Origin of the sequence: Loktanella sp. S4079, from assembly GCF_000967725.1 — a bacterium.
In the GTDB taxonomy this organism is placed as follows: Bacteria; Pseudomonadota; Alphaproteobacteria; order Rhodobacterales; family Rhodobacteraceae; genus Yoonia.
In genome coordinates this window covers 1,021,249-1,077,862 of the sequence record NZ_JXYE01000002.1, presented here as the reverse complement: position 1 = coordinate 1,077,862, position 56,614 = coordinate 1,021,249, and the positions used below count along the sequence as shown (strand labels likewise).

Annotated in this window: 58 protein-coding genes (2 of these 58 running past the window's edge); 41 read left to right on the top strand and 17 right to left on the bottom strand. The window is 54.1% G+C overall.

Annotation, left to right across the window (positions count from 1 at the left end; translation table 11 throughout):
- The 3 genes in view from TW80_RS06525 to TW80_RS06515 are tightly spaced (each overlapping or abutting the next) and all read right to left on the bottom strand, a layout consistent with a single transcriptional unit that may run on beyond the window.
- Positions 1–1,926 carry the 5' portion of a PqiB family protein gene (locus TW80_RS06525; protein ID WP_045996459.1) on the bottom strand. Its footprint begins 168 nt before the window's first position, so 1,926 of the gene's 2,094 nt are visible here — the first part of the coding sequence; it begins with the start codon at positions 1,924–1,926; its stop codon lies off the left edge, out of view.
- A complete protein-coding gene (locus TW80_RS06520; protein WP_084625724.1) occupies positions 1,919–2,554 on the bottom strand; it encodes a paraquat-inducible protein A in 636 nt (211 codons plus the stop codon). The genes TW80_RS06525 and TW80_RS06520 overlap by 8 nt, the downstream gene beginning before the upstream one ends.
- Complete coding sequence (locus tag TW80_RS06515) at positions 2,536–3,033, bottom strand: paraquat-inducible protein A (protein WP_342585891.1); 498 nt, start codon at positions 3,031–3,033, stop codon at positions 2,536–2,538. Before TW80_RS06515 ends, TW80_RS06520 begins: the two co-directional genes overlap by 19 nt.
- Before the next feature lie 240 nt (positions 3,034–3,273).
- Between TW80_RS06515 and TW80_RS06510 the strand changes: the two genes are divergently transcribed.
- From TW80_RS06510 to TW80_RS06500, 3 genes are read left to right on the top strand one after another with little or no spacing between them, the layout of a single operon-like run.
- Positions 3,274–3,960, top strand: coding sequence for a fumarylacetoacetate hydrolase family protein (locus TW80_RS06510; RefSeq protein ID WP_045996456.1), 687 nt, complete (start codon positions 3,274–3,276; stop codon positions 3,958–3,960).
- Positions 3,961–4,014: 54 nt separating this feature from the next.
- Positions 4,015–4,524 carry a TRAP transporter small permease gene (locus TW80_RS06505; RefSeq protein WP_045996455.1) on the top strand — a complete coding sequence of 170 codons (510 nt, stop codon included), beginning with the start codon at positions 4,015–4,017 and terminating at the stop codon, positions 4,522–4,524.
- Positions 4,517–5,830, top strand: a complete 1,314-nt coding sequence (locus TW80_RS06500) for a TRAP transporter large permease (protein WP_045997067.1) — start codon at positions 4,517–4,519, stop codon at positions 5,828–5,830. The genes TW80_RS06505 and TW80_RS06500 overlap by 8 nt, the downstream gene beginning before the upstream one ends.
- On the opposite strand, the gene TW80_RS06495 is transcribed toward TW80_RS06500, so the two are convergent.
- Both TW80_RS06495 and TW80_RS06490 read right to left on the bottom strand, forming a co-directional pair.
- On the bottom strand, positions 5,823–7,454 hold the full coding sequence (locus TW80_RS06495; protein WP_045996454.1) for an alpha-D-glucose phosphate-specific phosphoglucomutase: 1,632 nt from the start codon (positions 7,452–7,454) through the stop codon (positions 5,823–5,825). The genes TW80_RS06500 and TW80_RS06495 overlap by 8 nt on opposite strands.
- Before the next feature lie 7 nt (positions 7,455–7,461).
- The gene (locus TW80_RS06490) at positions 7,462–8,109 is read right to left on the bottom strand and encodes a sugar transporter (protein WP_045996453.1); all 648 of its coding nucleotides are present in this window, start codon (positions 8,107–8,109) and stop codon (positions 7,462–7,464) included.
- A gap of 191 nt (positions 8,110–8,300) precedes the next feature.
- On the opposite strand from TW80_RS06490, the gene TW80_RS06485 reads away from it, so the two are divergent.
- Entirely contained in the window at positions 8,301–9,161 is an 861-nt protein-coding gene (locus TW80_RS06485) for a YihY/virulence factor BrkB family protein (protein ID WP_045996452.1), read from the top strand.
- Here TW80_RS06485 and kynU read toward each other — a convergent pair.
- Positions 9,158–10,351, bottom strand: coding sequence for a kynureninase (gene kynU, locus TW80_RS06480; protein ID WP_045997066.1), 1,194 nt, complete (start codon positions 10,349–10,351; stop codon positions 9,158–9,160). The two genes, TW80_RS06485 and kynU, sit on opposite strands and share 4 nt — an antisense overlap.
- 369 nt (positions 10,352–10,720) lie before the next feature.
- Between kynU and TW80_RS06475 the strand changes: the two genes are divergently transcribed.
- From TW80_RS06475 to TW80_RS06460, 4 genes are all read left to right on the top strand, one after another.
- Positions 10,721–12,295, top strand: coding sequence for a Re/Si-specific NAD(P)(+) transhydrogenase subunit alpha (locus TW80_RS06475; RefSeq protein ID WP_045997065.1), 1,575 nt, complete (start codon positions 10,721–10,723; stop codon positions 12,293–12,295).
- A gap of 12 nt (positions 12,296–12,307) precedes the next feature.
- Positions 12,308–13,735 (top strand): NAD(P)(+) transhydrogenase (Re/Si-specific) subunit beta, encoded by a 1,428-nt coding sequence (locus TW80_RS06470; RefSeq protein WP_045996451.1) that lies wholly within the window; start codon positions 12,308–12,310, stop codon positions 13,733–13,735.
- Positions 13,736–13,879: 144 nt separating this feature from the next.
- Positions 13,880–14,659 (top strand): ATP-grasp domain-containing protein, encoded by a 780-nt coding sequence (locus TW80_RS06465; protein WP_045996450.1) that lies wholly within the window; start codon positions 13,880–13,882, stop codon positions 14,657–14,659.
- Between the two features lie 100 nt (positions 14,660–14,759).
- Complete coding sequence (locus tag TW80_RS06460) at positions 14,760–15,818, top strand: phospholipase D-like domain-containing protein (RefSeq protein ID WP_045996449.1); 1,059 nt, start codon at positions 14,760–14,762, stop codon at positions 15,816–15,818.
- A gap of 99 nt (positions 15,819–15,917) precedes the next feature.
- On the opposite strand, the gene TW80_RS06455 is transcribed toward TW80_RS06460, so the two are convergent.
- From TW80_RS06455 to TW80_RS06435, 5 genes are all read right to left on the bottom strand, one after another.
- A complete protein-coding gene (locus tag TW80_RS06455; RefSeq protein WP_045996448.1) occupies positions 15,918–16,862 on the bottom strand; it encodes an ABC transporter permease in 945 nt (314 codons plus the stop codon).
- Entirely contained in the window at positions 16,855–17,862 is a 1,008-nt protein-coding gene (locus tag TW80_RS06450) for an ABC transporter permease (protein ID WP_045997064.1), read from the bottom strand. The genes TW80_RS06455 and TW80_RS06450 overlap by 8 nt, the downstream gene beginning before the upstream one ends.
- A gap of 103 nt (positions 17,863–17,965) precedes the next feature.
- A complete protein-coding gene (locus tag TW80_RS06445) occupies positions 17,966–19,696 on the bottom strand; it encodes a peptide ABC transporter substrate-binding protein (RefSeq protein WP_045996447.1) in 1,731 nt (576 codons plus the stop codon).
- Positions 19,697–19,743: 47 nt separating this feature from the next.
- On the bottom strand, positions 19,744–20,751 hold the full coding sequence (locus TW80_RS06440) for an ABC transporter ATP-binding protein (protein ID WP_045997063.1): 1,008 nt from the start codon (positions 20,749–20,751) through the stop codon (positions 19,744–19,746).
- Positions 20,744–21,748, bottom strand: a complete 1,005-nt coding sequence (locus TW80_RS06435; protein ID WP_045996446.1) for an ABC transporter ATP-binding protein — start codon at positions 21,746–21,748, stop codon at positions 20,744–20,746. The genes TW80_RS06440 and TW80_RS06435 overlap by 8 nt, the downstream gene beginning before the upstream one ends.
- Positions 21,749–21,959: 211 nt before the next feature.
- On the opposite strand from TW80_RS06435, the gene argE reads away from it, so the two are divergent.
- Genes argE through TW80_RS06420 form a run of 3 tightly spaced genes read left to right on the top strand, consistent with a single transcriptional unit; the run spans position 21,960 to position 25,686 of the window.
- Positions 21,960–23,120 carry an acetylornithine deacetylase gene (gene argE / locus TW80_RS06430; protein ID WP_045997062.1) on the top strand — a complete coding sequence of 387 codons (1,161 nt, stop codon included), beginning with the start codon at positions 21,960–21,962 and terminating at the stop codon, positions 23,118–23,120.
- Positions 23,120–24,463, top strand: a complete 1,344-nt coding sequence (locus tag TW80_RS06425; RefSeq protein ID WP_204218487.1) for an NAD(P)/FAD-dependent oxidoreductase — start codon at positions 23,120–23,122, stop codon at positions 24,461–24,463. The genes argE and TW80_RS06425 overlap by 1 nt, the downstream gene beginning before the upstream one ends.
- A gap of 59 nt (positions 24,464–24,522) precedes the next feature.
- Complete coding sequence (locus TW80_RS06420; RefSeq protein WP_045996444.1) at positions 24,523–25,686, top strand: M20 aminoacylase family protein; 1,164 nt, start codon at positions 24,523–24,525, stop codon at positions 25,684–25,686.
- A gap of 54 nt (positions 25,687–25,740) precedes the next feature.
- On the opposite strand, the gene TW80_RS06415 is transcribed toward TW80_RS06420, so the two are convergent.
- Positions 25,741–26,154, bottom strand: a complete 414-nt coding sequence (locus TW80_RS06415) for a VOC family protein (protein ID WP_045996443.1) — start codon at positions 26,152–26,154, stop codon at positions 25,741–25,743.
- 96 nt (positions 26,155–26,250) lie between these two features.
- Between TW80_RS06415 and TW80_RS06410 the strand changes: the two genes are divergently transcribed.
- Positions 26,251–26,919, top strand: a complete 669-nt coding sequence (locus tag TW80_RS06410; RefSeq protein WP_052700901.1) for an SOS response-associated peptidase — start codon at positions 26,251–26,253, stop codon at positions 26,917–26,919.
- Here TW80_RS06410 and TW80_RS06405 read toward each other — a convergent pair.
- Both TW80_RS06405 and moaA read right to left on the bottom strand, forming a co-directional pair.
- On the bottom strand, positions 26,916–28,025 hold the full coding sequence (locus TW80_RS06405) for a hypothetical protein (RefSeq protein ID WP_045996442.1): 1,110 nt from the start codon (positions 28,023–28,025) through the stop codon (positions 26,916–26,918). The two genes, TW80_RS06410 and TW80_RS06405, sit on opposite strands and share 4 nt — an antisense overlap.
- Before the next feature lie 95 nt (positions 28,026–28,120).
- A complete protein-coding gene (moaA, locus tag TW80_RS06400; RefSeq protein WP_045997060.1) occupies positions 28,121–29,125 on the bottom strand; it encodes a GTP 3',8-cyclase MoaA in 1,005 nt (334 codons plus the stop codon).
- Between the two features lie 85 nt (positions 29,126–29,210).
- Here moaA and TW80_RS06395 point away from each other — a divergent pair, with 85 nt between their 5' ends.
- Positions 29,211–29,687: a hypothetical protein gene (locus TW80_RS06395; RefSeq protein ID WP_045996441.1), complete on the top strand. Its 477-nt coding sequence runs from the start codon at positions 29,211–29,213 to the stop codon at positions 29,685–29,687.
- Between the two features lie 21 nt (positions 29,688–29,708).
- Here the strand turns inward: TW80_RS06395 and TW80_RS06390 are convergent, their stop codons facing one another.
- From TW80_RS06390 to glmU, 3 genes are read right to left on the bottom strand one after another with little or no spacing between them, the layout of a single operon-like run.
- Positions 29,709–30,395 carry a DNA alkylation repair protein gene (locus TW80_RS06390; RefSeq protein WP_045996440.1) on the bottom strand — a complete coding sequence of 229 codons (687 nt, stop codon included), beginning with the start codon at positions 30,393–30,395 and terminating at the stop codon, positions 29,709–29,711.
- Entirely contained in the window at positions 30,392–32,215 is a 1,824-nt protein-coding gene (gene glmS, locus TW80_RS06385; RefSeq protein ID WP_045996439.1) for a glutamine--fructose-6-phosphate transaminase (isomerizing), read from the bottom strand. Before glmS ends, TW80_RS06390 begins: the two co-directional genes overlap by 4 nt.
- Positions 32,216–32,217: 2 nt before the next feature.
- A complete protein-coding gene (glmU, locus tag TW80_RS06380) occupies positions 32,218–33,564 on the bottom strand; it encodes a bifunctional UDP-N-acetylglucosamine diphosphorylase/glucosamine-1-phosphate N-acetyltransferase GlmU (protein ID WP_045996438.1) in 1,347 nt (448 codons plus the stop codon).
- A gap of 125 nt (positions 33,565–33,689) precedes the next feature.
- On the opposite strand from glmU, the gene TW80_RS06375 reads away from it, so the two are divergent.
- The 28 genes from TW80_RS06375 to nuoN all read left to right on the top strand — a co-directional run.
- Complete coding sequence (locus TW80_RS06375; RefSeq protein WP_045996437.1) at positions 33,690–34,352, top strand: HAD-IA family hydrolase; 663 nt, start codon at positions 33,690–33,692, stop codon at positions 34,350–34,352.
- Between the two features lie 27 nt (positions 34,353–34,379).
- On the top strand, positions 34,380–35,585 hold the full coding sequence (locus TW80_RS06370) for a DegT/DnrJ/EryC1/StrS family aminotransferase (protein WP_045996436.1): 1,206 nt from the start codon (positions 34,380–34,382) through the stop codon (positions 35,583–35,585).
- A gap of 91 nt (positions 35,586–35,676) precedes the next feature.
- Complete coding sequence (locus TW80_RS06365; RefSeq protein WP_045996435.1) at positions 35,677–36,615, top strand: hypothetical protein; 939 nt, start codon at positions 35,677–35,679, stop codon at positions 36,613–36,615.
- A 117-nt stretch (positions 36,616–36,732) separates the two neighbouring features.
- Positions 36,733–37,098 (top strand): NADH-quinone oxidoreductase subunit A, encoded by a 366-nt coding sequence (locus TW80_RS06360; protein ID WP_045996434.1) that lies wholly within the window; start codon positions 36,733–36,735, stop codon positions 37,096–37,098.
- Between the two features lie 250 nt (positions 37,099–37,348).
- Entirely contained in the window at positions 37,349–37,882 is a 534-nt protein-coding gene (locus tag TW80_RS06355; RefSeq protein WP_045996433.1) for a NuoB/complex I 20 kDa subunit family protein, read from the top strand.
- Positions 37,883–37,904: 22 nt separating this feature from the next.
- A complete protein-coding gene (locus TW80_RS06350; RefSeq protein ID WP_045996432.1) occupies positions 37,905–38,513 on the top strand; it encodes an NADH-quinone oxidoreductase subunit C in 609 nt (202 codons plus the stop codon).
- Between the two features lie 46 nt (positions 38,514–38,559).
- The gene (locus TW80_RS06345) at positions 38,560–39,456 is read left to right on the top strand and encodes a sulfotransferase (protein WP_045996431.1); all 897 of its coding nucleotides are present in this window, start codon (positions 38,560–38,562) and stop codon (positions 39,454–39,456) included.
- Positions 39,453–40,691 carry an NADH-quinone oxidoreductase subunit D gene (locus tag TW80_RS06340; RefSeq protein WP_045996430.1) on the top strand — a complete coding sequence of 413 codons (1,239 nt, stop codon included), beginning with the start codon at positions 39,453–39,455 and terminating at the stop codon, positions 40,689–40,691. The genes TW80_RS06345 and TW80_RS06340 overlap by 4 nt, the downstream gene beginning before the upstream one ends.
- Complete coding sequence (locus tag TW80_RS18015; RefSeq protein ID WP_157033218.1) at positions 40,691–40,849, top strand: hypothetical protein; 159 nt, start codon at positions 40,691–40,693, stop codon at positions 40,847–40,849. The genes TW80_RS06340 and TW80_RS18015 overlap by 1 nt, the downstream gene beginning before the upstream one ends.
- 32 nt (positions 40,850–40,881) lie before the next feature.
- Positions 40,882–41,211, top strand: coding sequence for a hypothetical protein (locus TW80_RS06335; RefSeq protein ID WP_045996429.1), 330 nt, complete (start codon positions 40,882–40,884; stop codon positions 41,209–41,211).
- A gap of 18 nt (positions 41,212–41,229) precedes the next feature.
- Positions 41,230–41,352, top strand: coding sequence for a hypothetical protein (locus TW80_RS18460; protein WP_275041301.1), 123 nt, complete (start codon positions 41,230–41,232; stop codon positions 41,350–41,352).
- On the top strand, positions 41,352–42,458 hold the full coding sequence (locus TW80_RS06330) for an NADH-quinone oxidoreductase subunit E (RefSeq protein WP_045996428.1): 1,107 nt from the start codon (positions 41,352–41,354) through the stop codon (positions 42,456–42,458). The genes TW80_RS18460 and TW80_RS06330 overlap by 1 nt, the downstream gene beginning before the upstream one ends.
- Positions 42,459–42,643: 185 nt before the next feature.
- Positions 42,644–43,351, top strand: coding sequence for a hypothetical protein (locus TW80_RS06325; protein WP_045996427.1), 708 nt, complete (start codon positions 42,644–42,646; stop codon positions 43,349–43,351).
- A gap of 50 nt (positions 43,352–43,401) precedes the next feature.
- Complete coding sequence (locus tag TW80_RS06320) at positions 43,402–43,632, top strand: DUF5337 domain-containing protein (RefSeq protein ID WP_045996426.1); 231 nt, start codon at positions 43,402–43,404, stop codon at positions 43,630–43,632.
- Entirely contained in the window at positions 43,632–44,918 is a 1,287-nt protein-coding gene (gene nuoF, locus TW80_RS06315; protein ID WP_045996425.1) for an NADH-quinone oxidoreductase subunit NuoF, read from the top strand. Before TW80_RS06320 ends, nuoF begins: the two co-directional genes overlap by 1 nt.
- A 14-nt stretch (positions 44,919–44,932) precedes the next feature.
- On the top strand, positions 44,933–45,325 hold the full coding sequence (locus TW80_RS06310; RefSeq protein WP_239450495.1) for a hypothetical protein: 393 nt from the start codon (positions 44,933–44,935) through the stop codon (positions 45,323–45,325).
- 6 nt (positions 45,326–45,331) lie between these two features.
- A complete protein-coding gene (locus TW80_RS06305; RefSeq protein WP_045996423.1) occupies positions 45,332–45,565 on the top strand; it encodes a hypothetical protein in 234 nt (77 codons plus the stop codon).
- Between the two features lie 129 nt (positions 45,566–45,694).
- Positions 45,695–46,102: a DUF5333 domain-containing protein gene (locus TW80_RS06300; RefSeq protein ID WP_052700900.1), complete on the top strand. Its 408-nt coding sequence runs from the start codon at positions 45,695–45,697 to the stop codon at positions 46,100–46,102.
- Positions 46,103–46,242: 140 nt separating this feature from the next.
- Positions 46,243–48,258 (top strand): NADH-quinone oxidoreductase subunit NuoG, encoded by a 2,016-nt coding sequence (nuoG, locus tag TW80_RS06295; protein WP_045996422.1) that lies wholly within the window; start codon positions 46,243–46,245, stop codon positions 48,256–48,258.
- 109 nt (positions 48,259–48,367) lie between these two features.
- On the top strand, positions 48,368–49,408 hold the full coding sequence (gene nuoH / locus TW80_RS06290) for an NADH-quinone oxidoreductase subunit NuoH (RefSeq protein WP_045996421.1): 1,041 nt from the start codon (positions 48,368–48,370) through the stop codon (positions 49,406–49,408).
- Between the two features lies 1 nt (position 49,409).
- A complete protein-coding gene (gene nuoI / locus TW80_RS06285; protein WP_045997058.1) occupies positions 49,410–49,904 on the top strand; it encodes an NADH-quinone oxidoreductase subunit NuoI in 495 nt (164 codons plus the stop codon).
- Positions 49,905–49,915: 11 nt separating this feature from the next.
- Positions 49,916–50,335: a DUF4259 domain-containing protein gene (locus TW80_RS06280; RefSeq protein ID WP_045996420.1), complete on the top strand. Its 420-nt coding sequence runs from the start codon at positions 49,916–49,918 to the stop codon at positions 50,333–50,335.
- On the top strand, positions 50,332–50,730 hold the full coding sequence (locus TW80_RS06275) for a carboxymuconolactone decarboxylase family protein (RefSeq protein ID WP_045996419.1): 399 nt from the start codon (positions 50,332–50,334) through the stop codon (positions 50,728–50,730). Before TW80_RS06280 ends, TW80_RS06275 begins: the two co-directional genes overlap by 4 nt.
- The gene (locus TW80_RS06270) at positions 50,727–51,332 is read left to right on the top strand and encodes an NADH-quinone oxidoreductase subunit J (RefSeq protein ID WP_045996418.1); all 606 of its coding nucleotides are present in this window, start codon (positions 50,727–50,729) and stop codon (positions 51,330–51,332) included. Before TW80_RS06275 ends, TW80_RS06270 begins: the two co-directional genes overlap by 4 nt.
- Positions 51,329–51,634 (top strand): NADH-quinone oxidoreductase subunit NuoK, encoded by a 306-nt coding sequence (gene nuoK / locus TW80_RS06265; protein ID WP_045996417.1) that lies wholly within the window; start codon positions 51,329–51,331, stop codon positions 51,632–51,634. Before TW80_RS06270 ends, nuoK begins: the two co-directional genes overlap by 4 nt.
- Positions 51,635–51,639: 5 nt before the next feature.
- Positions 51,640–53,751, top strand: coding sequence for an NADH-quinone oxidoreductase subunit L (gene nuoL / locus TW80_RS06260; protein ID WP_045996416.1), 2,112 nt, complete (start codon positions 51,640–51,642; stop codon positions 53,749–53,751).
- Positions 53,751–55,292: an NADH-quinone oxidoreductase subunit M gene (locus TW80_RS06255; RefSeq protein WP_045996415.1), complete on the top strand. Its 1,542-nt coding sequence runs from the start codon at positions 53,751–53,753 to the stop codon at positions 55,290–55,292. Before nuoL ends, TW80_RS06255 begins: the two co-directional genes overlap by 1 nt.
- Before the next feature lie 12 nt (positions 55,293–55,304).
- On the top strand, positions 55,305–56,614 hold the 5' portion of the coding sequence (nuoN, locus tag TW80_RS06250; RefSeq protein WP_045997057.1) for an NADH-quinone oxidoreductase subunit NuoN. The gene runs 127 nt beyond the window's last position; 1,310 of the gene's 1,437 nt are visible here — the first part of the coding sequence; its start codon is at positions 55,305–55,307; its stop codon lies off the right edge, out of view.

Below are 56,614 nucleotides of genomic sequence, written 5' to 3'. Positions count from 1 at the left end.
GTTCGCGCGCGTTGACAAATCGGGAAGGCCGACGACGGCTTCTTCGATGGCTTGAGCAGCCTCGTTTGCCGAGGCGAGTGCGGCGTTGACGTTTTCGATTGCGCCACCTTCACGCACCTCGGCCAAAAACAGGCGCATTTCCTCGAGCGAACCATTCAGCGCGCCGGGCAGATCCATGGTGTCATCGCTCGCGATGAGCGCGTCAATGGAATCCAGTGTGCTACCGACAGAGGCGACCAGCGCATCAAGCTCGAGCGCATTGGCCTTTGCCGCTAGGGCCTCGATCTGGGCAGAGATTTCGGGCAGGTTGCGGGTCGCTTCGGCGATATTGTCTGCGGCTTCTGAGGCAGTTCCAATGATACCGTCGATATCCCCAACAAGGTCCAATTCGGTCGCACGGCTGACAATGGCGTCAAGCTCTGCAATCATATCGCGCAGATCTCTGGGGACGCTTTGCAGATCGTCATTTGCGATTAACGCGCGCCCCTCATCCAGCAGTGCAACAAGCGCTTCGGGAGCAAGGCGTGTGCTTTCGTCATTGGCAAGCCGTTCGATGCTATCCATCAGGTCAATCGCGCCATCCATAAGCTCTTCGACAGGCAACGCGTTAATGCGGGCAAGCACACCTTCGGCGGTTGCGGCAACATCTGAAATTTGGGATTCAGTGCTGGGAATTACCGGATAGGGGCCTTCGGTGATTGTCATGATAGCGGGCAGCGCGTCCTCGATTTCAACGAGCTGGATCATCAGGGTCCCTGACAGGATATTGCCGGTGACCATGCGTGCGCGCATACCACGTGCAACGAAATCTGAAAGCAGCGCAATCGCATCGTCAGTTGTTGAGCTTTCGGGAAGGCCCAGACGTGCAGGTTCAATTGCTAGCACGGTTTGTAGTCGGACTTGGGCAGTTTCGCCTTCGCCAACAACAATCGCGCTGATTTCGGACACTTCTCCGACGCGAATGCCTTGGAAACGCACTTCGGAGCCGACAGTCAGTCCCGAGACGGATTGTTCAAATAAAACCGCGACGTTTAAGACCTCTGCGTCCGGATCAGTAAACAGGCTATCGCGTGCTGTTTGTTCGTCATCGAAGATCGAGAAAATATGCCCTTCTTCGATAGGATCACCACCCGAAACCACGGTGTCAAAGGCAACGCCGCCTTCGATCAGCGAAGCGAGCGAATTAACGTCGAGCGAAACGCCACCTGCGCCGAATGAAACTGAAAAACCTGAGGTGTCCCAGAACCGTGTGCTTGATGTGACCCGACGGTCATATGGGCTTTCGATAAATGCACTAACGATGACTTCTGTACCATCGAAGTTGAGTTCTGGTTTCTCAAGATAACCGACCTCGATCCCTTTGTGCAAAACAGGTGATCCGGCGGATACAGTGCTGCCATCGGCTGCGCGTAGGGTGATGCGCGTGCCGCGTTGTCCTGCGCGTGTCAGTACCGGGGTTTCGAGGCCAAAGAAATCCGTTTGGGCGACATCTGCCTCTGTGTCCCAGTTCCCTTCGATGTATACGCCCGAGAGAACGGTATCCAATCCAGTAATCCCGCGCACAGATACATCAGGGCGCACGACCCAAAACTGAGCATCATCATCCAAATAGGGAGCTACGTTTTTTTCAACGCGCGCATAGACGAGAACCTCGCCCAAACCAGGTGCGAATTCGACCTTTTCAACAGCGCCAACGGTCACGTCCCGGTACTTGATGCTGGTTTCACCTGCGGTAATGCCAGCGGCATTTTCAAAGCTAATCGTGATCAGCGTGCCGCGATCCGCGTAGTTTTGCCAAGCGGCATAAAGGGAAATTGCAAGGGCGAGGATCGGGACAATCCAAACCAACGACAGGCGTCGCAAGAGAGACCGTTTGACCGGGCGTACGTCCATAGCGGCTGGTCCTGGCGTGTTGGGGTCAGTCATCCTGCATCCTATCGGCATCCCAAATTAGCCGCGAGTCAAAGCTCTGCGCGGCAAGCATCGTGAAAATTACTGATAAAGCAAAGCTGACAGCCGCGATACCAGGGTTGATCGTAGCGATTGTATCGAGTTGCACCAGTGCCGATAAGATTGCAACGACAAAGACGTCGATCATTGACCAGCGCCCAATAAACTCAACGAGTTCATAGGCGACGTGGCGTTCATGTTGGTTCGCGCCAGACTTGTTCTTTACGCTCACGGCAAGGTAAATGACGGCCAAAAATTTGCCGATTGGGATCATGACTGAGGCGACAAAAACGATGATCGCAATGCCCCATGACCCGTGATGGATCAGATCAACCACACCGCCGATAATCGTGCTTTCGCTGTGTTCCACCAATGTGTTGGTCAAAAGCATCGGGTAAAGGTTTGCCGGGACATAGGCGATCATGCCAGCAATGAGCCACGCCCAAACCTTTTGTAGGCTTTCTGTGTCACGGCTTTGCAAAGGCCCATCGCATCTCTTGCAATAGGGGACACCCTTGGCATGGACCTGCCCGCAGCGCTGGCAGGCAACCAACCCGGCTTCACGGGCCGACATCAGGCCGCTGGTTATTCCAGTGCTTCCCATATCGAATACCTACAAATCATCTGGTCCTTGAGGACCGTAATAATCACCACACCAGCAAATGCCCAAAATGCCGGGCCAATGGTGACTGCGGCGAGACCTGCAACTTTGATCAATGCAACCGTCACCCCAACGATAAAGATTTCCGCCATACTCCAAGGGCGCAGCCGCTCTGCCAATCCAAAGGCGCGTTTTGCGCCCGAACGTGGCGGTTGGTCGCGAACCAATGGCCCCAGTGCATAGATTAACGCACCCAACCGGATGAGCGGAATGACGATAATGAAAAATGCGACCGCCACAGCGAGTGGGATGGCCAACCCTTCGTTGAAGGCAAGCACCGCGTCCAAAACCGATGTCGCGTTATGTAAACCTTGGGCGTCAAGCGTCAGGAAAGGAAATGAAATCGCTGCAATCATCATGATAAATGCTGTCAGTGCTAGGCTGATGATGCGTGCCATCGCAGCAGGTTGCGATGTCATCATGACGGCACCGCAGCGCTTGCAATAGGCGCGGGTGTGGGCTGGCAAGGTTTGGGCAACATGCAATGTGTCGCATTGGTGACATGCAACCAAATCGTCCAACGGTGGTAGTTGATGCGACAATGCGTGCAACGTCCTATTTTGCTCAGGGACTTGCCCCTTGTTTGCTGCGAAGTTATCGCGTGTCCTAGAGATAGGGTAGGTGTATTGCCTAAACAACGCAACAGAACGAGAATTTTGTAAATGGCGCAGACAGTATTCGCACCCGTAGCCACGCCAATTATTCCGATCATTGGTGGGGATCTTTTTCCAGTGCATCGCATTTTCTGTGTCGGGCGCAACTATGCGGCCCATGCCGCTGAAATGGGGCATGCCGTTGATCGCGAAGCGCCGTTCTATTTTAATAAATCAGCCCATGCCGTTTTGACGTCTGGCCAAGAGATGCCATATCCGCCACGGACTGACGACCTGCATCACGAAATGGAATTGGTTGTCGCGCTTGGCCAAGGGGGCAGGGATATCGCTGCCAGTGACGCGTACGATTTTGTTTATGGTTACGCCTGTGGTCTGGACATGACCCGCCGTGATCTACAGGCACAAGCCAAAGAAAAACGCCGCCCATGGGATACCGGCAAAGACTTTGAAAACGCAGCGATTATTGCACCGATCTCGCCCGCGTCTCAGATGAAGGATCTCGCGACACAACCCATTCGGTTAACCGTGAATGGTGACCTGCGCCAAGAGGCCACTTTGGGCGATATGATTTGGTCCATCCCCGAAATTATCGCCGATCTGTCCACACTCTATCACCTTCAACCCGGTGATTTGATTATGACAGGAACGCCTGCTGGCGTTGGTCCCGTCGTACGGGGCGATCAGCTACGTGGCACAATCGGAGATCTAACCCCGGTTGAAACAAAAATCGTTTAGGATATCGAACCGCTGACCTTTCTTCACACTGTCATAAGATCGACGGCGCGCCTTATGGCCGCTTTGGGTGGGATTGCGCTTTGCCTTGTGATCTTGGCTGTCTGCATCAGTGTCTCAGGGCGGGAACTGGCTGATTTGGCGCATGACGGGCGGCTTGGAGTAGTTGGGCGGTGGTTGCTGGAAATTGGCGCTGGGCCAATCTTGGGTGATTTTGAACTGGTCGAGGCGGGCACTGCCTTTGCGATTTTTGCTTTTTTGCCAATCACACAATTGACCGGGGCACATGCACGGGTTGATATTTTTACCGCTCGTTTCAGCGCGCGTGCTCAATCACGGATCGACGCATTCTGGAGCATCGTGATGGCGGCGGTGATTATCTTGATTTCATGGCGCTTGTTTGCAGCGCTTGCAGATAAATACCGCTATGGAGACACAACTTATCTGCTGCAATTCCCGATTTGGTGGGCTTACGGGGCGTGTTTCCTTGCGAGCATCGTCGCATCAACTGTGAGCGTTTATTGCGCGGTCATTGCTACCCTTGGGGGCGCGCAAAATGTTGAGTGATCTCGCCCTCGGTTATCTGTCGTTCCCGGTTCTTTTGATCCTGATTTTTTTGCGCGCGCCAATCGGGCTTGCCATGTTGCTATGTGGGATTGGGGGGCTCTATTTAGCGACGGGCAGCAGCACGATCTTTATGGCGCGCCTAAAGTCCGAGGTCTATTCGACTTTTTCCAACTACAATCTGTCGATCATCCCGATGTTCCTGCTGATGGGGCAATTTGCGACGCTATCTGGCATGTCTCAGGCGCTTTTCCGGGCTGCGCAATCGTGGCTGGGCCATCGCAAGGGAGGAATGGCCATGGCAGCCGTTGGCGCATGTGCGGGGTTCGGGGCGATTTGCGGATCGTCACTGGCGACCGCCGCCACCATGAGCCGTGTCGCGCTGCCGGAATTACGCAAATATGGATACTCAGGCGGTTTTTCGACCGCAACGCTGGCTGCTGGGGGAACTTTGGGCATTCTGATCCCGCCTTCGGTCATTCTAGTGATCTATGCGATGTTGACGGACCAAAATATTGCCAAGCTTTTTGCCGCTGCGATCCTGCCGGGCATTTTGGCGGCTGTCGGCTACATGATGACTATCTCCATCTATGTCCGGCTCTATCCCGATCAGGCAGGAACACAGGCGCCGGCGCCATATCGCGCACGTTTTGCTGCGCTCATGGGTGTATGGCCCGTGCTACTTGTCTTTGGGCTTGTCGTGGGTGGGATATACCTTGGTTGGTTTACCCCGACCGAAGGTGCAGCGGTAGGGGCCGCAGGAACCGCGTGTATTGCGCTGTTTTCGGGTGCACTAAGCTGGCGGGTTCTTTGGAATAGCCTGTTTGAAACCGCGACCGGAACGGGCATGATATTCTTTATCGTGCTGGGGGCGGCTTTCTATAACGGTTTCCTGGCCTTTACCCATGTCCCGCAAGAATTGTCAGCTTGGGTCGGAACGCAAGGGTTTAGCCCCTGGGCCGCCATCATCTTGATCCTAATGCTTTACCTTGTTCTTGGCTGTCTGATGGATAGTCTGTCGATGATCTTGCTGACTGTGCCAATCCTTTGGCCTGTGATCAGTGCGCTTGAACTGGGTATGACGACCGAAGAGATCGCAATTTGGTTCGGCATCATCGTTCTGATCGTGGTTGAGGTCGGATTGATCACGCCGCCAGTTGGTATGAACCTCTTTATTATCAACAGTATGGACAAAGAAACGCCGATCACGGCGACCTATCGCGCCGTGATGTTCTTTGTTGCCTCTGATCTGGTGCGGGTGGCGATCTTGTTGCTCTTCCCGGCGATCACTTTGGTCTGGATCAGGTAATCACATCAGGGGCATCACGCCCTGTGCGTGTCGTAATCTGCGCAAGCTCTTGGGCGGCGGCGATGACATCCGACAGGGCGTCCTCGGGCTTGAGCCCCAGTAGGTTTGGATCTGTTTCGACCCGCTCGAGGTAGACACGGATTGTCGCGCCTTGGGTTCCCGTACCGGACAGGCGAAACACCACACGTGCACCTCCGGTGAACATGACCCTGATGCCTTGGGCTTCGGTGTAGCTGTCATCAACCGGATCGCGGTAGGCGAATTCATCGGCCTCAGTCACCGTCAATCCGGCGACATGATGGCCGCGTAGGCTGGCAAGCTGCGCGCGTAGGTGATCCATTAACCCATGCGCCGCTGCGGAATCGACGGCCTCGTAGTCGTGACGGGAATAGTAGTTTCGTCCATAGGTGCGCCAATGGCTGTCCATCAGCGCGGCGACAGAATGACCGCTTGTTGCGATGATATTCAACCACATCAGCACGGCCCAAAGCCCATCTTTTTCGCGGATGTGATCTGAACCAGTGCCAGCGCTTTCTTCGCCACACAGATTGGCTTTTCCTGCATCAAGCAAAGTACCAAAGAATTTCCAACCTGTTGGCGTTTCATAGCAAGGGATACCCTTTGCCTTTGCTACCCGGTCAACGGCACCTGATGTCGGCATGGAACGCGCCACACCTGACAGCCCATTACGGTAGCCGGGGGCCAAATGCGCGTGGGCAGCAATCACAGCAAGGCTGTCAGATGGCGTTACATAAGCGCCACGCCCCACAATCATATTGCGATCACCGTCACCGTCGCTCGCTGCACCAAAATCTGGCGCGTCATGTCCTGTCATAATGCCCATCAACTCATGCGCCCAAATGGGGTTTGGATCTGGGTGCCCGCCGCCGAAGTCCGGAGATGGGATACCGTTCAGCACAGTCCCCTTCGGCGCGCCCAATACCCCTTCGAGAATGGTGGTTGCATAGGGCCCGGTGACCGCATGCATCGCGTCAAAAGCCATTCTAAAACCGCTCAGAAACAACGCGCGAATGGCTTCAAAATCAAAGAGTTCCCCCATCATCTTGGCGTAGTCCGCGACAGGGTCAATGACAGTCACCTTCATGTCACCAAGCATGGTTTCCCCAAGCGTTGACAGATCAACATCCTGCGCATCAAGAATCTGATATTCAGTTAGTGACGTGGTCTGTTCAAAGATGGCTTGGGTGACGGTCTCTGTGGCGGGGCCGCCGTTCGACATGTTGTATTTCAACCCAAAATCCGCGTCGATCCCGCCGGGGTTATGACTGGCAGATAGGATAAAACCACCGTCTGTCTTACGGATCCGGATGAGATTGGACGCAGCCGGGGTCGATAATATCCCATTTTGGCCAACGATGACTTCGCTTGCGCCATTTGCTGCCGCCATGCGCAAGATCACTTGAATGGCTTGATCGTTGAAATAACGCCCATCGCCACCAACAACAAAGGCCTTTCCTTTGGCGCCGCCAATCCCATTGAGGATCGATTGCACGTAATTCTCGAGAAAATGTGGGGTCATGAACACGCGCGTTTGCTTGCGCAAGCCGGATGTTCCCGCCTTTTGTCCGTCAATTGGCTTTGTTGAAATCGTATGTGCCGTCATAATGAACCTATTGAGTTGTATTGGGCTTTGGTTGCCCATCAAATGTAAAATCACAGGGCAAAGCGCGATCCATCACACGCTGTGCATTTGGAATATCATTGCCTTCTGCCCGGCGCGTCGCGACAGCGCTGGAATAGCTCAGGCTGAGCCAACGGTGAATGAGCCGGGCACGCAGTTCAGGCATTGGTACCTCGAGCCGCGCGCTCATGTCCCACAGCGGGACGAGTTCGCGCCAGGGTTCTTCGTCGAACATCAAGTAATTGCCTTCGACGATGATAAACTGAACATCCGCGCTGACCTTGACGGCACCAGCAACCGAAATATCGCGCGTGCGGTCAAATTTCGGAGCGTAGACGTCTTTGCCCGCACGCAGAGCGTGAACTAAGCGGATAAATCCGTCTGCATCAAAAGTTTCCGGTGCGCCCTTGCGTTGGATAAGTCCCTCAGCTTCGAGGATCGCATTGTCGAGGTGAAACCCATCCATCGGTACGACAACCGCGCTACGGCGTTGTGCGTTCAAACGACGCGCCAATTCCGCAGCGAGCGTTGTCTTTCCGCTCGCCGGCGCACCGGTGATCGCCACAATCTGACGAGCGGACCCTTGTTGCAGAAGATGTTCCGCTAAGGTGTTGATATGAAGTGTAAGGTTGTCCAAATATCTGTCGCCTGCATTGGGCCGTTGCCCGCTTTTCGATTAAACCTATCCCGTCTCAAAGGCGCTGGCGACCGCTTTTTCGAAACTGTGCCATTGGTTGCCGATTGATGCGCGGAGATCCGTGGTAATACCTGTGAAAATCACCTAACCTGCCCAAAGAACGATGAAGATCGGGTAGCACAGTGGTAGCAATGTTTCTTAACACGTGGCGCATTTTATATGCCGTTTGGCAAACCGCTGGGCAAAAACACCTTGGGTTGATTGCGGCTGGCGTCGCGTTTTTTGGCATATTCGGGATTTTCCCCGGCATCGCAGCTGTGATTGCGATATTTGGGCTGCTCGCTGATCCTGTCGTGATCTCAGAGTTGATGGTCATGATGGATGAAATCATTCCTCCTGACGCCTATCGATTGCTTTCCTCGCAGATCAATCGGCTGGTGCTCGCCCCCCCTGAAAAGCTGGGCTGGGCAACGATCTTTTCGATTATACTTGCGCTTTGGTCATGCCGGGCAGGGGTTGGCGCGCTGATTGGGGGGCTCAATGCGATTGCTGGGCAACGCCAAAGGAACGGGGTGCTTCAGGTGTTGATTGCTTTTGCACTGACCTTGGCACTGGTGTCGCTGGCCATCGTGGCGCTGACGGTTGTTGTTATCCTTCCGATCATCCTCGCTTTTTTGCCGATTACTGGATCTACCGCTTGGATCATCGAAGGGGTGCGCTGGTTGATTGCCTTGGGCGTGCTGATGCTGGGGCTAAGTTTGCTGTATCGGTTTGGGCCTGCGCGGATCGGATCGCGGGGCAGGTGGATGACTGTCGGCGCCTTTGTCGTCGTTATTCTATGGGTCGCCGCTTCTTTTGGGCTGTCGTTCTACCTCACCAATTTCGCAAGCTACAACGAGGTCTATGGCTCCATCGGGGCGGTCATTGGTTTGCTGCTATGGCTCTATGTCACGGCCTATCTGATCTTGCTCGGGGCGGCACTCAATGTCGAAGTACACGGCTACGATGTGCCACCATCGACCGAGGATACTGCGTTTTTGGACGAAACCTAAGTTACCGTAGATTTGATCTGATAGGCGGGATTGTCCCACAGTTGGTCGTTCATCACCTTGGCGATGATCGCGATTGCGCGATCAACATCGGTTTGGTCAATAAAGAGTGGGGTAAATCCAAATCGCATGATGTCAGGCGCGCGAAAATCGCCAATGACACCTTGCGCGATGCAGGCCTGCATCGCTGCATAACCATGTTCAAAGGCGAACGAAACCTGACTACCACGCAAGGCAGGGTCACGTGGTGACGCAAGCCTGAGCATGGGGCAGGTTGCCTCGATTCCATGGATAAATTGTTCGCTCAGCGCGATGGATTTGGCGCGTATCGCGTTCATGTCAACACCGTCCCAGATATCCAAAGCAGCACCTAGCGCGGCCATTTGAAGAACGGGTGGGGTGCCCACGCGCATACGTTCAATTCCGCTGCCCGGGCGGTAATCCAGATCAAAGGCAAAGGGGGCCTCATGACCCAACCAGCCCGACAGAGCAGGCGCACAGTTGGCTATGTGGTCTGGCGAAACATAGATGAACGCTGGGGCGCCGGGGCCGCCGTTCAGATATTTATAGGTGCAGCCAACGGCAAAATCCGCGCGCGCGGCGGTGACATCAACGGCAAGCGCACCGGCAGAATGGGCAAGATCCCAAACCGTGACGATCCCGAGTTCATGCGCTCTTTTCGTGAGGGCTGCCATGTCGTGCAGGCGCCCCGTGCGATAATCGACCTGCGTGAGCATCAAAACACCAACGTCAGCGGTCAGCGCCGCTTCAATATCTTCTGGGGATACAATCCGCAGTTCGTGCCCGCGATTGAGCGACTTGATCAGCCCCTCGACCATGTAGATGTCTGTTGGAAAGTTCCCACTGTCAGTCAAAATGACTTTGCGATCGGGAACCATATCTATGGCTGCGGCAACGGCTTGATAGACTTTGACCGAAAGCGTGTCCCCCAAGACCACAGTCCCTTGGGGGGCGCCGATCAGCCTGCCAATCCGATCTCCTAATTGGCTGGGCTGGGCCATCCAGCCCGCCTTGTTCCAGCCTGTGATCAGCATCTCGCCCCACTCGTCTGCTACCGTTTGGGCAACGCGGTCTTTGGCTGCATGGGGAAGGGGCCCAAGAGAGTTTCCATCAAGATAAATCACACCTGCGGGTAATTCGAATTTTTGTTTTGTGGCGGAAAAATCTGTCATCTGGCGATCTATTGTCTGTGGACGGTGTGGACGTGCGTTTTGTGTCTGTGGGGCGCATGGTAACCGTGCCGACATCATGGACAAGCGCAAAGCGGTAAAGCGCCCGTTTCAAGGGCAGTTGTCGTTTTGTCGTTACGTTTCAGTCGAAGAGTGTTTGTAGTCTTCATCGCGTGGTGTTTTATTGTCCGAATGTGGTGCGTTGCATTTCGAAAGTTTCGTGTTCGAATTGCTGGGTTGGGTTGCATGCGGACGCAACTCTGAGCGGCTGTTAGCGTATGACATAAGTAAAACAGGGGTTTGGTAGTTGTAATATGCTAGTCTGCCATATAACAAACCCGCGACTGCTGAATGATAAATGGGGGATTGTCTGTGAAAATCGGCACACCAAAGGAAACGTTCGAAGGCGAAAATAGGGTCGCAATGACTCCTGCCTCGGCGAAGGATCTGCAAAAATTAGGATACGAATGCGTCATCGAAACTGGTGCTGGTGCAGCAGCCGGATTTTCGGATCAAGCCTATGCTGATGCCGGGGTCGAAGTCGTCAAGACGGGCGCTGCCCTGTTCAAGGCGGCTGACATCGTGGCCAAAGTGCGCCCGCCGTCCGACACCGAAGTCAAACGTCTGCAAGACGGGCAAACTCTGATTTCGTTCTTCTATCCGGCGCAGAATGCCGAGTTGATGGAAGCGGCGAACAAGAAAGGCGCGAGCGTCATTGCGATGGACATGGTTCCACGCATTAGCCGCGCGCAAAAGATGGATGCGCTATCATCCATGGCGAATATTGCGGGTTACCGCGCGGTGATCGAGGCAGGCAACAACTTTGGTCGTTTCTTTACCGGGCAGATCACTGCGGCGGGTAAGGTTCCACCAGCAAAGGTATTAGTGGTCGGCGCTGGCGTTGCGGGCTTGGCTGCGATTGGTACCTCGACGAGCCTCGGCGCGATTACCTATGCATTCGACGTCCGCCCCGAAGTGGCCGAGCAAGTTGAATCAATGGGCGCTGAATTTGTGTTCCTCGACTTTGAAGAAGAACAGCAAGACGGCTCAGCGACAGGCGGTTATGCGTCCGTGTCCAGCCCAGAATTTGCCGCCGCACAATTGGCTAAGTTCCGCGAGATCGCGCCAGAAATGGACATCGTTATCACAACAGCCCTAATCCCAGGTCGCGACGCGCCAGAGCTTTGGACCAAGGATATGGTCGAAAGCATGAAGCCCGGTTCGGTCATTGTTGATCTTGCTGCTGAACGTGGTGGTAACTGTAAACTGACCGTGAAGGACGAAAAAATCGTCACCGAAAATGGCGTGACTATCATCGGCTACACTGATTTCCCAAGCCGTATGGCAGCGCAGTCTTCGACGCTTTACGCGACGAACATCCGTCACATGATGGCTGATTTGACACCCGAAAAAGACGGTGTGCCCAATCACAACATGGAGGATGACGTGATCCGGGGGGCGACTGCGACCCATAAGGGCGAGATCACATTCCCACCGCCGCCGCCAAAGGTTGCAGCGATTGCAGCTGCCCCGAAAAAGGAGGCGCCAAAAGAGCTCACGGCCGAAGAAAAGCGGGCCAAAGAGATTGCTGAATTCAAAGCGCAGACCAAGAATCAGGTGACATTGCTGGCTGTTGGGGCCGCGGTATTGCTGAGTGTTGGGCTGGTCGCACCCGCAAGCTTTATGCAGCACTTTATCGTGTTTGTGCTTTCGGTCTTTGTGGGCTTCCAAGTGATTTGGAACGTCTCACATTCGCTGCACACGCCATTGATGGCGGTCACAAATGCGATTTCCTCGATCATCATTTTGGGGGCACTGATGCAAATCGGGTCCGGATCCGCTCTTGTCGTGATCTTGGCGGCTTTGTCGGTCTTTATGACCGGCATCAATATTTTCGGTGGTTTCCTCGTGACACGGCGCATGCTCGCCATGTTCCAAAAGTCTTAAGGGGGTAGGATAATGGAATACGGATTTACGACAGCGGCCTATGTGGTCGCAGCTATTCTCTTCATCCTGTCTTTGGGCGGGCTGTCCGGACAAGAAAGCGCAAAACGCGCGGTCTGGTACGGGATCGTTGGCATGGGGCTGGCGGTCGTGGCTACGCTTATTGGTCCGGGATTGGGACTGTGGCTCTTGTCACTGATCTTGATCGCTGGGGGCGGTGCGATTGGTTACATGCTGGCAACCAAGGTTCAGATGACCCAAATGCCAGAGCTGGTCGCAGCGATGCACAGCCTCGTTGGCTTGGCTGCGGTGTTTGTGGGCTTTATCGCCCATTTTGAAATCGCCAATGTCCAAAGCGGTGTTTATGGCGACGATCTCGGGACCTTTGCCGATTTGATTGCGCATAAGTCAGCGGTTGAGATCAACATTCTGCGGGTTGAGCTGTTCTTGGGCATCTTTATCGGTGCGGTGACATTCACAGGTTCGGTCATTGCCTATGGCAAGCTGGCGGGCAAAGTGAACTCTGCCGCGACGAAGCTGCCCGGTGGCCATCTGTTGAATGCTGCTGCGGCAATCATCTCTGTGCTCTGCCTGATTTGGTACTTCAACACTGGTGGTTTCCTGCCGTTATTCATTATGACCTTGCTGGCGCTGTTTATTGGTTACCACTTGATTATGGGGATCGGCGGCGCCGATATGCCCGTCGTGGTTTCCATGTTGAACAGCTACTCTGGCTGGGCGGCGGCGGCGATTGGTTTCAGCCTTGGCAATGATCTGTTGATCGTTGTGGGCGCGCTGGTTGGTTCTTCTGGTGCGATCCTGTCGTACATCATGTGTAAGGCGATGAACCGGAGCTTTGTCTCGGTCATCCTTGGCGGATTTGGCGGCGCTGCGGGGCCACAAATGGAAGTCGAAGGCGAGCAGATCGCGATCGATTCTGATGGCGTGGCGACAGCACTGAACGAAGCAGACAGCATCATCATCATTCCGGGTTACGGTATGGCGGTGGCGCAGGCGCAAAATGCGGTGTCCGAGCTGGTCAAAAAGCTGCGTGCCAAGGGCAAAGAGGTTCGTTTCGCGATCCACCCCGTTGCTGGGCGTTTGCCGGGGCATATGAACGTGCTGCTGGCCGAGGCCAAAGTGCCTTATGACATCGTGATGGAAATGGACGAGATCAATGATGATTTTCCAGATACGGACGTTGCCATCGTGATCGGATCGAACGACATCGTGAACCCCGCGGCGCAGGACGATCCAAACAGTCCAATCGCTGGGATGCCAGTGTTGGAATGCTGGAAAGCGAAACAGGTGTTTGTATCCAAGCGTGGTCAAGGCACCGGCTATTCGGGCATCGAAAACCCGCTGTTCTTTAAGGAAAACACGCGCATGTTCTACGGCGATGCGAAAAAGTCCTTGGATGAGCTGCTGCCAAAAATCGACTAAGGAAGGTGGATTAGAATCCACCCTACGCAAGCCCCGCCATGAATTTGGCGGGGCTTTCTTGTGGTGAGATGCGAAAAATTGACAGATAAGGTGGTCGGGGGATGACATCCTAGAAATGCCCAAGTTCAAAATAGGAAACATCTGATGCAGTGGATACTTCAGGATTTCGAAGATACCCGAAAGTTGGCGATCGCGTTAGATCGGCTGCAAATTCCTTATACGTGGCATAAGGTTGTACCCTTTGTCGGAGATCTTTCGCCAGAGCCGGTAATTGCGGACAAAAATACCGTCGTGTTATTTGGTTCCTATACCTTGTGGCGGTACGCCCGTGCACATGACCTGATGCCGGGTGTCTTCAGAATTCGCCCGTTCGTGCTTGAGGAACCTTGGCAGCAATTTTTGCTCAACGGTATTCAGGGGCAATTTATGCGACTGAATGAGATACCGCAGAAGTTTGAAGATGATAACACGCATTGGTTTATGCGCCCGGTCGAAGATAGCAAAGAAGAACCCGGCCGCGTTCGATCAAGTCGCGAGATTTTGGAGTTGGCACACAAAGTCTTAACGCTTGACCAAAACGACATCCCCAATGGATCACTTCGGCATGACACCGAACTGATGTTTACAAAGCCTGCTCGGATTTTGCGGGAATGGCGTTTGTGGGTCGTTCAAGATGAAATCGTGACCTATTCGCTATACAAGGAAGGTTCCCGTGTGATCTATCGCCCGGAGATCGACGATGATGCCTTGGCATTTGGCAGAGCGCTGGTTCAGGCGAATCCCGCCTATGCCCGCGCCTATGTCGTCGATATTTGTCGCACCGATGCCGGGCTAAAAATGCTTGAGACGAACTGCATCAATGCGGCGGGGTTTTATGCGGCGGATCTCACACGATTAGCCTCTGCAATTGATGGTTTGATTTAGAACGCAATTGATCGGTTTCTCCGTGATGCGCACTTTGATCTTGCGGCAGGGGTATAACGCAGGGCAGCCTATAGCTGCCTGAGCAATCTTGGAGGCCATCATGCCCGTTACCGCTGGCCCGATTACACTTTATCTTGGTCCGGATACCGTGGGTGGGCCGGATAGCCTTGAGGCGCCCATTATTGAGTTCATCGGCACCGCCCAGAATGAACTGCTGGTCTGTGTGCAAGAGCTAGACCATCGCCCCATCGCCGATGCCCTAATTGCTGCGTCGCGTCGTGGGGTTCGTGTTCGGGCGATCATGGAACAAGATTACCTGCGCGAAAGAAACGCCCCCGAACCTGACAGTTTGGGTACCCAAGAAGTAAACCGCGAGTTGCTGATGCGGATATTGCGGGCAGGGGTGGATGCCAAGGCGGATTATAACCCTGCAATTTTCCATCAAAAATTTATGATCCGAGATCGCGATTCTGTGCTAACAGGCTCGACCAATTTTACCACGACAGGGGTCAAAAAGAACCTAAACCATGTTTGCGTGATCAAGGATAAAGAGGTCGCGCGTGAATACGGGCGTGAATTCAAACAGCTTCGACAAGGCACATTTGGCGCGCGCAGCCTGTTGATGCCCCGCAAGCCGCTTGAGGGGCATGTGGTTGGCGGTATTCGGATCAAGCCGCTCTTTGCGCCGGATCACATGCCAGAGATGGAGTTCATCAAGCAGATGATCAAAGCCAAAGAGCGTGTGGATTTCGCCGTTTTCACCTTTGCGCAATCGTCGGGTATTGATGATGCATTGGTAAATGCCCGGCAAAAGGGGCTGGCGGTGAATGGTGTTTTGGATCGAAGGCAAGCCAATCAGAAATGGGCGTCAAAGGATACGTTGGTCGAAGGAGGCGTAAGGCTCCATCAGAATAAAACCGGGACGGGGGTGCGCAAAATTCACCACAAGCTCATGGTGATGGACGATGGGCTGACGATCCTTGGCAGTTTTAACTATACCGGGCCTGCGAACCTCGTGAATGATGAGAATATTATCGTTTTGGGTGATCTTGATCTGCCAGACGGTCCTGCGCGTGATGCTCAGCGCGCTATTGGAGAATACGCCCGTACCGAGATTGACCGAATTATAGCAAATCAATCTGAAGAAATTCGGCGCTAATGCGCGCGAATTTTCTCATTTCTTAGCGGTCAGAAATTGATGCTTGCTGCGATCAACCGATCCAAGACGTTGATCGCTGCGCTTGATAAACGATTGCGGTTATTGGCCGCGGATACGTGGGTCGAGCGCGTCGCGTAGACCGTCACCGATGTAGTTCACAGAGAGAACTGTCAGCGAAATCGCGAGGCCGGGCCAGAGAACACGTTCCGGGAACTGTGTCATGCGGTCGACGCTATCGAATAGGATCTTGCCCCAAGTTGGGAAATCCGACGGAAAGCCAAGCCCGAGAAAGGAGAGGGCGCTTTCGGTGATGATAGCTGTGGCCAGCCCCAATGTCGCAGAGACAAGAATGGGCGAAAGCACATTGGGTAGCAGGTGCCGCGTGATCATCCGCCGCGACGGTGTACCGATAGAGCGCGCAGCAAGAACGAATTCGCGTTCCTTGAGCGCCATCACATCACCGCGCACGATACGGGCAGTTTGCATCCAAGAGGTGATACCAATCCCGACCACGATCAGGATAAAGATCCCGTTCTCGGGTCCGAAAGCGGCACGAAGCGGGTCACGGAACAAGAGCATCATCACCAGCAAGAGCGGCAAGAGAGGCAGCGCAAGCACAAGATCGGTAAAGCGCATCAAAAGGCCGTCCAACCGTTTGAAATAGCCTGCCAAGACGCCAATCAGCGTTCCCAAAAAGACGGATAGGATCATCGCCGTCCAACCAACCGCGAGCGAAATGCGACCACCTTGCATGATGTTCGCCATGATGTCGCGGCCGAGGTTATCAGTACCCATGGGGTTGGCCCAAGCTGTCTTGGCTTCGCTGTCAAAGAGCGCCATGTAAATCGGGCGCAGGTTCTTGTTGCGAATGTTCAACTTGCCGGGGTCAACATCCCAGATGATGGGACCGATCGTCACGAAAAGCGTGATAAAGATCAAAAAGACCAGACCTGCTACCGCGCCCTTGTGGGTTTTGAATTGATCCCAGACATCCCACCACTGATTGCGTGGCTTTTCCATCGTGTTCAGCGTTGCATCAGTCATAGCGGATCCTCGGGTCAAGAATGCCGTAGAGAACATCGGCGATCAGGTTCATCATGACGATTAGCACCGCCAGCAGGAATGTGATGGTCATCACCATCGGAATGTCAGAGCCTTGCAGCGCAATGATCAGCAGCTGCCCAAGGCCATTCACCTTGAAGATTTGTTCAGTGATGATGGCTCCGCCAAAGATCGACGGGATACCAAGCGCGATCACTGTAATGACCGGGATCATCGAATTCCGCAGCACGTGCTTAAGAACCACGACGCTTTCTGACATGCCTTTGGCGCGGGCTGTGCGGACGTAATCTTGGCCGAGGTTGTCAAGCATCGACGCTCGCATGTAGCGGCTGACTTGGGCAGTCGTTTGTAGCGCAAGCACCATGACAGGCATGATCATCTGACGCAGTTGGAAGACAAAACTGTCCCAATCTGTAACCACATGGGTCGTGTCATAGATGGATGGCAGCCATTTTAGCTGAACCGAAAAGATCACAATCAGCAAAACCCCTGAAAAGAACGGCGGAACCGAAAAGCCAATCATCGAAACGAATGTGCCCGCCTGATCAAAGACAGAATACTGGCGATAAGCACTGATGATCCCAATTGGCAGCGCGATAAGAACGCCGACCACATAGGACATGCCAACCACCCAAAGGGTCTGGGGCATGCGTTCCGCGATCACGTCAAAAACGGGGCTGCGAGATTGAAAGCTGATGATCCGCTGAGCACCGTCAGCAAAGTTGGTGCCAAAGGCGTTGTCGATCCAGTATTGTGGCTCAACGATAAAGAACTGTTTGAGCCAGAGCGGGAAGCGCACCCACCACGGTTCGCCAAGACCGAGCGCAAGGCGCATTTTCTCTTTGACCTCTGGGGGAATGGTCAATGGCATTTGCGCCATTGGATCGCCGGGGGCGAGTTCAAGCAGCATGAAGATCACGAAAGCGATGAACAAAAGCGTCGGGATCGAGATGAGCAATCTGCGAATGGTATAGATCAGCACGGGCAACGCCTCAGGTCAGAACTTTGGTAAAGGAACAGGGCGGCGCATCGTCGCCCTGAATGTTGGTGTGGTGGGGGTGGGTTAAAACCCACCCTACGTGGTCTTAGCGATTGTCGCCGATACGGTACCAGTCGGCAGCGTTCCACAGCTCGGAATCCCAAGTGTTCAGAACAACGCCGCCAAGGCTGTTTGCATGCGCAGACACGCGGCCACGGTCAACCAATGGCACGATGGTCATTGAGTCTTTGGTCAGCATGTCATTGAGCTGGATTGCGATCCGGCTACGCTCTGCCTGATCCGCAGTTGCGCCCAGTTCAACAAGAAGCGCGTCATATGCTGGGTCACAATAGCGGTTGATGTTTTCACCCTGCCACTGTGTGTCTGGACGTGGCGCTTTGTCACAAGAATACATTGAGAGGTATGCTTGTGGGTCTGTGCCGTCAAAGTTGTTCGCGTACATTTCAACGTCTGCATAGAAACGCTGGAATGTGTCAGGCGAACCTGGGTCACCACCAAAGAAGACAGAGGCATCGATGTTACGCAGTTCGGTTTCGACACCGATCTCGCCCCACCATTCCTTGATCAGCGCTTGGAAGTCCTGACGGACTGCGTTGGTCGAAGTTTGGTAAAGGATGCGCAGCTCTACACCGTCTTTTTCGCGGATGCCGTCGCCGTTGCTGTCTACCCAACCCGCGCCATCAAGCAATGCTTTTGCACCTTCGATGTCTTGGACCAAGCAACCTGTGTTTTCAGTGGACGCGTAGATTTCTGGGCCCGGCACGAGGTTACAAGTTGGACGACCAGCCTGACCGTAGCCAACCTCGACCAGAAGATCGCGATCAATCGCCATGGAAAGCGCACGGCGCACAGCTTCGTCGCTCAGGAATGGGTGAGGGGCCTCAGCGGTTGAACGCACACCTTCTTCGAGAGATGGTGAAGGATCAGTGAGGTTCATTTCCAGACGCTCAACCAATGTACCAAAGGCGGACACAGGTGTACCGACGCCAGCTTCGGCCATGGATGCAATCACGTCAGGTGCCAGTTGCAGGTTCCAAGCGTAGTCAAATTCGCCTGTTTCCAGAACAGAACGACCAGCTGCCGTCGCATCGCCGCCACCTTTGAAGGTTACAGTCGCGAATGCCGGTTTGCTTGCGTCACGGTAGTTGTCGTTTGCAACCAGTTGGATCACGTCGTTCGTGCGGAATTCTGTGACCACAAATGGGCCAGTACCGATCGGACCAAAGTTCGCGTCTGTACACTCTGGCGCCTTGGCACCCATACAGTCAGCAAATTGTGTCGCTTGCAAAATTGGAGACTGACCACCCATGAACGGACCATATGGGTTCGGCTGTGGGCCAGAGAAAGTGACTTTGACAGTCAAGTCATCCAAGGCTTCGACGGTTTCAACACCTTCGAACTTTGATAGCTGCGCACAGCCGCCTTCTGGGTCCATGCAATATTCTGCTGTGAATACAACGTCAGCAGATGTCACTGGGGTGCCGTCAGACCAAAGCAGGCCTTCTTTGAGCTTCCAAGTGATGGAAGTGAGGTCTTCGGAAACGCCGCCGTTGCTCACGGTTGGGATTTCTTCAGCCAAATAGGCGACTTTGGCGCCAGTTTGGTCGTAGCGTGCCAGCGGTTCAAGAATAAGGCTTGATGCCTCGATGTCTTTGGTGCCGCCCGATAGATACGGGTTCAAAATGGACGGTGCTTGCCAATAAATGATGTTCAACTGACCATCGCGACCGCGCTCGCCTTCGTGGCCATCGGCGAAAGCCATAGGCGCAAGCGCAACCGTCGCAACAGCACTCAGCAGAGCTGTTTTGAGTTTCATGTTATCTTCTCCTTGTTGGTGCTCTTTTTGACCTCGGGACCTGCCGTTTACTCGGCAGTGTCGTTTGTATTTTGATACAGGTGACACGCGGTAAACCGTCCGGGTGATACCTCAAAATATTCAGGTTCTTGGGTCTTGCAGATGTCCATGACGGATGGGCATCTGGTGCAGAAATTGCAGCCTGCCGGTGGATTAGCAGGCGAGGGCACATCCCCCTTTAGCACAATCCGCTCTTTTTTCGTTGCAAGACTTGGATCAGGTTCAGGCACCGCCGACAACAATGCCTTTGTATAAGGGTGCAGCGGTTCGTCATATAACGCTTCGCGTGGGGCAAGCTCGACGATCTTGCCAAGGTACATCACTGCAACGCGTGTCGCGATGTGGCGAACCATCGACAAGTCGTGGCTGATAAAGAGATAGGTCAACCCGAGTTGCTCTTGCAGATCTTCAAGCAGGTTCACCACCTGCGCTTGGATTGACACGTCAAGCGCGGCAATGGGTTCGTCACACACGATGAATTTCGGGTTCAATGCCAGGGCACGTGCGATCCCGATGCGCTGACGTTGCCCGCCGGAGAAAGCTTGGGGATAGCGCTTGGCGAACTGTCGGTTCAGGCCAACGGCATCCATCAGTTCGGCGACTTTTTCGCGCTTTTCAGATTCCGAGAGTTTTGTGTGTTCATCAAGCGGTTCTTTGATGATGGCCTCGACCGTCATGCGTGGGTTCAGTGATGCTTGCGGATCTTGAAAAACCATCTGCATGGTTGGGCGCATTTCACGCAGCTTACCCTGCGCACGCTGGCCAATCTCTTCGCCGTCAATGGTGATTTCGCCAGAGGTAATATCATAGAGCCGCAATACCGCACGCCCGCATGTGGATTTGCCGCAGCCTGATTCCCCGACCAAACCTAATGTCTCGCCTTCCATCACATCAAAGCTGACGCCATCGACAGCCTTGACCACACCGACACGACGCCGCAACAGGCCAGCATGGATTGGAAAATGCATCTTGAGATCGCGGACGCTGACCAATGGTTTCGAAGTTTGATCAAGCATCGCGGGGTGCTCCGGTACGGGCGTCAAAGAAACAGGCGGCGTCATGCCCTTCGCCAAGGTCATAACGCGGTGGGTTTTCCGAAGCGCAACGGTCAAAGGCCACATCACAACGATTGCGGAACGGGCAGGCGCTTGGCGCAGCCTTGATGATCGGGGGTTGACCTTCGATCACTGTGAGACGTGCAGCACGATCACCTTGGATGGTTGGGATCGTCTTGAGCAAGGCGCGCGTGTAGGGGTGTTGCGGATCTTTGAACAAGGTAGAGACCGGCGCGTGTTCAACAACCTGTCCGCCGTACATGACCATGACCCGGTCGGCGATGCCTGCGATCACGCCTAGGTCATGGGTGATCCAAATCACGGCCATGCCAAGCTTGGTCCGCAGGTCCTTCATCAGTTCAAGAATTTGCGCCTGAATGGTGACATCCAATGCTGTGGTCGGCTCGTCTGCGATCAAGACTTGGGGATCACAGGCAAGCGCGATCGCGATCATCACGCGCTGACGCATCCCGCCAGAGAACTGGTGCGGATAATCCCCCAAGCGGCGCTTTGCGTCGGGGATACCGACAAGCTCGAGCAGTTCTTGCGCGCGCACTGCGGCCTGTTTCTTGTTCATTCCCATGTGCTTGCGCAGGGGTTCCATGATCTGGACCCCAACGGTGAACACTGGGTTCAATGAGGTCATCGGATCTTGAAAGACAAATCCGATTTTGCCGCCGCGCACCGATCGCAGGGTCTCTGCATCGACATCGAGCAAGTTCTTATCTTCGAACATCACTTGGCCGCGCTTTACCTCAGCCGGAGGCGAAGGCAGCAAACCAAGAAGCGACATCATGGTGACAGATTTTCCCGATCCGCTTTCTCCGACAACACCAAGCAACTCGCCGGGCCGCAAAGAAAAGCTAACGTCGTTCACGGCGTGGACTTCGCCAGATCGGGTTTTGAATACAGTTTTGAGGTCCCGGACATCCAGAACAGGCAAAGCCCCATCGGGCATATAGAACCTCCCACGTGGTTCGGATTAATTATTAGCACTTGCGCTGTTTTTTAGGCATTGCGAAGTTTTACCAAACGGTAACATTTATTTTTGAGGCCGCAAGACGTTTCGCGTTTGCACCCGCAAGACATCCACGCAAGACTGCAGTTGCCGACACTTTGAACAGATGCTCACGCAAGTGGCGGCAATTGCAGCACAAGAAGGAAAACGTATGACGCTCAGCGCTAGGGCACTTATGGACCATTTGGTTTCCTTTCCGACGATTAGTACCGAAAGTAACCTGAAACTCATTGAATTTGTTGAGGAATACCTGAATTCACAAGGAATCGAAACTCAGCGTGTGCCAAATTCTGATGGCACCAAAGCAGCAGTCTATGCACATGTTGGACCACAAATTGATGGGGGTGTCGTGCTCTCTGGGCATACCGATGTGGTGCCGGTCGAGGGACAAAATTGGACAAGTGACCCATTCGCGGTGACCGAACGTCAGGGGCGTCTTTATGGGCGTGGAACCTGCGATATGAAGGGATTTGATGCGCTCGCTATTTGGGCGATGTGCCACGCAAATAAGCAAGAGCTAAAGCGCCCGTTGCAAATCGCGCTGAGCTACGACGAAGAGATCGGGTGTACGGGCGCTCCCCCAATGATCGAACATATGATTGCGATGGGAATGCCCCGTGCGGACACTGTAATTGTCGGCGAGCCATCAATGATGAAGGTCGTTACAGGCCACAAAGGTGGTATCGGCTATCACATGCATTTTCGCGGGTTCGAGGTGCATTCCTCGCTCCTTCATACGGGTGTCAGCGCGATCATGATGGCCGCAAAGCTGATCGAATGGGCGAATCAGGTGAATGCGCAGAACGCGGCGAAACCTGTGGCCAAGGTCGATTCTGATTTCGTGCCCCCCTACACAACGCTGCATGTCGGGACGATTAATGGCGGAACCGCACATAATATCACCGCCAAGGATTGTCATTTTGACCTGACTTTTCGCGTGGTTCCGGGCGAAAGTATTACGCTCTGGCGCGCACGGTTTCTGGAAAAGGTCGCAGAGCTTGATGCACAGATGAAGGCGATTCACCCGGATGCGGGAATCACGGCCGAAGAGTTGTTTCAACTTCCGGGGCTCGCCCCAGAAAAGGACGGTAAAGCCGAGAGTTTAGCGCGTCAGCTAAGCGGCGCTAACGGGCAAGAGGTGGTCAGCTACGGCACGGAGGCTGGTCATTTTCAGGCGCGCGGCTATTCGGCGGCGGTCTGTGGTCCGGGGAATATCGCGCAGGCGCATCAGGCTGATGAATACATCAGCGTAGATCAGTTCGCCCAAGGCGAGGCGTTCATGAAGGCTTTGGTCGAAAGGCTAACAGTTTGATTCCCTTTCCAATATCTATCGAAAACCCAATATCATTTCCGGGACCTGCACCAATCAAAGCCGACGTTGTTGTCATCGGCGGCGGGATTGTAGGTGTCATGTCGGCGTGGGAGCTCGCGCAACGGGGGCAGCGCGTCGTGCTCTTGGAAAAAGGGCGAATCGCGGCCGAGCAATCATCGCGGAATTGGGGCTGGATTCGTGCGCAGGGTCGTGACGCTGCGGAGGTGCCGATCATGCGTGAAGCTGCGCAGATGTGGCGCGAGATGGCCGCGCAAATCGACGAAGACATCGGGCTGCGCCAATCTGGCGTGACGTATTTTGCGTCTTCTGAAAGCGAGATGGCGCGCTACGCTGATTGGCTGCCTGTGGCACAAGAAAACGCGCTGGATACCGTCTTGCTGACGGCCAAACAGACGGCTGAAAAATTCGACACCGCAGCGCATTCTTGGGCCGGGGCACTGTGGACAGCCGGGGATATGCGCGCAGAGCCGTGGGTCGCAGTGCCTGCACTTGCGCGGGCTGCCGCAAAGGCGGGGGTTACGATTGTCGAAGGATGCGCTGCGCGGACGCTCGACATAAAAGCTGGGAAAATTAGCGGGGTCGTGACGGAAACTGGGTATATCGAAACCTCTAACGTGATCGTTGCTGGCGGTGCGTGGTCTTCGCTGTTTTTGCGCCGCCACGGGATCAATATCCCGCAGCTTTCTGTACGTGCCACTGTTGCTGCGACCGCGCCTTTGGATGCGGTCTTTGACGGGGCGGGTGTCGATGACCGGGTTGCCTTTCGGCGCAGGCAAGATGGCGGGTACACGCTGGCTGCATCTGGGTTTCATGAACTCTATGTCGGTCCAGACGCATTTCGCGCGCTCAAAAGCTTTGCCCCCCAGCTATGGCAAGACCCGCTGGGCACACGGTTGCGCCCTGTCGCACCTGCCGATTTTCCAGATGCATGGGGCACTGCCCGCTATTGGTCGGGCGACGAAATCAGCCCGTTTGAAAAGATGCGCGTGCTGAACCCTGCACCAAACCACAAAAAGGTTGCACAAATGGCGCGCGACTTTGCTGCGACTTTCCCACAACTCGGGGAGGTGCCGATCAAAACAGCTTGGGCTGGCATGATCGATACGATGCCTGATATTGTGCCTGTGGTTGATCACGCCGCTGACATGCCCGGCCTGACGATTGCCACTGGCATGTGCGGACATGGTTTCGGGATTGGACCCGCCTTTGGCCGCATTGCTGCGCAACTGGTTACTGGTGAACATATCAAACACGATATTTCCCGTTTCCGCCTGTCCCGTTTTTATGATGGGTCCAAGCTTGTGCTTGGCCCGAACCTTTGACCAAACTGTGACCTGTGAAACTGACCACGATCACGCCTAACACCACTGGAGAGACTAAAATGCCCGTCAAAAATCGTTTTGCAGAGCTACACCCCGAAATCACCGCATGGCGACGAGACCTGCATGAAAACCCTGAAATTCTGTTTGAGACGTACCGGACTTCGGCTGTTGTCGCTGAGAAGCTCAAGGAATTTGGCTGCGATGAAATCGTCACCGGGATCGGGCGCACCGGGGTTGTCGGCGTGATCAAGGGCAAATCAGACACCTCGGGCAAGGTCATCGGTCTGCGTGCGGACATGGATGCGCTCCCGATTATGGAGCAAACCGGCCTTGAATATAAATCCAAAACCGATGGTGCGATGCATGCCTGTGGCCACGACGGGCACACCGCCATGCTACTGGGTGCGGCCAAATATTTGGCCGAAACACGCAATTTCGACGGAACCGTGGTGGTGATCTTTCAGCCCGCCGAAGAAGGCGGCGGTGGTGGCCGTGAGATGTGCGAAGACGGCATGATGGACCGCTGGAACATCCAAGAGGTCTACGGAATGCACAATTGGCCGGGCAAACCTGTGGGTACTTTCGCAATCCGACCCGGCGCATTCTTTGCAGCAACGGACCAGTTTGACATCACCATCGAGGGTTTGGGCGGCCACGCGGCAAAGCCACACCAGACAGTCGACTCCATTGTTGTGGCCTCGCATGTGGTGACCGCACTGCAATCAATCGCCAGCCGTAATGCCGACCCGGTTGATCAGGTTGTCGTTTCTGTGACCTCGATTGAATCATCGTCCAAAGCATTTAACGTCATTGCGCAGCGCGTGCACCTGAAGGGTACAGTGCGCACAATGTCCAAGGAAATGCGCGATCTGGCCGAACAGCGCCTGACAGCGATTGCTACTGGAACCGCTGAAACCTTTAGTGCTAAGGCAGATGTGACCTACTATCGCGGTTATCCGTGCATGGTAAACCATGACGAACAAACAGCATTCGCCGCTGAGGTCGCGAAATCTGTTTCAGGTGACTGCGAAGAAGCCCCGCTTGTGATGGGGGGCGAAGATTTTGCCTTTATGCTCGAGGAAAGGCCAGGTGCCTATATCCTTGTCGGCAACGGCGACAGCGCGGATGTCCACAACCCGCATTATAATTTCGACGACGAAGCGATCCCGGCTGGCTGTAGCTGGTGGGCGGAAATCGTTGAACAACGGATGCCAGCAGCCTAACTGATCGGCGCTTACGATTGTGCTTTGCCTGTCGCTGAACGGGCAAAGCCATTTTTAGTCCCGGCTCGGTTCATTGGGATTACTTGAAAACAGTGCGATCTTGTTACCCTGCGGATCGCGCAAATATCCTACAAAAAAGCGTGGCCCATAGGCTGCACGAAATCCGGGTTGCCCCTCATCGGTGCCGCCTGCCTGTAGTGCGGCGGTATGAAGTCCACGAACGTCTTGCTGCGATGGGGCTTCGAAGGCGACCATCGAACCGTTGCCTGCAGATGCAGGGCGGCCATCAAAGGTTGGTTTAACGTAGAAATCAGGCGCAACAGCGGCTTGCCCTGTGAGGGTGGGCAGCGCAAAGCTTAGTCCTTCGGGACCTTCGGTCATCGCGTACCCGAGCGGCACCAAAAAAGCGGTATAGAACTGACGCGCGGCTGCGATATCATCGGCTCCAACGGTGACATATGCAATCATTGATGTTCCCAGCCTGCTGTTTCTGCGGGTCATACAATATCGTTGTTGGGTAGGGCGCAATGTCTTATCTATTGTCTATAAACTCACGAGGCTTTCATGTGCGGTCGCGTCATAGAACCCGAACTTGTTGGGACAGATGAAGAGCATTCCGAGACCCGGATTGATCCTTTTGGCGAAAACCCTGTGATCATCCCACCACGTGGTCCGCGTCGGTTTAACGTCGCGCCTACCCAAGACCTGCTTATCATCGGTGGCGATCCTTTGCGGGCAATGTCTGCGCGCTGGTGGCTCGTGCCGTCGTGGCACAAAGGCGAACTGCGCGATTGGAAGGCAACGACATTTAACGCTCGGATCGAGGATGCCCAGAACAAGCCAAGCTTTCGGAACGTCTGGCGTCGCGGGCGCTGTCTAATTCCCGCGGGCGGTTATTATGAATGGACCGGCGAAAAAGGAGCAAAGCAACCCCACGCGATATTGCCTGCGGGAAATGAAAATATCGTTTGGTTCGCTGGACTGGCTTCGCGGTGGAACGATCTACTGACCTGCACCATTTTGACGCGTGCAGCGTCGCAAGATTTGGCACCGATGCATCCGCGTATGCCTGTGATGCTGGATCTGGCCGAACGCGAAGCGTGGCTGAACGGCAGCGATGCGGTCGCGACACTGGGTCAAGCGCCACGTGTCAAACACCATCAGGTCGCACGGTTTGGAACCCGTGACGACGGGCCCGAACTGATCGAACCCGTCACTGACGATGCTATCTAACCTGCTGCCGCGATGAGCAAATCACGACCTTTACGCAATTGGACCAAGAAATCTTGGATCCAGGGGTCATCTTTTGCAACTGTTTCCAATACCTGAATTTCCTCGTCGATAAACTCGGGTGGAGATAGATCATAGCTATCCCGCATGTTTGGGTCTGCGCCGGCGTCTAGCAATATCTGAATGACCGCAGGCTTTGGCGCGGCAATACACAAAACATTGGCTTCGGACAGAAATTCACGTTCGTAGTCGACGTGCAGTGTCTCTTTGACATCGGCACCAACAGACAACAATGCGGCCACCTGTGCTGGACCCGCGCGCAAGATTGCAGCCATGAGAGCCGAACCCAATTTTGGCGATTTGAATTGGATGTCGGCGCCTTCTGCAAGCAGTAGTTTGGCAAGCTCTATTTCGCTTTCGGTAGTAACCGTGTCAGAATGTTTATAATTGGCAAAACATGTAAATGCGTTGTCACATTGAAGGTATTTGAAGGTTACATCCGCACCAGCCTCTATCAATTTGCGAATGTCTTTGGCTGATCGTTCAGGTGCATCCAATGCCGCGAAAAGGGCGGGTACCTGCTCTACACCCGTCTTGATGTTCGGGTCTTGGCCCGTCGCAATAAAGGCGTCGATTGCGCCTGATTTTCCGGCTCTGATATCAGCGTATCGATCGGGTAGGATATCGTCGAATGACCCCATGATATCAGGATCAATTCCCATGATAACCAAAGCTTCTTTGTATGTTTCCCACTTAATTTCGTCTTCGCTGCGGGTATCTGGTTCGTCATCTTCAACCTCGGCAGCGAGCTCTTCAAGACGCGCCATATCTCCTGCCCAAACGGCTGCACCAATTTTGGCGTCGAAGACGGGGTCTTTCAACTCAAATTCAATACTGAACTCATTGTCTGCTTCATTAAGCTTCTCGATCCCGCGGAGCAAACCACCAATGATGGCCTCTGCAGCTTCATCCTGGGTCATTTCCTGAGCATCATCATCTTTGTTCTTTGAGATGCTTTCTAGTTCGCGGAAAAGGCGTTCGAGTTCGGGATCGTCGAACCCTTCGTTTTCGTCATCAAAGTCGGGCGTTTCTTTTTCATTGTTTGGCATAAATGCGTCCGTAAAATTGAGGTGTGAATAAATACTATCGGTTTGATTGTGTAAATCAATCGTGCGAATGGAAGCGATAGATGCGCCAAGGCGCCTTAGCCACCTGTATGAGACATGTGGCGGCTGACTTGTCCGTCGACGCGTTGTCTCGAGTAGTCGAAATCGTGACCTTTGGGTTTGAGGGCAATGGCTGCACGGATGGCATTGTCGAGGTCGATGTCGGCCTCTGATCCGCGTAGTGGGCCACGTAGGTCAGAGTGACCTTCCTGACCGAGGCACGTGTAGATTTCACCGGTACAGGTGACACGCACGCGGTTACAGCTTTCGCAGAAGTTATGAGACAGGGGCGTGATGAACCCAATCTTTTGACCTGTTTCTTCGATCCGAATATACCGCGCTGGGCCGCCGGTTTTCTCTGTAAGATCAGTGAGTTGATACCGTTCCTGCAATTGTGCGCGCAGGTCGTTAAGCGACCAATATTGCCCAATCCGGTTTTCGTTCCCGATATCGCCCATTGGCATGACCTCAATAAAGGTCAGATCCATATCACGCGAGGCGCACCATGCCGTCAGGTCAAAAAGTTCGGCTTCGTTAAATCCCTTGAGAGCAACTGTATTAATCTTAACCCGCAGCCCTGCCTTTTGTGCAGCGTCAATGCCACGAATGACTTGGGGCAGGCGGCCCCAACGGGTGACGTCGGCGAATTTTTTCTCGTCCAAGGTATCCAGTGATATGTTCACACGACGGACGCCAGCCGCAAAAAGATCATCGGCAAAGCGTTCCAATTGACTGCCATTGGTCGTGACGGTGAGTTCAGACAAATCTCCGCTATCCAGATGGCGCGACATGCTGCGAAAGAACGTCATGATATCGCGGCGCACGAGGGGCTCACCACCGGTGATGCGCAGCTTCTTGACCCCAAGCCGAATAAAGGCAGAGCAGAGCCGGTCGAGCTCCTCAAGGGTGAGAAGTTCTTTCTTTGGTAGGAACGTCATATTCTCGGACATGCAATAGACGCAGCGAAAATCACAACGGTCGGTGACCGATACCCGTAGGTATTCAATGGCGCGGGCAAAAGGATCAATCAAAGGCTGGCTCATACACATAGGGTAGGGCTGCGCGATGATCAGCGCAAGCATGCATCACACGCTTGTATCAATGGGACAGGGTAACTAGGTTCAGGGCATGAATATGAAACTATTGATCCCTTTCTTGGCCGTCGCAGGCTGTACAATGCCTTCTTTTCAGGGGGTATTGGGGCTAGCAGCCACGTCAGATAGTGCAGTCGAGGCGCCTGTAGAGGCCACAGTGCAAACACCTGCGCCGCCGCCACCAGCGACTGCAACAACTGTTGCAGAGTTTGATACGACGACCCAAGAAGAACGCGAAGCGGCTATTACCTCAGTTGCAGTGCAAGAAACCTCGCTCGGGACGACGATTGCGAGCCTTGGTGCCCCGACAGATCCGGGAATTTGGCTAAAGACGCCACTCGTCGATGAGATCAGCCAAGGGCGCGTCGTGTATCAGGGAAATTCGGTCAATCTTGAACTACGCCCCTCTGGCGGGGCTGTAGGATCGGGCAGCCAGTTGAGCCTTGCTGCGATGCGGCTGCTAGAGGCTCCGTTGACTGGATTGCCTGAGGTGGAAGTGTTTCGGCAATAGGTGGGTGGATTGAAATCCACCCTACGCTGTTAGGCGTCGCTTAGCCTCTTTCACTGCAAAGGGTTTCATGGCATCGCCGTGTTCATCAAGGAATGTGAGAACCCGATCTGGATCGTGTTTCGACAGTTCCCTGAGCCACCAACCAATCGCCTTTTGGATGAACCATGCAGGGTCGCTGGTATATGAGGCCGCCCAAGTCAGGACCTGTTCGCGGATTTCTGTCTCAGCGGGCTTTGGTTTGTTTTGCTTGGTCCACGGTAGGGTCATCACTAGAACTGCGCGCTTGGTCCACATGTGCTCCGATGTTGTCCATGCTTCCAGATCTTTTAGCCGTGTCGGGTCGGCGGCCAGACGTTTTTGGCCCGCGATGCTGACATGATCCGCGATCGCCCAAGCGTCAAAGTCAGGAACCCAAGACGTAATCAGATCCCACGCTTGTTGATCATCAGGGCGAATGCGCGCCTGCGTCAGGAGCTTTGCGGCGGCAATCCGGGCCTCGTGGATATTCGTTTTCCACAATCCTGATGCCAGCGCCAAGCGTTGTTCCAGATCACAGTCTGTACGCCATTCTTTGACCATCACATCAATATCGGGATTTGATATTCCCAGATAGGGCCGGTCAACCTTGTGGTAGCGGTGCATTTCAGAGGCCTTGGCCGCGTCTCCGGCGGCGCGTAGCGCGTCTACCGCAAACCGTTTCGTTGTCATTCCACAGTCACCGATTTGGCAAGGTTACGGGGCTGATCCACATCAGTACCTTTGGCAATCGCTGTATAGTAGGCCAGCAACTGTGCAGGAACCGCGTATAGGATTGGCGCAAGGAATGGATCGATTTCAGGCATGATAATCGTATCCCAAACACCGTCGCCAGCCTCGGCTGCACCCTTTTGATCAGTTATCAAAATTACCTTCCCACCGCGCGCCATGACCTCTTGCATGTTTGAGATTGTCTTGTCGAAGAGCGCATCACGCGGAGCCATCACAATGACTGGAACGTGCTGATCAACCAAGGCAATGGGCCCGTGCTTCAGCTCTCCTGAAGCATAGGCTTCGGCGTGTATGTAGCTGATTTCTTTGAGTTTTAACGCACCTTCATGGGCGAGCGGATACATCGCGCCACGCCCCAGGAATAGGATGTCACGCGCTTCTGACAGTTCGGCGGCAACAGCCTTGGTCTTATCTTCGATCCCCAGCGCAAGGTTCAAAATTCCGGGCAGGCTGCGCAGCATGCTCAGCTTTTCGGAGAGTTCATCGTTTGTAATTTTCCCTCGGACATGCGCGGCCTTGAGCGTCAGAATGGCCAGTGTCGTCAACTGGCAGGTAAACGCCTTGGTCGATGCAACGCCGATTTCAGTACCTGCAAGAATCGGTAGAGGCAGGTCGCTCTCGCGCGCGATGGAGCTTTCGGGCACATTCACAACGGATACGATCTTGGCGGCCTTGCCTTCCATGTAACGTAGCGCAGCAAGCGTATCCGCGGTTTCGCCGGATTGGCTCACGAAAAGAGCGACGGTGCCCGGCGTGACTGGCGGTTCGCGGTAACGGAATTCAGAGGCGACATCGACCTCAACCGGAATGCCTGCGACTTGCTCAAACCAATATTTCGCAACGAGGCAGGCATAGAAGGCGGTACCACAGGCCACCATGGTGACGCGCTCGATTTTTGAAAAATCGAGGCCTGGTTCGGGCAAGGTGACATCGGTTGCATCAGCGTTGATGTAATGTGCAAGCGCACCCTGAAGAACGGTCGGCTGTTCGGCGATTTCCTTGGCCATGAAGTGCTTGAAACCGCTCTTGTCCACCTGTGCCGTGTCAATTTGGATTGTCTTCACTTCGCGATTGGCAATTGTTCCCGTGCGGTCACGAATTTCAACAGTCGTGCGGGTAATCACCGCCCAGTCACCTTCTTCTAGGTAGCTGATTTGATCCGTCATGGGTGCAAGCGCTATTGCATCAGAGCCGACAAACATTTCACCATCGCCATAACCAATAGCTAGTGGTGATCCTTGACGTGCAGCGATCAGGAGATCGTCCTCACCGTCAAATAAGAAACACAAGGCATAGGCCCCTTCGAGGCGCGAGATCGTTTGCTCAGCCGCTTCAACAGGCGACAGCCCCTGATCTCGGTAATATTGGGCCAATAGTGCGACGGTTTCAGTGTCAGTGTCAGTTTCAAAACTGATGTCTTGTTGGGCCAAGAACTCGCGCAATTCGCGGAAATTTTCGATAATACCGTTGTGGACAACGGCGACGCCACCCGCTCGATGAGGATGGGCGTTGCCAACGTTTGGGGCACCGTGGGTTGCCCACCGCGTATGACCGATGCCAGATTTGCCCGCCAGCGGATCGTGAACCAATACGTCGGACAGGTTCACCAGTTTGCCAACCGCGCGTCGGCGGTCAAGCCGCTTGTCGTTTACGGTCGCAATGCCCGCGCTGTCGTAGCCGCGATACTCCAAACGTTTGAGCGCTTCGACCAAGAGGGGAGCGGCCTCGTGACTACCCAAGACACCAATAATACCACACATATCTATTTGCTTCCTTTTGCTTTCAGCGCACGTAGCTTGTCGAATAGGCGAACGGCAAGTCCTGCTTTGTTCTCTTGACGCGCGCGTGCCAGTGCCAGATCGCCAGCGGGGACATCGCGCGTGATGACCGATCCTGATCCTGTCATCGCTTCGGCTCCGACAGAGACGGGGGCCACAAGCATCGTGTTTGATCCGATAAAGGCATCGGGTCCGATTGTTGTTTTATGTTTAAAGAACCCGTCGTAATTGCAGGTAATTGTACCCGCGCCAATATTTGCCCGCGCTCCGATTTGTGCATCACCAATGTAAGAGAGGTGATTGACCTTCGCGCCCTCGCTGATCCGGGCGTTTTTGACTTCGACAAAATTACCGATCTTGACGTTTTCCTCGAGCTCGGCACAGGGTCGCAGACGGGCGTAGGGGCCGACAATAGCGCCGCGTGCGACATGACACCCCTCAAGATGTGAAAACGCCCGGATTGTCGCGCCGCTTTCAACTGTGACACCCGGGGCAAAGACGACATTCGGTTCGATCACAGTATCGCGGCCAATGACCGTATCGTGGCCGAAAAACACGGTTTCGGGGGCGGTCATTGTGACGCCATCGTCCTGCGCTGCTTGACGCGCGTTGGCCTGAAACAAGGCTTCAGCACGCGCAAGTTCTGCGCGCGAATTAACACCAAGCGTTTCAGCCTCATCACAGCTAACCACAGTTGCAGACATGCCGCGGGCGCGCGCGATCCCAACGATGTCGGTAAGATAATATTCGCCAGCAGCGTTATCATTCCCGACCTCATCAATCAGTGCGAAAAGATCAGATGCTTTGGCGGCAATGACACCACTATTACAGAGCGTGACGGCTCGTTCGATTTCAGAGGCGTCCTTGAATTCGACGATCTTATCGAGCTGTCCGTCCTTAACGATCAGCCGCCCATAACGTCCGGGATCTGCGGCCTCAAACCCAAGTACGACGATATCGTGGGTCAATCGCGCCGCGCTCATTGCAGCAAGGGTTTCAGCGCTGATAAATGGCGTATCACCATAGAGAACAATCGCATCCCCATCGAACCCCTTGAGGGCATCACGTGCTTGCGCAACGGCGTGACCAGTGCCCAGTTGTTCGTCTTGGCGGACGACCACGGCATCCGGGTCATAGGACTTGGCGGCTTTTTCAACAGCCTGCGCACCGTGCCCGGCCACAACGATAGTGTGTTCAGGGGTTAGGGCGGCACCGGCCTTCATCGCATGCACGAGCATCGGTGCACCTGCAATTTCGTGCAGCACCTTGGGCAAGTCAGAGTTCATGCGCGTCCCCATGCCTGCGCCAAGAATGATCAGTGCTGTTGTCATAAATACCTCAGGGTTGCAGTTTGGCCAGTCTTGTACTTGGGTTTTCACGCAGCACAAGGGGAAGGGGCTTCACATCAGTTTACATGGCGTTACAGATGGGACGAGCAAATTGCAAAGGCCCTCGAATGCGCACAGTTATTTTTGATCTTGATGGAACTCTTGCTGATACCAGCGGCGATTTGATTGCGGCGGCGAATTCTTGCTTTAGGGGGCTCGGTTTGGGGGATCTTCTGGACCCTGAGCAGGACGCCGGAACAGCATTGCGTGGCGGACGCGCGATGCTGACATTAGGTTTTTCACGTGTGGATGGTTACGGCGCAGAAGAAATCGAACGCCAGTATCCGGTTTTGCTTGATGCATATGCGACCGACATTGATCGTCATACTGTCATGTACCCCGGCGCAATGGAGGCGGTCGAAAATTTGCGCTCTGCCGGCTATGCCGTTGGGATTGCAACGAATAAGCCCGAGGGCCTTGCCGAAACATTGTTGCAACGGCTCGGTGTTCGGTCGGCATTTGCCTCTCTCGTTGGGGCTGATACCTTGCCAGTCCGCAAGCCCGATCCAGAACATCACTTTGAAGCCGTTCGGCGTGCCGGTGGCGACCCGAATAGGTCGCTTTTGGTGGGGGATACTGTGACGGATCGCGATACTGCCAAGAACGCGAATGTGCCGTCCGTCTTGGTCACATTTGGACCGGGGGCTGCAGATGTGCGTGATCTCAACCCAGAGGCGACGATTGAGCATTATGATGAATTGGCTTCTGTCGTTGCTCGGCTTATCGGATAAATTTCGGCGGCTAGATAAGGTCTTTGAATGACGGAAATTTTTACGGGTCTATTTACCCAGCAGGAGCCTATCCCGGAGGAAGGCATCGCTGCCGCGAATGTCGTCATGCAGCATGGTCGCTTGCATCGTTACAATACGGTTGATGGCGAAATTGCCGAGGTCGCGATGCTAGAGGAAGAGTTCGCACAGGCAACCGGTGCAGACTATTGCCTTGCTGTGGCGTCGGGTGGTTATGCGATCACGACGGCATTGCGTGCCTGCGGCGTCGGGCAGGGTGATCGGGTGTTAACCAACGCCTTTACGCTTGCGCCAGTGCCGGGTGCGATTGCTGCAGTGGGCGGCGTGCCGATCTACGTGGGCGTGACCGAGCAGCTGGTGATTGATCTAGATGATCTCGCTAACAAATTGGATCAGGCAGACGTGCTGCTGTTGAGCCATATGCGCGGACACATCTGCGATATGGAAAGGCTGATGGCCCTATGTAACGCCGCAAATGTGACCGTTGTCGAAGATTGCGCCCATACGATGGGGGCATCGTGGGAAGATATCCCAACGGGACGTTGGGGACGTTTCGGTTGTTTTTCAACGCAAACCTACAAACACATCAACTCCGGCGAAGGCGGTTTGCTTATCTCAAACGATGCAGAGGCCATGGCGCGCGCAATTATGCTATCTGGCAGCTATATGATGTTTGAACGCCACCGCGCCGCGCCGACCGCATCGGTGTTTGCGCAAATCAAGTACGAAACACCAAATATCTCGGGCCGCATGGACAATTTGCGCGCGGCGATTTTGCGTCCGCAATTGCGTCATTTGGCCGAGCAGTCAGCGAAATGGAACGCGCGATATGATGTGGTCGCGAATGGTCTGGCAGAAACACCCGGCCTTACGCTCGTAGGTCGGGATGCAGGCGAGAAGTTTGTTGCGTCATCCTTCCAGTTTCTTCTGTTGGATTGGGACGAGGCCGCAATTTCAGAGGTGATCTCCCGCTGTGCACGGCGCGGCGTCGAGCTCAAGTGGTTCGGGGCAGCCGAGCCGGTTGGATTTACGTCACGCTATGATAGCTGGCGTTATGCGCCATCAGAACCCATGCCTGCGACCGACAGGGTTCTTGCGAGCATTGTGGATATGCGGTTGCCGCTGACATTTAGTCTTGAGGATTGCGCGATGATCGCACGGATCATTCGAGCAGAGGTGAGTGCTGTTTTTCAGTCAAACGCTGTACAACCCTGACGGCAAATTTTCGCCTGCGTTAATTCAAAAGTCGGAATTCTGTCGTAGTTCTGACTGAATTGCCAATTACTGCGGCCCAAAGGGGAGAATTATGCCTTTTCGTTGGCCCAATTGGGCGCAAATTACATATCGAATTTATCGGTTACGCCGATTGATTGCTTTTGCGGTTCTGGTTGCGGCAACGATCTTGGGGCTGGTTGCTGTGCTTGATCCGGCAACATTACCTTTGGCGCGGGCGCACAATATCTTTTTGCTAGTTTCTGCTGGGATTTGTTTGCACGTCGTCTTGTTTCCGAATGTACCGATTGAGACGCTTAGCCTCTCTGTATCGATGACCTCATTCCTGATCGTGATGCCGTTGCTGCATAGTCTTGCAGATATGGTTCCGGCACCATACCGCGATCCGGCGCTGGTTTTGTTGGTGTTTTTGGCCGTCTTGTTGATTGTTGTTGCAACGCTGATCACCCATTTCGTGTTCGAGGTATTTGCCTATATCGGGCCACCCGTGCAATTGCGGCTAAATGCCAGCATCACCGTTCCCTATGGAATTGCGACAGCCAGCCAGCAATTTGGACTGCGCCCGGACACAAGGCGCGGACGTGTGATGGCAGGTCCAGTTGACGATCAGGGGTTCTTTGATGTTGCCGTGGTGTCACAACACGAAAATGACCCTGATGACCCCACGCAGCCCTTGGTGGTCAAAATCGACGCCAAAGTCTTGCAGTCCGACGACGAGCGGCACGAGGTAATGCTGGTTCTTGCCAATGGTGCGGTGACAGTGACGACCTATCGTTTTTATCCCGATGGTGAGGGGTGTCGCGTTTCGATCACCGAATTGCCCGGTGATTTTACAATGGGGATGCACGCGATCTTTTGGTTGACCGATCAACAGACGGATAATCTTGTCGAGGTCGCTGAACTGCTTGAACCCGGGCCGAGCTGCGCAAACGGGATGGCGCATGGGGTGTCCTTGCTGTCGCTGGCAGGGATCATTTTGCACCCACGGCACCCGGCGCTTGACCGTTTCTGATGTCGCATAACATGGTTTGCCCGTCACGCTTGTTGACCCTGCGTGGGGGCGGCGCTATGCAACCCATAGCTAATTTTCGCCGCGCCTTGACGCGCGACGCGCCAAAAAGGACATGTGATGCAGGAAATGCTTGCTGAATATCTGCCAATCTTGATCTTCTTGGGGTTGGCCATCGGTTTGGGCTTGATCCTGATTCTTGCCGCCGCCATCGTTGCGGTGCGAAACCCAGACCCAGAAAAAGTGTCAGCATATGAATGTGGGTTTAACGCGTTTGACGATGCTCGGATGAAATTCGACGTGCGTTTCTACCTCGTTTCAATCCTCTTCATCATCTTTGACCTTGAGGTCGCGTTCCTGTTCCCATGGGCGGTGGCGTTCAAAGACATCAGCATGGTCGGCTTTTGGTCGATGATGGTGTTCTTGGGCGTGTTGACCGCCGGGTTTGCCTACGAATGGAAGAAAGGCGCGCTTGAGTGGGAATAACTCCTGAGTGAGCAAATGAATGTGAATGACGCCGACGGCATTGCTGTCGGCGTTTTGCGTTCTACCCTTGCGGAAAATGGACGCTGTTTAATGATTGGCAAGAAAACCAGTCATTATTGGGCAGATAGGGGGCAAGATTAGCGGGCGCGCGCCTGTGTACCCTTGACCTTAGGGGGGACCAAGCGTAGTTCCTGACTAGCATAACGTAGGCCCTTGGTCTGCATGGGAACTGATAAGGAAAGACGCACTTATGGGGATCGCCACCGGCCCGAACGATGCGGGCGCCGACAAGGAAGCTGCCACCCAGACCCTAGATCGTGAACTGCAAGACAAGGGCTTCCTTGTGACCAGCACCGCAGACATGATTAATTGGGCGCGCACCGGTTCACTGCACTGGATGACCTTTGGTCTGGCCTGTTGTGCTGTTGAGATGATGCACACATCAATGCCGCGTTATGATCTTGAACGTTTTGGTACTGCGCCGCGGGCATCTCCGCGCCAATCTGACCTGATGATTGTTGCAGGAACATTGACCAACAAAATGGCGCCTGCGCTGCGCAAGGTTTACGACCAAATGCCAGAACCGCGCTATGTGATCTCGATGGGGTCTTGTGCGAATGGTGGCGGTTACTACCACTACAGCTATTCCGTTGTGCGCGGTTGTGATCGCGTGGTTCCCGTTGATGTCTATGTGCCCGGCTGCCCACCAACAGCCGAGGCGTTGCTATACGGTATCTTGCAACTGCAACGCAAAATTCGCCGCACCGGGACGATCGTGCGCTAATCCGCGCTGAAAGGGATATGTGATGACAGAAGCACTCAAAGAACTCGGCGCTCTTCTTGAGGCAAAGCGTAGCGACTGCGTGCAATCGTGGGAGGTTGCTCATGAGGAGCTGACTGTCACCGTTGCGCCATCTTCGATCGTGGCCTTTGTTGACTTTCTGAAGACTGATCAAGCGTGCAAATTCTCGAGCCTCGTTGATATTACCGCTGTGGATTACCCAAGCCGCGACAAGCGGTTTGACGTCGTTTATCATTTTTTGAGCATGTATCAGAACCAGCGTATCCGCCTGCGCGTGCAGCTGCGCGAGGACGAGATGATGCCATCAATTATTTCGGTTCATCCCAGTGCGAACTGGTTCGAGCGCGAAGTCTTTGACATGTTCGGTATCCTATTCAGTGGGCACCCCGATTTACGCCGCATTCTGACGGACTATGGTTTCCGCGGATATCCGCTGCGCAAGGATTTCCCGACCACAGGTTATACCGAAGTACGCTATGATGAAGTGCAAAAGAGGGTGGTCTACGAACCGGTGAAACTGGTTCAAGAGTACCGTCAGTTTGATTTCATGTCCCCATGGGAAGGTGCCGAATACATTCTTCCTGGTGACGAAAAGAACGAAGCCAAAGGGTGATGGCGGGCAAGGTGAATATGCAGGTCAGTAGACCGGAGGCGGGAATTTGAGCTCGGCTTCGCTTCTTTACTGTGTCGGCGCGACCAAGGCGGGAACGTCTTGGCTGTACCGCTATTTGCATGATCATCCCGCCTGCCATGTCTCGGCCGTGAAAGAGGCGCATTACTGGGATACCTTTGGGCCAAACCGCTGCGCAAGCCAGATCAAAGCGTTTGAGCGCCGGGCAGGGCAGTTCGCGACCAAGGCTTCCCAAGAAGCCGAAGCAGGAAATATTTACCGCTCTGAAAATCTGTTTATGCAGCGTGAAAAGCTTCAGGACTTGATCCAAGTCTTATCTACTTCGCGCGACGGTGACCGTGCCTATTGGGATTGGTTATCAATTGGGGCAGGACGTGCAGAAGTGGTGGCCGATATCACCCCTGCCTATGGGCTGGTGAACAAAGATACGTTGAAACGAATGTCTGCTCTGCGCCCTGTAACACGTTTCGTTTACATGTTGCGTGATCCGCTTGATCGGCTTTGGAGCAATATTCGGATGGCTGTCTCGCGCGAAGTAGGGACTGAGAACTTCGATCTCAAAGCAAATGAAAGACTGGCTTCCGTTTTGGCTGGCCAGGCAGATGCCGGCGTGATTGCGCGCAGTGACTACCGCACAGCGATTACTAAACTACAATCGAGCGTTTCATCTGATAGGCTTTATACGGTATTTACCGAAGAACTCATTAGCGAGCAGGGGCTGCGCGACTTTTGCGCCTTTGTTGGAGTTCAGCCGCGGGCCGCAGATACAAAAAGAAAAATCCACGAAGGCCCAAGCGCTGTCATGGATGAAGGATTGGCTGCACGTGCTGTGCAGTTCCTAAAAGATCAATATGAATGGGTGGCCCAGAACTTGGGTCCATTGCCGCAACGGTGGCAAGATAATCTAGCGAGGGCTGCATCATGATGGATGGTGATATCCGGGTGAATACCTACGACGACGGGTCAACAGACGCAGCGACGGACGAACAGCAGATCCGAAACTTCAATATTAACTTTGGTCCGCAACACCCTGCGGCCCACGGTGTTTTGCGTCTTGTCCTAGAACTGGACGGCGAAATTGTCGAACGTTGCGATCCGCATATCGGCTTGCTGCACCGTGGCACCGAAAAGCTGATGGAGAGCCGGACTTATCTGCAAAACCTGCCGTATTTTGATCGGCTGGATTATGTGGCCCCGATGAACCAAGAACATGCTTGGTGTCTGGCTATCGAAAAGCTGACAGGCACCGAGGTGCCGCGCCGCGCATCACTGATCCGCGTGCTCTATTCTGAAATTGGCCGGGTGCTGAACCACCTGTTGAACGTGACGACCCAAGCGATGGACGTCGGCGCGCTGACGCCGCCGCTGTGGGGATTTGAAGAACGTGAAAAGCTGATGGTGTTTTACGAACGTGCTTGCGGTGCACGTCTGCACGCAGCTTATTTCCGCCCCGGTGGTGTTCACCAAGACCTACCAGACGCATTGATCGAAGATATCGATGCATGGGCCGTTGAATTCCCAAAGGTGCTGGATGACATTGACGGCCTGCTGACCGAAAACCGGATTTTCAAACAGCGTAACGCCGATATCGGCATCATCACCGAAGAGGACATCCAAGAATGGGGTTTCTCGGGGGTTATGGTGCGTGGTTCGGGGCTTGCTTGGGATCTGCGCCGTGCGCAGCCTTATGAATGCTATGACGAATTTGAATTCCAAATCCCTGTTGGCAAAAACGGCGATTGCTACGATCGTTACCTGTGCCGCATGGAAGAAATGCGTCAGTCCACTTCGATCATCCGTCAGGCCTGTGAAAAGCTGCGCCACGAAAAAGGTGATGTGCTCGCACGGGGTAAGCTGACACCGCCGACACGTGGGCAGATGAAAACCTCGATGGAAAGCCTGATCCACCACTTCAAGCTATATACCGAAGGCTTCCACGTCCCCGCCGGCGAAGTTTACGCCGCGGTCGAGGCGCCCAAAGGTGAATTTGGGGTGTACCTTGTTGCTGACGGTTCGAACAAACCTTACCGAGCAAAGCTGCGTGCGCCGGGCTATTTGCACCTGCAGGCGATGGATCACGTGGCAGGTGGTCACCAGTTGGCCGATGTCGCCGCGATTATCGGGACAATGGATGTCGTGTTTGGTGAGATCGACCGCTAATGGGGTCGATCACGCTTGATATCTGGCTGCTGATCCTTGGAGCGGTGGCCGGTATCGCAGGGGGGCTCGTCGCACGCGGACGTGGCCGGGTAATGAAATCTGCGGTCGCAGGGGCGATCGCTGTTGTGCTCGCAACGTTATTACGTGGCTGGCTGTGATCCGCACTGCGGGTAATAAAAGGAAAGAAGACATGAAACGTTTGATGACTGGTCTGTCGCTTGTTGCCTTAGCGGCTTGTACAGGTGAAATGCCTGATTTTCGTCCGGGCATGTCGCCAGAGCCAGCGCCGGTTGCGGCCGCGCCGATGGTCAATCCGATGTCTGCCAAAGAACGCTTTGTCACCGTGGTTGAACAAAACGGCTGCGTGATGAACGAAAGCAACGCGGCACTTGTTTTGTCCGAGGCCACGCTATCTGCAGATGATCTGAAGCGCGTGATGACCGAACTCAAAGCCGAAGGCCGTGGGCAAATCGCGGCAGATCAGCGTTCGTTTGAGATCGTTTCAGCGAATTGCCAGTAATTCAGAAGGAGCATCACCATGAGTGCAATTGGCTTGCCGGGACTGCTGCTTGTGTTAGGTGCTTTTAATCCGGGTGGGGTTGTTCCCACCACCTTGTTTGCGCTGACGACGTCAGCCGCCGTTATGACTGGGATAAACTAATGCTACGCCGCCTTTATCACGACCAACCCGCCACGTTTGCATTTACGCCTGACAACCAGAAATGGGCCGAGGCGCAGACCAAGAAATTCCCAGAAGGGCGTCAAGCCTCTGCGGTAATTCCGTTGTTGTGGCGTGCCCAAGAGCAAGAAGGCTGGTTGACCCGCCCGGCAATCGAACATGTGGCTGAAATGTTGGATATGGCCTATATCCGTGTGCTCGAGGTTGCATCGTTCTACTTTATGTTTCAGTTGCAACCCGTTGGTTCCATTGCGCATATTCAAGTTTGCGGCACGCTATCGTGCATGATCTGCGGTGCAGAAGACCTGATTGGGGTCTGCAAAGATAAAATCGCGGACAAAGCACATACTCTCTCGGCGGATGGTAAGTTTTCGTGGGAAGAGGTCGAGTGCCTTGGGTCTTGTGCCAATGCCCCGATGGCGCAGATTGGCAAGGATTACTATGAGGACCTGACCGCCGAACGTTTGGGTGAAATCATCGACGAGTTGGCCGCAGGCAAGGTTCCAGTACCGGGGCCGCAGAATGGGCGTTTTGCCTCTGAGCCGCTCAAGGGGCTCAGTTCTTTGCGTGGGTTCGATAGCGGTCAAACAAAGTACAACGCAAGCGCACAGGCGGCGGTAGATATCGGCGACACAGTGAAACGGATTGACGGCACCGAAGTGCCGTTGCTCACACCTTGGGTGAAAGATCCGAACGCGGCACCCGCCGTTGAAACACCGTCAGAGCCTGCCGCCAAATCCGCCCCCAAAAAGCAAGCTGCAAAGCCTAAAGCGGCGAAGACAGCGGCAAAGCAACCTGCAAAGAAAAAAACAGCGCCAAAGCCCGCCGAAACGACAGCCGTCAGCGAAAAGAAACCGCGTACAATGTCTGCCCCACGCAAGGCGGGTGCGGATGATTTGAAACGCATTTCAGGTGTTGGGCCAAAGCTAGAGGGCGTCTTGAACGAGCTAGGCTTTTGGCACTTTGATCAGATCGCCAAGTGGTCCGATCAGGAAATCGCTTGGGTTGATAGTCGCCTGAAGTTCAAAGGCCGCATTGTGCGCGATAATTGGGTCGCACAAGCATCAGAATTGGCCAAGAAAGGCTAAGAATGCGACGAATGGGCCGCATAAGCGGCCTATTCCTTTCATTTTTTATCATTTAGGCGAAAATGTTTAGGTTTTTTCTCTTCGACAGGTAATTGTTCTGTAGGGCGCGGGTCGGGATGGCCGAAAATGCGTGCCCAGAAAAAACGGGACAAGGATAACAACTGTTGTCCTAGGGAGACTGAAAGATGAACGAAGCAAAACCTATTACGACGCGTATGATTGCGATTGCGGCCTGTTTTGGTGGTGTCCTGGCATTGTTGCTCTTGATTTTTAGCAAGCTTGGATTTTTTGGATCACTCTTTATCGGTTTGATTGTTGCTGCGATTGTGCTCGTGGTGCTTATGTTTGGCTGGCTCGATGGACATGTTAAGCCCGCTGATCCGCCTGCCTCAGCTGCGACAGAGACGAAACCGACAACACCAGTCGCGACAGAGCCAGAGGCACAGGTCGCACCAGTTGTTGATACACCAATGGCTGAAGAAGCAGAGCCGGAGCCAGTCGTCGAAGAAACCGTCACCGAGGTCACGCCAGAACCTGCGGTTGAAGAACCAGCCGTAACACCAGAACCTGCGGCTGAAGAGCCTGTCGCGACGCCAGAGCCTGAGCCGACCCCAGTGGTTGCCGAACCTGTTGCTGAAGAGAGTTCAGATGCAGGTAAACCAAGCGCCTTAGCAGAGGCACGCGAAGGTGGTGCGGATGATCTCAAGAAGATCAAAGGCGTTGGGCCAAAGCTGGAAATTATGCTGAATGGGATGGGGATTTATCACTTTGATCAGATCGCATCATGGGGTGCGGCTGAACAAAAATGGGTTGATGACAATTTGCAGGGCTTTAAGGGTCGTGCATCCCGTGACAAATGGGTAGAACAGGCCAAGACTCTGGCCGCTGAATAGGCGGCTGCACCAAAACACGAAAGGCGGCGTCGCAAGGCGCCGTTTCTGACATGAGCCAAAAACCTGATGAACAACAGTTAAAGGCTGGACAACGTACCGCGTTGATTCTTGCTGGAACTGGTGCTTTATGGATTTTGGCGACATGGGCCGGGTCACATTTCGGTTGGTCCAATCGGACACGCGCGTTATTTGACCTTGCAGCGCTGGCTGGTTTCGGCTTTGCGCTATGGCAGACATTTCAACTCTGGCGCACGCGCCAGAACGACAAGGGCGAAAGCTGATGCTCAAAGACGAAGACCGTATTTTCACCAACCTATATGGTATGCACGACCGTACCTTGGCAGGCGCACAAGCACGTGGCCATTGGGATGGTACAGCCGCCATTATCAAAAAAGGTCGCGACTGGATCGTGGATGAGATGAAAGCATCTGGTCTGCGCGGTCGCGGTGGTGCGGGCTTTCCGACAGGGTTGAAGTGGTCCTTCATGCCCAAGGAATCTGACGGACGTCCCGCCTATCTGGTTGTGAACGCCGATGAATCAGAGCCGGGCACCTGCAAAGACCGCGAGATTATGCGCCATGATCCGCATACGTTGGTCGAGGGCTGCTTGATTGCGTCTTTCGCTATGGGTGCGCATGCCTGTTACATCTATATTCGGGGTGAATACATTCGCGAACGCGAAGCCCTGCAAGCCGCCATCGACGAGGCGTACGCCGCTGGTCTGGTCGGCAAGAACGCCGCGAAGTCTGGCTGGGATTTCGACATTTACCTGACCCACGGGGCAGGGGCCTATATCTGCGGCGAAGAAACCGCGCTACTCGAAAGCCTTGAAGGCAAAAAGGGAATGCCGCGCATGAAGCCGCCATTCCCTGCGGGTGCGGGGCTATATGGTTGTCCGACAACTGTGAACAACGTTGAATCAATCGCTGTTGTCCCAACGATTTTGCGTCGTGGTGCCGGCTGGTTCTCGGGACTTGGCCGCGCGAATAACGCGGGGACCAAGCTGTTCGCGATTTCCGGCCATGTGAACAACCCCTGTGTTGTCGAAGAAGAGATGGGGATCACCTTTGAAGAGCTGATCGAAAAGCATTGCGGCGGCATCAAAGGCGGTTGGGATAACCTCAAGGCTGTGATTCCCGGTGGTTCATCGGTGCCAAACGTACGCGGCGACGACATGCGTGACGCCATCATGGATTTTGATGGCCTCAAGGAAAAGGGTTCTTCATTGGGGACTGCCGCTGTCATCGTGATGGATCAATCCACTGATATGATCAAAGCGATCTGGCGTTTGTCCAAATTCTACAAGCATGAAAGCTGCGGTCAGTGCACCCCGTGCCGTGAAGGAACCGGCTGGATGATGCGCGTTATGGAGCGTTTGGTAAAAGGTGATGCATCGGTTGAAGAAATCGATATGCTTTTTGATGTGACCAAACAGGTTGAGGGCCACACAATTTGTGCGCTTGGTGATGCGGCTGCTTGGCCAATTCAGGCTCTTATCCGGAATTTCCGGGATGAAATTGAAGACCGGATTAAACATAAACGTATTGCGGGGATTGCTGCAGAATGATCAAATGCGGAGTAATGTTTGCGGCAGCTTTGACATTGGCTGCCTGTGCAACTGGGTCAGGGGCGGCGCGCCCGTTCGAGGATCCGGCTGTTCAGAAACTCTATAATCTATCGACACCTCTTTACTATGCGACGATTAAGGTCGCGAATGACGTTGCACGTGGCTGCGACCGCTATCGCTATGATGCGATGTTGGATGCAGAACTTAATGAGAAGCGCAACGAAGTTGGCCGTGGTTCATTGTCAGCGATTCCATTGCGGGTCGCAATTGAGACTGAAACAGGCGTCAGCGAGCGCAGTTTTGCCGCGAAACATAACGTTGAACTAAATGGCGGCGATCTATGCGCTGCGGCTGATGCGGAAACGCTCGAAGGCACAGCGCTAAGCGCATTGCTGGTTCCGGTCTAACGTCGGATGGCGTTTCGTAATATTCTTGACGGGGCCGCCAGCTTTTGCGCGGCCCTTGTTACTTTGGCCGTTTGCGGATTGCCTGCGTGGTTTACGGTGGTTGCAGTCCGCGCCGAAGTTGCTCCGCCATGGGCCTATGCGGCGGCGGCCGGGTTGGCTCTGATTGGGATCATTCTGACCATCGCGTTTTTCCGCAAGGCGTTTGCGGGTGTCGCTCCGACACGCCAAAGGCGTCGTTAGTTCGCCGCAACGGGGACAGATCGGCCAAAAGTCACCGATATCATTGTTCTGATATTGAATAACAACGTCGCCATGACAATTTGTGGTGCGGGTGACCTGCCCAAGATTGGCCGCGCAAGGAGAGATCAGATGAACAAAACAGTTAGCCTGATGATGGCCAGTGCTATTGCCGTTTTTGCGATGGCAGGGCCAACGATTGCGCGCCCCGCGCTGAAAGATGTTCCAGAGGTCCGTGATGGCATCATTTACGCCGGTATGGCCTATGAAATTTCACGCCGCTGCGATGGCATTTCTGCCCGTATGTGGCGCGGGATGAACTATCTGCAATCCCTAAAACGGCGCGCCCAAGAATTGGGTTACTCTGACGCAGAGATCGAGGCCTACATTGATGATAGTGCCGAGAAAAACCGCCTTGAGGGGATCGCTCGCCAGCAGCTTGCGCAACTTGGTGTGGTGCGTGACGATCCGGCAACTTATTGCGCTGTTGGGCGTTCGCAGATGGCCGCGAACACGCGGGTTGGTTGGTTGTTACGCTAACAGGCCGAATTTAGCCTGAAATTTGGAGTCTTTTTTATCAAACTGACTGGCATCATTTTGTCGGTCGCGCTAGAACGCGTCCAACGCGGTCCCACCTCAGATCCCTGGGGAAGGCGCGAACGAGAAGGTATAGGCACGCCATGTCTGATCTACGCAAAGTCGTCATTGATGGAACTGAGGTCGAAGTTGATGGGGCGATGACCCTGATTCAGGCCTGCGAGCAAGTCGGGGTAGAGATCCCGCGCTTTTGTTACCACGAACGTCTGTCGATTGCGGGTAACTGCCGTATGTGTCTGGTCGAGGTTGTTGGCGGCCCGCCGAAACCTGCCGCTTCTTGTGCGATGCAAGTGCGCGATTTGCGCCCCGGCCCCGAAGGTCAGCCGCCTGTTGTGAAAACCAATTCGCCGATGGTCAAAAAGGCCCGTGAAGGCGTGATGGAGTTTTTGCTGATTAACCACCCGCTTGATTGCCCAATCTGTGATCAAGGTGGCGAATGTGATCTGCAAGATCAGGCGATGGCATACGGCGTGGACTTTAGCCGTTTTCGCGAACCAAAACGCGCGACCGAAGATCTTGATCTTGGCCCGCTCGTTGAAACCCATATGACGCGTTGCATTTCCTGCACGCGTTGCGTTCGTTTTACGACCGAGGTCGCAGGCATTTCGCAGATGGGCCAGACAGGTCGTGGCGAAGATGCTGAAATTACCAGCTATTTGGGTGAAACGCTCGATTCCAATATGCAGGGTAATATTATTGACCTCTGTCCTGTTGGGGCGCTCGTTTCCAAACCATACGCGTTCACCGCGCGTCCTTGGGAATTGACTAAGACAGAATCAATCGACGTGATGGATGCCCTTGGCTCTAGCATTCGTGTTGATACCAAAGGTCGTGAAGTGATGCGGATTATGCCGCGTAACCATGACGGCGTGAACGAAGAATGGATTTCCGACAAGACACGCTTTATCTGGGATGGCCTGCGTCGCCAGCGTCTTGATACCCCATATATCCGCGAAAACGGAAAACTGCGCAAAGCAAGCTGGCCAGAGGCCTTGGGCGCGGCTGCCACTGCTATGAATGGCAAAAAGATCGCAGGGCTAGTCGGTGACCTAGCGCCAGTCGAATCTGTCTTTGCGCTTAAGCAATTGATCAAAGGGCAGGGCGGTGTTGTCGAATGCCGTACCAACGGTGTGAAACTTCCTGCTGACAATCGCTCGGCCTATGTCGGTACGGCCACGATCGAAGATATCGATGCGGCAGAACATATTTTCCTAATCGGGACAGACCCACGTGTTGAGGCACCTGTACTAAATGCGCGCATCCGTAAAGCATGGCTCAAGGGGGCCACTGTCGTGCGTGTTGGTGAAGCGACTGATCTGACCTACGATGTCCAAGAATTGGGTCCTGCGCGTTCTGCGCTCGAAAAACTCGCAGCCTCTGATCACGTTGAACTGCACGAGAAACGCTGTGTTGTGATCGTTGGGCAAGGTGCCCTGAACGAAGTCGATGGCGAAGCAGTGCTGGGCCAGGCAATGAAAACCGCTGGCAAAGCCAAAGCAAAGTTCATGGTACTGCACACCGCTGCATCCCGTGTAGGTGCGCTGGATGTAGGTGCCGTGGCCGACGGTGGCATGGATGCTGTTTCGGATGCCGAAGTGATTTATAACCTAGGCGCCGACGAAGTGGACATCGCGCCGGGTGCCTTTGTGATCTATCAAGGGTCGCATGGTGATCGTGGTGCACATCGCGCGGATATCATCCTGCCTGCAGCCGCTTATACCGAAGAAAACGGATTGTTCGTGAATACCGAAGGCCGCCCGCAGCTTGCGATGCGCGCCAGCTTCCCACCGGGCGAAGCAAAGGAAAACTGGGCAATCTTGCGGGCGCTGTCGGCAGAGCTAGGGGCGACCCTAGCGTTTGATAGCTTGGCTCAATTGCGTCAGGCAATCGTCGCGGCCCATCCGCATTTGGGGCAGATTGACGAAGTCACGGAAAATGAATGGCAGCCAATTCCGGTCAAGAAACCGGGCAAGGCCGATTTCAAGTACGCAATCACGGATTTCTACCTAACAAACCCAATCGCGCGCGCGTCTAGCCTGATGGCAGAGCTGAGCGGGAATGCGAAAGCACGGTCAAATCCGGCGATGGCGGCGGAGTAAAGCGGGGCTTGCCCCACAGAATTCAGCCCTTGGGCTGGCAGTTGTCGCGGGTGTATACGGCGCGCGGCATTCAAATGAGCACCACTAATCCGGTGTGAGGGAAACAAAGATGGTCGAGTTCTTCACCAATACCAACCTTGGGATCGTTCTTGTGATCTTGGCGCAGTGTTTGCTTGTGCTGGTCCCGTTGTTGCTGGCGCTGGCATTCTTGATGTATGGCGACCGTAAAGTCTGGGCTGCGGTTCAGATGCGCAAGGGGCCAAATGTCGTTGGTGCATTTGGCTTGCTGCAGTCCTTTGCGGATTTTCTGAAATACATCGTCAAAGAAATCGTTGTGCCTGCGGGTGCAGACAAATTCGTCTTTTTCCTCGCGCCGCTGATTTCGTTTGTGCTGGCGGTTGTCGCTTGGTCAGTGATCCCTTTCAATGACGGTTGGGTTTTGTCAGACATTAACGTCGCCATTCTGTTTGTCTTCGCGGTGTCCTCGCTTGAGGTATACGGCGTAATCATGGGCGGTTGGGCGTCCAACTCAAAATATCCTTTCCTTGGTTCGTTGCGTTCTGCCGCGCAGATGATTTCTTACGAGGTATCATTAGGGCTGATCATCATCGGGATTATCATTTCCACAGGGTCGATGAACTTTGGTGACATCGTGAACGCCCAAGACGGAAGTTACGGCGCGTTGAACTGGTACATCATCCCGCATTTCCCAATGTTCTTCTTGTTCTTTATCTCGGCCTTGGCAGAAACAAACCGCCCGCCATTCGATTTGCCAGAAGCTGAATCCGAACTGGTTGCGGGTTATCAGGTTGAATACTCTTCAACACCATTCTTGCTGTTCATGATCGGCGAACTGATGGCGGTCGTACTGATGTGCGCCTTGATTTCGCTGCTCTTCTTGGGCGGTTGGCTATCACCACTGCCATTCCTACCAGATGGCATCCTGTGGATGGTTCTCAAGATGGCGTTCTGCTTCTTTATCTTCTCGATGGTGAAGGCCATCACGCCACGTTACCGCTATGACCAGCTGATGCGGATCGGTTGGAAAGTCTTCCTGCCAATGTCCCTCGCTTGGGTCGTTCTTGTGGCATTCTTGACAAAATTCGAAGTCCTCGGCGGCTTCTGGGCCCGCTGGGCGATTGGAGGTTGATGTGAGCCAGATGGACTACACCCGCGCAGCGAAATATTTCCTGCTTCAGGATTTCTGGGTCGGTTTTAAACTGGGCTTGAAGTATTTCTTCTCGCCGAAGGCGACGTTGAACTACCCGCATGAAAAGGGGCCGCTTAGCCCCCGTTTTCGTGGTGAGCACGCATTGCGTCGTTATCCCAACGGCGAAGAACGTTGCATCGCTTGTAAGTTATGCGAGGCGGTTTGCCCTGCGCAGGCGATCACCATTGATGCGGAACCCCGTGATGATGGCTCTCGCCGGACGACACGTTACGACATCGACATGACCAAATGCATCTACTGTGGCTTCTGCCAAGAGGCCTGCCCAGTGGATGCGATTGTCGAAGGTCCGAACTTTGAGTTCAGCACCGAGACCCGCGAAGAGCTTTATTACGACAAAGCCAAACTGCTTGAAAATGGTGACCGTTGGGAAGCTGAGATTGCGCGCAATCTCGAACTCGACGCGCCTTATAGGTAGGGGGCTGAACGATGGGTGCTTGGGGTGTTGGATCACTAGATAACGACAGTAGCCTCGATTGGCTTGCTGACTTTAGCGAATTTGGCGCATCCGCGGCGTCGGAATTGTTGGATGCAGCGAGCGAAGCAATCGCAAACGGTTATGTCGAGGGCGACATTGGCTCCGGTCTTGTCGCATTGGCCGAGGTCGTGGCCGCTGCACTCGGTGCGATGGACGAGGATCTATCAGACCAATTGGCCGAGCCGGTTGAAAATCACAAAGACGCGCTCTTGGATATAGACAATATTCAGGCCCGCGCGAGCGAGGCACTCGAGGCGGTTACCTCTGATGTTGAAAGCTCTGAACTCTATGATTTGTGGCACGAGGCTGAAGAATTAGATCAATGGGTCGCGCAGATTACGGCGCTCCGGACGAGGCTCGATGCAGCATGACGGATCAGAACCCCTTTGAAGCGATGATGAAGATGGGCCAAGATTGGGCCAAGTCGATGAATGTCGATTTGGATGCCTTTACCCCAAAAGGTTTCGAAAACCTCTGGCCGACCATGCCCAAAGACACGATGGAGATGTTTTTTGGCAAAGGGGTTAATCCCGATGGGCTTGATGCCAAGACGCGGCTGCTTTTGACCCTTGCTGGGTTGACGGTACTTGGTGCGCAGGCAGATGCACAAATTCGGCTGACCGTGCGGCATTTGACCGAAGCGGGCGCCACGAAACAGGAAATCGCTGAAACAATTGCTCAGATGGGGCTGTTTGGCGGCGTTCCTGCGATGAATAAGGCCATGCAACTGGCCAACGAAGTGTTGGAGAAGGACGAAACCGAATGAGTGTTTTCGCGTTCACATTCTACCTGTTTGCGATCTCGACGATCGTGGGCGGTTTGTTCACCGTCATTAGCCGCAATCCCGTGCACTCGGTGCTCTGGTTGATTTTGGCTTTCTTGTCATCGGCTGGCTTGTTTGTCACGCTTGGCGCTGAATTCATCGCGATGCTGTTGATGATTGTTTATGTCGGTGCGGTCGCGGTTTTGTTCTTGTTCGTTGTGATGATGCTGGACGTCGACTTTGCCGAGCTTAAGGCGGAGATGGCAAAATATATGCCACTGGCCCTGTTGATCGGTGTTGTGATCATCATGCAGCTTGCTTTGGCTTTTGGTACATGGGAATTCGCAGAGCACGCTGCTGATAATAGTGCCACAGCGATGAGTGATCTTGATAATACGACCGCGCTTGGACTGCTGATCTACGACAAATATATCATGCTGTTCCAACTGGCCGGATTGATCCTGTTGGTTGCGATGATCGGTGCGATTGTGCTGACACTTCGTCACCGCGTCGACATCAAGCGCCAGAATGTTGTGGCGCAGATGCACCGCGACCCAGCGAAAGCAATGGAACTCAAAGATGTTAAACCGGGGCAGGGGCTATGATCGGACTTGAACATTATCTCGCGGTGGCTGCCGCGCTGTTTGTCATCGGCATCTTTGGCCTGTTTTTGAACCGTAAGAATATCATCATTTTGTTGATGAGTATCGAACTGATGCTGCTGGCGGTGAATATCAACTTTGTCGCCTTCTCAAGCTATTTGCAGGATCTGACAGGGCAAGTGTTCACGCTTTTCGTTCTGACGGTTGCTGCGGCAGAGGCAGCGATTGGTCTGGCCATTCTGGTTTGTTTCTTCCGCAACCGCGGAACCATCGACGTTGAAGACGTCAACGTGATGAAGGGTTAACGCAAATGGAAACCACCATCCTTTTTGCCCCTCTGGTGGGCGCAATCATTGGCGGCTTTGGCTGGCGCGTGATCGGGGAAACCGCAGCGCAGTGGATCACGACCGGCTTGCTGTTCCTTGCAGCGTTTTTGTCGTGGATCGTGTTCCTATCATTTGATGGCACAACCGAAACCATCCACATCCTGCGTTGGATAGAAAGCGGCACATTGTCGACGGATTGGTCGATCCGCATGGACCGTCTGACGGCGATCATGCTGATTGTGATCACCACTGTTTCGGCGCTGGTTCACCTGTATTCATTCGGCTACATGGCCCATGACGATCATTTTAGCGAAGGCCAGCATTACAAAGCTCGCTTCTTTGCTTATCTGTCGTTCTTTACCTTTGCGATGTTGATGCTGGTGACGTCTGACAACCTTGTTCAGATGTTCTTTGGCTGGGAAGGCGTGGGCGTTGCCTCGTATCTGCTGATCGGTTTTTACTATAAAAAACCTTCTGCGGGTGCTGCCGCGATCAAGGCCTTTGTTGTGAACCGGGTCGGGGACTTTGGTTTCGCGCTGGGGATCTTTGCGCTCTATATGACAACTGACAGCATCCGCTTTGACGAAATCTTTGCCGAAGTACCGCATCTGGCCGAGCAAACATTGCATTTCCTCTGGACTGATTGGTCAGCGATTAATTTGATCGCGTTCCTATTGTTCATCGGCGCAATGGGTAAATCCGCGCAACTGATCCTGCACACATGGCTTCCTGACGCTATGGAAGGTCCAACACCCGTATCCGCCCTGATCCACGCTGCGACGATGGTGACCGCGGGTGTGTTCCTTGTCTGCCGTATGTCACCGCTGATGGAATATGCCCCGCAAGCAACCGCATTCATCGTGTTCTTGGGCGCGACGACTGCGTTTTTTGCCGCGACCGTTGGGTTGGTGCAAAACGACATCAAGCGCGTGATCGCCTATTCTACCTGTTCACAGCTAGGCTATATGTTTGTAGCGGCAGGTGTGGGTGTCTATTCGGTCGCGATGTTCCACTTGCTGACGCACGCATTCTTTAAGGCGATGCTGTTCCTTGGGGCAGGTTCCGTGATCCACGGGATGCACCACGAACAAGATATGCGGAACTATGGCGGGCTACGCAAAAAGATGCCTTATACGTTCTGGGCGATGATGATCGGCACGCTTGCGATTACTGGTGTTGGTATTCCGCTGACGCATTTCGGTTTCGCTGGCTTCCTGTCCAAAGATGCTGTGATCGAGAGCGCCTATGCTGGCACCGCCGGAGGCTACGCGTTCTGGATGCTTGTGATTGCTGCGTTCATGACAAGCTTCTACAGCTGGCGCCTTATGTTCCTGACCTTTTACGGCGAACCGCGCGGCGACAAGCATACCCATGATCACGCGCACGAAAGCCCAACGGTCATGCTTATCCCGCTTGGTGTGCTAAGCATCGGGGCGATTTTTTCGGGGATGCTCTGGTATAATTCGTTCTTTGGTGATCATCACAAGGTCGAAGTCTTCTTTGGCATTGCCGAAGCAGAGGCGCATACGGACGATCATGCATCCGGGTTTAGCCTTATTGCGCCAGCCTACGCGGCGACTGATGATCACGAAGTTGCTGACGATGGCCATGGCGAAGACACCCACGGCACCGCAGCCGTACCGGGGCAGGGCGCGATTCATATGGCGCCAGACAATCACGTCATGGATGACGCGCACCATGCTCCCAAATTGGTCAAGGTATCGCCGTTCATTGCGATGATCCTTGGTTTTGGTCTGGCTTATCTGATGTACATCCGACGCCCGGATCTGCCCGCCAAATTGGCCAAGCAGCAAGCGCCGCTTTACAACTTCTTGCTCAATAAATGGTATTTTGATGAGCTGTACGACTTTGTTTTCGTGCGGCCTGCCATGGCCATTGGTCGTTTCCTTTGGAAACAGGGCGATACGAAACTTATTGATGGTGGGATTAACGGACTGGCCATGGGCATCATTCCATTCTTCACACGGCTCGCCGGTCGGGCGCAGTCTGGTTATGTGTTCACCTATGCGCTGGCAATGGTGATCGGGATCGCGGTGTTGCTCACCTGGGTCACGATGACTGGGGGGGCGAAATAATGGGCAACATTCTTTCGCTTACGACCTTTATGCCGCTGATTGGCGCGGTGATCCTCGCTCTGTTCCTGCGTGGCGATGATGAAGCCGCCCAGCGTAACGCTAAATGGGTCGCTGTTGTCACCACGATGATGACCTTCTTGGCGTCACTGTTTATTCTGGCGAACTTTGATCCGACAAATACCGGGTTTCAGATGCTCGAAACCCGCGAGTGGATCGCTGGGCTCCAGTATAAAATGGGTGTTGATGGAATCAGCATTCTGTTTGTGATGCTAACAACATTCCTGATGCCGATTGTGATCATTTCCTGCTGGGGTGTGACCACACGGGTCAAGGAATATATGATCGCCTTCCTTGTGCTTGAGACGCTGATGCTTGGTGTATTCATGGCGCTTGATCTGGTGCTGTTCTACCTGTTCTTTGAGGCGGGCCTGATCCCGATGTTCTTGGTCATCGGGATTTGGGGCGGAAAGAATCGGATCTATGCGTCGTTCAAATTCTTTTTGTACACCTTCCTAGGTTCGGTATTGATGCTGGTTGCCATGGTTGGGATGTTTGCCCAAGCAGAGACAACCGACATTCCAACGCTGATGACATATTCTTTCGGTCACGAGAGTTTTAGCGTTCTTGGCATTCACGTAGTCGGCGGTATGCAGACGATGCTATGGTTGGCGTTCTTTGCATCCTTTGCTGTGAAAATGCCGATGTGGCCGGTGCATACCTGGTTGCCCGACGCCCACGTTCAGGCACCGACCGCGGGTTCTGTGGTACTTGCGGCAATCCTGCTGAAAATGGGGGGCTACGGTTTCTTGCGGTTTAGTCTGCCCATGTTCCCCATCGGGTCCGAGGTCATGGGTGACTTTGTGCTGTGGCTCTCGGCAATTGCGATTGTCTACACGTCACTGGTGGCATTGGTCCAAGAGGACATGAAAAAGCTGATCGCCTACTCATCGGTTGCACACATGGGTTACGTGACGATGGGGATCTTTGCCCTCAACCAACAAGGTATCGACGGCGCGATTTTCCAAATGTTGAGCCACGGTTTTATCTCGGGCGCGTTGTTCCTGTGTGTTGGGGTGATCTATGATCGGATGCACACACGTGAAATTGACGCCTATGGTGGTCTGGTAAACCGGATGCCAGCCTATGCGCTGATCTTTATGTTCTTTACGATGGCAAACGTTGGTCTGCCGGGCACGTCAGGATTTGTCGGCGAATTCTTGACACTGATGGGCGCGTTCCAAGTCAACACTTGGGTTGCTGCCATTGCGACAACTGGCGTGATCTTTTCTGCGGCCTACGCGCTGTGGCTCTATCGCCGGGTTGTCATGGGCGACCTGATCAAAGAAAGCCTGAAAACAATCACAGATATGACCAAACGCGAAAAGATGATTTTCGTGCCATTGGTTGTGATGACCTTGTTGCTGGGTGTGTATCCGGCACTTGTTCTCGACATCATCGGACCAAGCGTGACTGCGCTGGTTGAAAACTACGAAACCGCTGTGGCAGGCTTTGCGCCTGTTGCCGAAGTTGCGTCGTATTAAGGAATGGATGACATGATTTCCGTAGATATCCAAATCGTCATGCCTGAAATTCTGCTGGCTGTTTACGCCATGCTGGCGCTGCTCGCGGCGGTCTATACGCGCAAGGATGAATCAGCCTCGTTGCTGACATGGGCGACAGCTGGTATTTTTGTATTGCTTGCTGCGTGGATCGGCATGACCGGGCAGGGGACGCGAACCGCTTTTGACGGCATGTTCAATGATGACGCCTTCGCGCGCTTTGCGAAGGTGACGATCCTGCTATCGGCTGCGGCCGTGCTAGCAATGTCGGAACACTATATGAAACGACGCGGCCTGCTGCGTTTTGAATATCCGCTTTTGATTGCGCTGGCAGTTGTAGGCATGATGGTCATGGTTTCTGCTGGCGACCTAATGGCGCTTTATATGGGACTCGAGCTACAGTCGCTTTCGCTTTATGTTGTGGCGTCGTTGCGCCGCGATAGCATCAAGTCGACCGAGGCGGGGCTAAAGTACTTTGTCCTTGGCGCTCTCTCTTCCGGGCTTCTCTTGTACGGTGCTTCTCTGACGTATGGTTATGCAGGCACAACGCTCTTTAGCGGGATTATCGAAGCGACATCACATCACCCATCACTGGGATTGTTGTTCGGTATTGTGTTCTTGATCGCAGGTTTTGCGTTCAAAGTCTCCGCGGCGCCGTTCCACATGTGGACCCCTGACGTGTACCAAGGGTCGCCAACCCCGGTTACCGCATTCTTTGCCACAGCGCCTAAGGTGGCAGCGATGGCATTGTTTGCGCGCGTGGTTCACGATGCCTTTGGTCATATCGTGAGCGAGTGGCAGCAGATCGTTGCATTCTTGGCCGTGGTCTCAATGTTCGTGGGCGCAGTTGCTGCTATTGGGCAAAAAGACATCAAGCGTCTGATGGCTTATTCATCCATTGCCCATATGGGTTTTGCATTGATGGGGCTGGCTGCCGGGTCAGAGCTGGGCGTGAAAGCGATGCTGATCTATATGGCGATCTATGTCACGATGAATATCGGCACCTTTGCGTTTATCCTAAGCATGGAGCGTGATGGTCGCCCGGTGACCTCTATCGACAGCCTGCGCCAGTACAACCGCTATCAACCACTGCGCGCGGCGGCGATGCTTGTGCTCTTGTTCAGCCTTGCGGGCGTGCCGCCAATGCTTGGGTTCTTTGGCAAGTTCTTTGTCCTACGCGCGGCATACGAAGGCGGGCTTGCATGGCTGGCCATCGCCGGTGTGATCGCCTCGGTGATCGGTGCGTTTTATTATCTGCGGATCGTTTACTACATGTATTTCGGCGAAGAAGGCGAAGTATTGGA

Bases quoted from the DNA above. Each gene is read 5' to 3' on its own strand.
- nuoG (WP_045996422.1), top strand. From the start codon at position 46,243: ATGTCTGATCTACGCAAAGTCGTCATTGATGGAACTGAGGTCGAAGTT.
- TW80_RS06300 (WP_052700900.1), top strand. From the start codon at position 45,695: ATGAACAAAACAGTTAGCCTGATGATGGCCAGTGCTATTGCCGTTTTT.
- TW80_RS06280 (WP_045996420.1), top strand. From the start codon at position 49,916: ATGGGTGCTTGGGGTGTTGGATCACTAGATAACGACAGTAGCCTCGAT.
- TW80_RS06460 (WP_045996449.1), top strand. From the start codon at position 14,760: ATGCCCGTTACCGCTGGCCCGATTACACTTTATCTTGGTCCGGATACC.
- TW80_RS06305 (WP_045996423.1), top strand. From the start codon at position 45,332: ATGGCGTTTCGTAATATTCTTGACGGGGCCGCCAGCTTTTGCGCGGCC.
- TW80_RS06435 (WP_045996446.1), bottom strand. From the start codon at position 21,748: ATGCCCGATGGGGCTTTGCCTGTTCTGGATGTCCGGGACCTCAAAACT.
- TW80_RS06485 (WP_045996452.1), top strand. From the start codon at position 8,301: ATGTTTCTTAACACGTGGCGCATTTTATATGCCGTTTGGCAAACCGCT.
- TW80_RS06360 (WP_045996434.1), top strand. From the start codon at position 36,733: ATGCAGGAAATGCTTGCTGAATATCTGCCAATCTTGATCTTCTTGGGG.
- TW80_RS06405 (WP_045996442.1), bottom strand. From the start codon at position 28,025: ATGCCAAACAATGAAAAAGAAACGCCCGACTTTGATGACGAAAACGAA.
- TW80_RS06340 (WP_045996430.1), top strand. From the start codon at position 39,453: ATGATGGATGGTGATATCCGGGTGAATACCTACGACGACGGGTCAACA.
- moaA (WP_045997060.1), bottom strand. From the start codon at position 29,125: ATGAGCCAGCCTTTGATTGATCCTTTTGCCCGCGCCATTGAATACCTA.
- glmS (WP_045996439.1), bottom strand. From the start codon at position 32,215: ATGTGTGGTATTATTGGTGTCTTGGGTAGTCACGAGGCCGCTCCCCTC.
- TW80_RS06350 (WP_045996432.1), top strand. From the start codon at position 37,905: ATGACAGAAGCACTCAAAGAACTCGGCGCTCTTCTTGAGGCAAAGCGT.
- nuoH (WP_045996421.1), top strand. From the start codon at position 48,368: ATGGTCGAGTTCTTCACCAATACCAACCTTGGGATCGTTCTTGTGATC.
- TW80_RS06395 (WP_045996441.1), top strand. From the start codon at position 29,211: ATGAATATGAAACTATTGATCCCTTTCTTGGCCGTCGCAGGCTGTACA.
- TW80_RS06325 (WP_045996427.1), top strand. From the start codon at position 42,644: ATGAACGAAGCAAAACCTATTACGACGCGTATGATTGCGATTGCGGCC.
- TW80_RS06330 (WP_045996428.1), top strand. From the start codon at position 41,352: ATGCTACGCCGCCTTTATCACGACCAACCCGCCACGTTTGCATTTACG.
- argE (WP_045997062.1), top strand. From the start codon at position 21,960: ATGACGCTCAGCGCTAGGGCACTTATGGACCATTTGGTTTCCTTTCCG.
- TW80_RS06310 (WP_239450495.1), top strand. From the start codon at position 44,933: ATGTTTGCGGCAGCTTTGACATTGGCTGCCTGTGCAACTGGGTCAGGG.
- TW80_RS18015 (WP_157033218.1), top strand. From the start codon at position 40,691: ATGGGGTCGATCACGCTTGATATCTGGCTGCTGATCCTTGGAGCGGTG.
- TW80_RS06275 (WP_045996419.1), top strand. From the start codon at position 50,332: ATGACGGATCAGAACCCCTTTGAAGCGATGATGAAGATGGGCCAAGAT.
- glmU (WP_045996438.1), bottom strand. From the start codon at position 33,564: ATGACAACAGCACTGATCATTCTTGGCGCAGGCATGGGGACGCGCATG.
- TW80_RS06355 (WP_045996433.1), top strand. From the start codon at position 37,349: ATGGGGATCGCCACCGGCCCGAACGATGCGGGCGCCGACAAGGAAGCT.
- TW80_RS06415 (WP_045996443.1), bottom strand. From the start codon at position 26,154: ATGATTGCATATGTCACCGTTGGAGCCGATGATATCGCAGCCGCGCGT.
- TW80_RS06495 (WP_045996454.1), bottom strand. From the start codon at position 7,454: ATGACGGCACATACGATTTCAACAAAGCCAATTGACGGACAAAAGGCG.
- TW80_RS06365 (WP_045996435.1), top strand. From the start codon at position 35,677: ATGCCTTTTCGTTGGCCCAATTGGGCGCAAATTACATATCGAATTTAT.
- nuoL (WP_045996416.1), top strand. From the start codon at position 51,640: ATGGAAACCACCATCCTTTTTGCCCCTCTGGTGGGCGCAATCATTGGC.
- TW80_RS06410 (WP_052700901.1), top strand. From the start codon at position 26,251: ATGTGCGGTCGCGTCATAGAACCCGAACTTGTTGGGACAGATGAAGAG.
- TW80_RS06375 (WP_045996437.1), top strand. From the start codon at position 33,690: ATGCGCACAGTTATTTTTGATCTTGATGGAACTCTTGCTGATACCAGC.
- TW80_RS06510 (WP_045996456.1), top strand. From the start codon at position 3,274: ATGGCGCAGACAGTATTCGCACCCGTAGCCACGCCAATTATTCCGATC.
- TW80_RS06445 (WP_045996447.1), bottom strand. From the start codon at position 19,696: ATGAAACTCAAAACAGCTCTGCTGAGTGCTGTTGCGACGGTTGCGCTT.
- TW80_RS06270 (WP_045996418.1), top strand. From the start codon at position 50,727: ATGAGTGTTTTCGCGTTCACATTCTACCTGTTTGCGATCTCGACGATC.
- TW80_RS06470 (WP_045996451.1), top strand. From the start codon at position 12,308: ATGGAATACGGATTTACGACAGCGGCCTATGTGGTCGCAGCTATTCTC.
- TW80_RS06255 (WP_045996415.1), top strand. From the start codon at position 53,751: ATGGGCAACATTCTTTCGCTTACGACCTTTATGCCGCTGATTGGCGCG.
- nuoK (WP_045996417.1), top strand. From the start codon at position 51,329: ATGATCGGACTTGAACATTATCTCGCGGTGGCTGCCGCGCTGTTTGTC.
- TW80_RS06370 (WP_045996436.1), top strand. From the start codon at position 34,380: ATGACGGAAATTTTTACGGGTCTATTTACCCAGCAGGAGCCTATCCCG.
- TW80_RS06515 (WP_342585891.1), bottom strand. From the start codon at position 3,033: ATGATGACATCGCAACCTGCTGCGATGGCACGCATCATCAGCCTAGCA.
- TW80_RS06465 (WP_045996450.1), top strand. From the start codon at position 13,880: ATGCAGTGGATACTTCAGGATTTCGAAGATACCCGAAAGTTGGCGATC.
- TW80_RS06505 (WP_045996455.1), top strand. From the start codon at position 4,015: ATGGCCGCTTTGGGTGGGATTGCGCTTTGCCTTGTGATCTTGGCTGTC.
- kynU (WP_045997066.1), bottom strand. From the start codon at position 10,351: ATGACAGATTTTTCCGCCACAAAACAAAAATTCGAATTACCCGCAGGT.
- TW80_RS06390 (WP_045996440.1), bottom strand. From the start codon at position 30,395: ATGACAACGAAACGGTTTGCGGTAGACGCGCTACGCGCCGCCGGAGAC.
- TW80_RS06320 (WP_045996426.1), top strand. From the start codon at position 43,402: ATGAGCCAAAAACCTGATGAACAACAGTTAAAGGCTGGACAACGTACC.
- TW80_RS06440 (WP_045997063.1), bottom strand. From the start codon at position 20,751: ATGCTTGATCAAACTTCGAAACCATTGGTCAGCGTCCGCGATCTCAAG.
- TW80_RS06520 (WP_084625724.1), bottom strand. From the start codon at position 2,554: ATGGGAAGCACTGGAATAACCAGCGGCCTGATGTCGGCCCGTGAAGCC.
- nuoF (WP_045996425.1), top strand. From the start codon at position 43,632: ATGCTCAAAGACGAAGACCGTATTTTCACCAACCTATATGGTATGCAC.
- TW80_RS06420 (WP_045996444.1), top strand. From the start codon at position 24,523: ATGCCCGTCAAAAATCGTTTTGCAGAGCTACACCCCGAAATCACCGCA.
- TW80_RS06335 (WP_045996429.1), top strand. From the start codon at position 40,882: ATGAAACGTTTGATGACTGGTCTGTCGCTTGTTGCCTTAGCGGCTTGT.
- TW80_RS06455 (WP_045996448.1), bottom strand. From the start codon at position 16,862: ATGACTGATGCAACGCTGAACACGATGGAAAAGCCACGCAATCAGTGG.
- TW80_RS18460 (WP_275041301.1), top strand. From the start codon at position 41,230: ATGAGTGCAATTGGCTTGCCGGGACTGCTGCTTGTGTTAGGTGCTTTT.